The 57,671-nt window shown below is 40.5% G+C and carries 55 protein-coding genes and 1 pseudogene (2 of these 56 running past the window's edge); 42 read left to right on the top strand and 14 right to left on the bottom strand.

Annotated features, from left to right (window positions below):
- The 16 genes from ACZ5AE_RS15865 to ACZ5AE_RS15790 form a co-directional block, all read left to right on the top strand.
- On the top strand, window positions 1–451 hold the end of the coding sequence (locus ACZ5AE_RS15865; protein ID WP_464565403.1) for an ABC transporter substrate-binding protein. It extends 533 nt beyond the left edge of the window; the window shows 451 of its 984 coding nt (coding positions 534–984); its start codon lies beyond the left edge, outside the window; its stop codon occupies window positions 449–451.
- Complete coding sequence (locus ACZ5AE_RS15860; RefSeq protein WP_464565401.1) at window positions 448–1,488, top strand: FecCD family ABC transporter permease; 1,041 nt, start codon at window positions 448–450, stop codon at window positions 1,486–1,488. The genes ACZ5AE_RS15865 and ACZ5AE_RS15860 overlap by 4 nt, the downstream gene beginning before the upstream one ends.
- A complete protein-coding gene (locus tag ACZ5AE_RS15855) occupies window positions 1,489–2,319 on the top strand; it encodes a heme ABC transporter ATP-binding protein (protein WP_464565397.1) in 831 nt (276 codons plus the stop codon).
- Window positions 2,320–2,841: 522 nt separating this feature from the next.
- Window positions 2,842–3,672, top strand: coding sequence for a cobalamin-binding protein (locus ACZ5AE_RS15850; RefSeq protein WP_464565393.1), 831 nt, complete (start codon window positions 2,842–2,844; stop codon window positions 3,670–3,672).
- The gene (locus tag ACZ5AE_RS15845; protein WP_464565392.1) at window positions 3,651–5,039 is read left to right on the top strand and encodes a cobyrinate a,c-diamide synthase; all 1,389 of its coding nucleotides are present in this window, start codon (window positions 3,651–3,653) and stop codon (window positions 5,037–5,039) included. The genes ACZ5AE_RS15850 and ACZ5AE_RS15845 overlap by 22 nt, the downstream gene beginning before the upstream one ends.
- The gene (cobT, locus tag ACZ5AE_RS15840) at window positions 5,036–6,079 is read left to right on the top strand and encodes a nicotinate-nucleotide--dimethylbenzimidazole phosphoribosyltransferase (RefSeq protein ID WP_464565388.1); all 1,044 of its coding nucleotides are present in this window, start codon (window positions 5,036–5,038) and stop codon (window positions 6,077–6,079) included. Before ACZ5AE_RS15845 ends, cobT begins: the two co-directional genes overlap by 4 nt.
- Window positions 6,080–6,109: 30 nt before the next feature.
- Window positions 6,110–6,661, top strand: coding sequence for a cob(I)yrinic acid a,c-diamide adenosyltransferase (gene cobO, locus ACZ5AE_RS15835; protein ID WP_464565386.1), 552 nt, complete (start codon window positions 6,110–6,112; stop codon window positions 6,659–6,661).
- Window positions 6,662–6,694: 33 nt separating this feature from the next.
- Window positions 6,695–8,203: a cobyric acid synthase gene (locus tag ACZ5AE_RS15830; RefSeq protein WP_464565384.1), complete on the top strand. Its 1,509-nt coding sequence runs from the start codon at window positions 6,695–6,697 to the stop codon at window positions 8,201–8,203.
- A complete protein-coding gene (gene cbiB / locus ACZ5AE_RS15825) occupies window positions 8,200–9,171 on the top strand; it encodes an adenosylcobinamide-phosphate synthase CbiB (RefSeq protein WP_464565382.1) in 972 nt (323 codons plus the stop codon). Before ACZ5AE_RS15830 ends, cbiB begins: the two co-directional genes overlap by 4 nt.
- Window positions 9,172–9,189: 18 nt before the next feature.
- Window positions 9,190–10,275, top strand: a complete 1,086-nt coding sequence (gene cobD / locus ACZ5AE_RS15820) for a threonine-phosphate decarboxylase CobD (protein WP_464565380.1) — start codon at window positions 9,190–9,192, stop codon at window positions 10,273–10,275.
- On the top strand, window positions 10,272–10,820 hold the full coding sequence (locus ACZ5AE_RS15815) for a bifunctional adenosylcobinamide kinase/adenosylcobinamide-phosphate guanylyltransferase (RefSeq protein WP_464565378.1): 549 nt from the start codon (window positions 10,272–10,274) through the stop codon (window positions 10,818–10,820). Before cobD ends, ACZ5AE_RS15815 begins: the two co-directional genes overlap by 4 nt.
- Window positions 10,820–11,578, top strand: a complete 759-nt coding sequence (gene cobS, locus ACZ5AE_RS15810; RefSeq protein WP_464565376.1) for an adenosylcobinamide-GDP ribazoletransferase — start codon at window positions 10,820–10,822, stop codon at window positions 11,576–11,578. The genes ACZ5AE_RS15815 and cobS overlap by 1 nt, the downstream gene beginning before the upstream one ends.
- Window positions 11,548–12,159: a histidine phosphatase family protein gene (locus ACZ5AE_RS15805; RefSeq protein WP_464565374.1), complete on the top strand. Its 612-nt coding sequence runs from the start codon at window positions 11,548–11,550 to the stop codon at window positions 12,157–12,159. The genes cobS and ACZ5AE_RS15805 overlap by 31 nt, the downstream gene beginning before the upstream one ends.
- Complete coding sequence (locus ACZ5AE_RS15800) at window positions 12,114–12,542, top strand: bifunctional adenosylcobinamide kinase/adenosylcobinamide-phosphate guanylyltransferase (protein ID WP_464565372.1); 429 nt, start codon at window positions 12,114–12,116, stop codon at window positions 12,540–12,542. Before ACZ5AE_RS15805 ends, ACZ5AE_RS15800 begins: the two co-directional genes overlap by 46 nt.
- Window positions 12,543–12,757: 215 nt before the next feature.
- The gene (locus tag ACZ5AE_RS15795; RefSeq protein ID WP_464565370.1) at window positions 12,758–13,936 is read left to right on the top strand and encodes a thiolase family protein; all 1,179 of its coding nucleotides are present in this window, start codon (window positions 12,758–12,760) and stop codon (window positions 13,934–13,936) included.
- Between the two features lie 55 nt (window positions 13,937–13,991).
- Complete coding sequence (locus ACZ5AE_RS15790) at window positions 13,992–14,780, top strand: enoyl-CoA hydratase/isomerase family protein (protein ID WP_464565368.1); 789 nt, start codon at window positions 13,992–13,994, stop codon at window positions 14,778–14,780.
- A 411-nt stretch (window positions 14,781–15,191) separates the two neighbouring features.
- Here the strand turns inward: ACZ5AE_RS15790 and ACZ5AE_RS15785 are convergent, their stop codons facing one another.
- The 4 genes from ACZ5AE_RS15785 to ACZ5AE_RS15770 all read right to left on the bottom strand — a co-directional run bounded on the left by ACZ5AE_RS15785 (window position 15,192) and on the right by ACZ5AE_RS15770 (window position 18,551).
- A complete protein-coding gene (locus ACZ5AE_RS15785) occupies window positions 15,192–16,529 on the bottom strand; it encodes an FtsW/RodA/SpoVE family cell cycle protein (RefSeq protein WP_464565367.1) in 1,338 nt (445 codons plus the stop codon).
- Entirely contained in the window at window positions 16,526–16,957 is a 432-nt protein-coding gene (locus ACZ5AE_RS15780) for a PadR family transcriptional regulator (RefSeq protein WP_464565365.1), read from the bottom strand. The genes ACZ5AE_RS15785 and ACZ5AE_RS15780 overlap by 4 nt, the downstream gene beginning before the upstream one ends.
- Window positions 16,958–16,960: 3 nt before the next feature.
- Window positions 16,961–17,494: a sigma-70 family RNA polymerase sigma factor gene (locus ACZ5AE_RS15775; protein ID WP_464565364.1), complete on the bottom strand. Its 534-nt coding sequence runs from the start codon at window positions 17,492–17,494 to the stop codon at window positions 16,961–16,963.
- A 559-nt stretch (window positions 17,495–18,053) separates the two neighbouring features.
- The gene (locus tag ACZ5AE_RS15770) at window positions 18,054–18,551 is read right to left on the bottom strand and encodes a P-loop nucleotide/nucleoside kinase family protein (RefSeq protein WP_464573645.1); all 498 of its coding nucleotides are present in this window, start codon (window positions 18,549–18,551) and stop codon (window positions 18,054–18,056) included.
- A gap of 634 nt (window positions 18,552–19,185) precedes the next feature.
- Here ACZ5AE_RS15770 and lepB point away from each other — a divergent pair.
- The 10 genes from lepB to ACZ5AE_RS15720 all read left to right on the top strand — a co-directional run bounded on the left by lepB (window position 19,186) and on the right by ACZ5AE_RS15720 (window position 32,459).
- A complete protein-coding gene (gene lepB, locus ACZ5AE_RS15765; protein WP_464565362.1) occupies window positions 19,186–19,731 on the top strand; it encodes a signal peptidase I in 546 nt (181 codons plus the stop codon).
- A gap of 416 nt (window positions 19,732–20,147) precedes the next feature.
- Entirely contained in the window at window positions 20,148–20,810 is a 663-nt protein-coding gene (locus tag ACZ5AE_RS15760; protein ID WP_464565361.1) for a TetR/AcrR family transcriptional regulator, read from the top strand.
- A 546-nt stretch (window positions 20,811–21,356) separates the two neighbouring features.
- Window positions 21,357–21,830 (top strand): biotin/lipoyl-containing protein, encoded by a 474-nt coding sequence (locus tag ACZ5AE_RS15755; RefSeq protein WP_464565359.1) that lies wholly within the window; start codon window positions 21,357–21,359, stop codon window positions 21,828–21,830.
- A gap of 16 nt (window positions 21,831–21,846) precedes the next feature.
- Window positions 21,847–23,199 carry an acetyl-CoA carboxylase biotin carboxylase subunit gene (gene accC / locus ACZ5AE_RS15750; RefSeq protein WP_464565357.1) on the top strand — a complete coding sequence of 451 codons (1,353 nt, stop codon included), beginning with the start codon at window positions 21,847–21,849 and terminating at the stop codon, window positions 23,197–23,199.
- Window positions 23,200–23,226: 27 nt separating this feature from the next.
- The gene (gene accB / locus ACZ5AE_RS15745) at window positions 23,227–23,766 is read left to right on the top strand and encodes an acetyl-CoA carboxylase biotin carboxyl carrier protein (protein ID WP_464565356.1); all 540 of its coding nucleotides are present in this window, start codon (window positions 23,227–23,229) and stop codon (window positions 23,764–23,766) included.
- Window positions 23,767–23,799: 33 nt separating this feature from the next.
- Window positions 23,800–25,956, top strand: a complete 2,157-nt coding sequence (locus ACZ5AE_RS15740; protein ID WP_464565354.1) for a methylmalonyl-CoA mutase family protein — start codon at window positions 23,800–23,802, stop codon at window positions 25,954–25,956.
- Between the two features lie 32 nt (window positions 25,957–25,988).
- Window positions 25,989–28,118, top strand: a complete 2,130-nt coding sequence (gene scpA / locus ACZ5AE_RS15735; protein WP_464573644.1) for a methylmalonyl-CoA mutase — start codon at window positions 25,989–25,991, stop codon at window positions 28,116–28,118.
- Window positions 28,118–29,260 carry a methylmalonyl Co-A mutase-associated GTPase MeaB gene (gene meaB, locus ACZ5AE_RS15730; protein WP_464573643.1) on the top strand — a complete coding sequence of 381 codons (1,143 nt, stop codon included), beginning with the start codon at window positions 28,118–28,120 and terminating at the stop codon, window positions 29,258–29,260. Before scpA ends, meaB begins: the two co-directional genes overlap by 1 nt.
- A gap of 105 nt (window positions 29,261–29,365) precedes the next feature.
- Entirely contained in the window at window positions 29,366–30,916 is a 1,551-nt protein-coding gene (locus tag ACZ5AE_RS15725) for an acyl-CoA carboxylase subunit beta (RefSeq protein WP_464565353.1), read from the top strand.
- A gap of 970 nt (window positions 30,917–31,886) precedes the next feature.
- Window positions 31,887–32,459: a hypothetical protein gene (locus tag ACZ5AE_RS15720; protein ID WP_464565351.1), complete on the top strand. Its 573-nt coding sequence runs from the start codon at window positions 31,887–31,889 to the stop codon at window positions 32,457–32,459.
- Between the two features lie 233 nt (window positions 32,460–32,692).
- Here ACZ5AE_RS15720 and ACZ5AE_RS15715 read toward each other — a convergent pair whose 3' ends face one another.
- Entirely contained in the window at window positions 32,693–32,821 is a 129-nt protein-coding gene (locus tag ACZ5AE_RS15715) for a hypothetical protein (protein WP_464565350.1), read from the bottom strand.
- A 473-nt stretch (window positions 32,822–33,294) separates the two neighbouring features.
- Between ACZ5AE_RS15715 and ACZ5AE_RS15710 the strand changes: the two genes are divergently transcribed.
- The 6 genes from ACZ5AE_RS15710 to ACZ5AE_RS15685 all read left to right on the top strand — a co-directional run bounded on the left by ACZ5AE_RS15710 (window position 33,295) and on the right by ACZ5AE_RS15685 (window position 41,147).
- Entirely contained in the window at window positions 33,295–33,690 is a 396-nt protein-coding gene (locus tag ACZ5AE_RS15710; protein ID WP_464565348.1) for a VOC family protein, read from the top strand.
- A gap of 520 nt (window positions 33,691–34,210) precedes the next feature.
- A complete protein-coding gene (locus ACZ5AE_RS15705; protein WP_464565346.1) occupies window positions 34,211–35,842 on the top strand; it encodes an acetolactate synthase large subunit in 1,632 nt (543 codons plus the stop codon).
- Between the two features lie 16 nt (window positions 35,843–35,858).
- Window positions 35,859–37,286, top strand: a complete 1,428-nt coding sequence (locus tag ACZ5AE_RS15700; protein WP_464565344.1) for an aldehyde dehydrogenase family protein — start codon at window positions 35,859–35,861, stop codon at window positions 37,284–37,286.
- Window positions 37,287–37,667: 381 nt separating this feature from the next.
- On the top strand, window positions 37,668–39,983 hold the full coding sequence (locus ACZ5AE_RS15695; RefSeq protein ID WP_464565342.1) for a xanthine dehydrogenase family protein molybdopterin-binding subunit: 2,316 nt from the start codon (window positions 37,668–37,670) through the stop codon (window positions 39,981–39,983).
- Between the two features lie 510 nt (window positions 39,984–40,493).
- Entirely contained in the window at window positions 40,494–40,820 is a 327-nt protein-coding gene (locus ACZ5AE_RS15690) for an antibiotic biosynthesis monooxygenase family protein (RefSeq protein WP_464565340.1), read from the top strand.
- 120 nt (window positions 40,821–40,940) lie between these two features.
- A complete protein-coding gene (locus ACZ5AE_RS15685) occupies window positions 40,941–41,147 on the top strand; it encodes a hypothetical protein (RefSeq protein ID WP_464565339.1) in 207 nt (68 codons plus the stop codon).
- Between the two features lie 421 nt (window positions 41,148–41,568).
- On the opposite strand, the gene ACZ5AE_RS15680 is transcribed toward ACZ5AE_RS15685, so the two are convergent.
- The 6 genes from ACZ5AE_RS15680 to trmL form a co-directional block, all read right to left on the bottom strand.
- Window positions 41,569–41,793: a hypothetical protein gene (locus ACZ5AE_RS15680; RefSeq protein ID WP_464565337.1), complete on the bottom strand. Its 225-nt coding sequence runs from the start codon at window positions 41,791–41,793 to the stop codon at window positions 41,569–41,571.
- Window positions 41,793–42,968, bottom strand: a complete 1,176-nt coding sequence (locus ACZ5AE_RS15675) for a Ger(x)C family spore germination protein (protein ID WP_464565335.1) — start codon at window positions 42,966–42,968, stop codon at window positions 41,793–41,795. Before ACZ5AE_RS15675 ends, ACZ5AE_RS15680 begins: the two co-directional genes overlap by 1 nt.
- Window positions 42,965–44,056 carry a GerAB/ArcD/ProY family transporter gene (locus tag ACZ5AE_RS15670; RefSeq protein ID WP_464565333.1) on the bottom strand — a complete coding sequence of 364 codons (1,092 nt, stop codon included), beginning with the start codon at window positions 44,054–44,056 and terminating at the stop codon, window positions 42,965–42,967. Before ACZ5AE_RS15670 ends, ACZ5AE_RS15675 begins: the two co-directional genes overlap by 4 nt.
- 25 nt (window positions 44,057–44,081) lie before the next feature.
- Window positions 44,082–45,641 carry a spore germination protein gene (locus ACZ5AE_RS15665; protein WP_464565332.1) on the bottom strand — a complete coding sequence of 520 codons (1,560 nt, stop codon included), beginning with the start codon at window positions 45,639–45,641 and terminating at the stop codon, window positions 44,082–44,084.
- 270 nt (window positions 45,642–45,911) lie between these two features.
- Window positions 45,912–46,901 (bottom strand): aromatic acid exporter family protein, encoded by a 990-nt coding sequence (locus tag ACZ5AE_RS15660; protein ID WP_464565330.1) that lies wholly within the window; start codon window positions 46,899–46,901, stop codon window positions 45,912–45,914.
- Between the two features lie 58 nt (window positions 46,902–46,959).
- Window positions 46,960–47,430: a tRNA (uridine(34)/cytosine(34)/5-carboxymethylaminomethyluridine(34)-2'-O)-methyltransferase TrmL gene (gene trmL, locus ACZ5AE_RS15655; protein ID WP_464565328.1), complete on the bottom strand. Its 471-nt coding sequence runs from the start codon at window positions 47,428–47,430 to the stop codon at window positions 46,960–46,962.
- 150 nt (window positions 47,431–47,580) lie between these two features.
- Here trmL and ACZ5AE_RS15650 point away from each other — a divergent pair.
- From ACZ5AE_RS15650 to ACZ5AE_RS15640, 3 genes and pseudogenes are all read left to right on the top strand, one after another.
- Window positions 47,581–47,724, top strand: a pseudogene (locus ACZ5AE_RS15650) (molybdate ABC transporter permease subunit); the annotation flags it as partial.
- 68 nt (window positions 47,725–47,792) lie between these two features.
- Window positions 47,793–47,975, top strand: coding sequence for a DUF2187 family protein (locus ACZ5AE_RS15645; protein WP_464565326.1), 183 nt, complete (start codon window positions 47,793–47,795; stop codon window positions 47,973–47,975).
- A gap of 472 nt (window positions 47,976–48,447) precedes the next feature.
- On the top strand, window positions 48,448–49,392 hold the full coding sequence (locus ACZ5AE_RS15640; protein ID WP_464565324.1) for an aldo/keto reductase family protein: 945 nt from the start codon (window positions 48,448–48,450) through the stop codon (window positions 49,390–49,392).
- A 273-nt stretch (window positions 49,393–49,665) separates the two neighbouring features.
- Here ACZ5AE_RS15640 and ACZ5AE_RS15635 read toward each other — a convergent pair whose 3' ends face one another.
- A complete protein-coding gene (locus tag ACZ5AE_RS15635) occupies window positions 49,666–49,893 on the bottom strand; it encodes a hypothetical protein (protein WP_464565323.1) in 228 nt (75 codons plus the stop codon).
- A gap of 106 nt (window positions 49,894–49,999) precedes the next feature.
- Between ACZ5AE_RS15635 and ACZ5AE_RS15630 the strand changes: the two genes are divergently transcribed.
- The 6 genes from ACZ5AE_RS15630 to rbsB are packed head-to-tail and all read left to right on the top strand — an operon-like array spanning window position 50,000 to window position 55,662.
- Window positions 50,000–50,989, top strand: coding sequence for a LacI family DNA-binding transcriptional regulator (locus ACZ5AE_RS15630; RefSeq protein WP_464565321.1), 990 nt, complete (start codon window positions 50,000–50,002; stop codon window positions 50,987–50,989).
- Window positions 50,982–51,860, top strand: coding sequence for a ribokinase (gene rbsK / locus ACZ5AE_RS15625; RefSeq protein WP_464565319.1), 879 nt, complete (start codon window positions 50,982–50,984; stop codon window positions 51,858–51,860). Before ACZ5AE_RS15630 ends, rbsK begins: the two co-directional genes overlap by 8 nt.
- 1 nt (window position 51,861) lies before the next feature.
- Complete coding sequence (gene rbsD, locus ACZ5AE_RS15620) at window positions 51,862–52,257, top strand: D-ribose pyranase (protein ID WP_464565317.1); 396 nt, start codon at window positions 51,862–51,864, stop codon at window positions 52,255–52,257.
- Window positions 52,258–52,275: 18 nt separating this feature from the next.
- On the top strand, window positions 52,276–53,757 hold the full coding sequence (locus tag ACZ5AE_RS15615; RefSeq protein WP_464565316.1) for a sugar ABC transporter ATP-binding protein: 1,482 nt from the start codon (window positions 52,276–52,278) through the stop codon (window positions 53,755–53,757).
- A gap of 1 nt (window position 53,758) precedes the next feature.
- Entirely contained in the window at window positions 53,759–54,730 is a 972-nt protein-coding gene (rbsC, locus tag ACZ5AE_RS15610; protein WP_464565314.1) for a ribose ABC transporter permease RbsC, read from the top strand.
- 14 nt (window positions 54,731–54,744) lie between these two features.
- Window positions 54,745–55,662: a ribose ABC transporter substrate-binding protein RbsB gene (rbsB, locus tag ACZ5AE_RS15605; RefSeq protein WP_464565312.1), complete on the top strand. Its 918-nt coding sequence runs from the start codon at window positions 54,745–54,747 to the stop codon at window positions 55,660–55,662.
- Window positions 55,663–56,001: 339 nt separating this feature from the next.
- On the opposite strand, the gene ACZ5AE_RS15600 is transcribed toward rbsB, so the two are convergent.
- Both ACZ5AE_RS15600 and ACZ5AE_RS15595 read right to left on the bottom strand, forming a co-directional pair.
- The gene (locus ACZ5AE_RS15600) at window positions 56,002–56,328 is read right to left on the bottom strand and encodes a hypothetical protein (protein ID WP_464565310.1); all 327 of its coding nucleotides are present in this window, start codon (window positions 56,326–56,328) and stop codon (window positions 56,002–56,004) included.
- Between the two features lie 569 nt (window positions 56,329–56,897).
- A complete protein-coding gene (locus ACZ5AE_RS15595) occupies window positions 56,898–57,053 on the bottom strand; it encodes a hypothetical protein (RefSeq protein WP_464565308.1) in 156 nt (51 codons plus the stop codon).
- A gap of 256 nt (window positions 57,054–57,309) precedes the next feature.
- Here ACZ5AE_RS15595 and ACZ5AE_RS15590 point away from each other — a divergent pair, with 256 nt between their 5' ends.
- Window positions 57,310–57,671, top strand: the 5' portion of a protein-coding gene (locus tag ACZ5AE_RS15590) for a dihydrofolate reductase family protein (protein ID WP_464565306.1). It continues 208 nt past the right edge of the window; the window shows 362 of its 570 coding nt (coding positions 1–362); its start codon is at window positions 57,310–57,312; its stop codon lies off the right edge, out of view.

The raw sequence follows: 57,671 nt of genomic DNA, 5'->3' as shown, positions 1-57,671 counted from the left end.
AGAAGAACTCGTGGCTCAAATGAAGGAAGATATTCGCACAGTAACAGAAGCAGCTGCAACCATTAAGGACGAAGATAAGAAAAAAGTATATATTGAATTTTCTCCAGGCTGGACGGTTGGCAAGGGTGAATTTATGGATGAACTGATTACAATGGCTGGCGGCGTTAACATTGCCTCTGATCTGAAAGGCTGGAATGCCATTAATGAAGAGAAGATCATTCAGGATAACCCGGATGTCATTTTGTATTCCGCAAATGTTGTTGATGATAAGTCTGGCAAACCGCTCGAGGAATTAATTAAATCTCGAAGTGGCTGGGATAAGATTACAGCCATTCAAGAAGGTCGTCTGACAGGGATTGAAGGTAATCTTATGTCCAGACCCGGACCAAGAATAACAGATGCACTGAAGCAAATCGCCGCAGCCATTTATCCGGAATCGGTTAAGAAATGAAAAAAAGATTAGCAATATGGGGGGGAGCGGGTTTCGTTCTCCTTCTTTTCTCCATGGTCATTAGTTTATCACTTGGTTCTGCGAATCTAGCCCTTTCGCAAGTTTGGGGGATTCTCTTACACCAGCTGCCTATTTTACAAAGTCTCATAGATTCCAGCTGGCCAGAATCAGCTGAGCAAATCATTTTAAAAGTTCGTTTGCCGCGTGTTGTTCTTGCCATTCTTGTTGGAGCGTGCTTATCACTTGCCGGTGCTGGCTTTCAAGGAGTGTTACGCAACCCGTTAGCGGATCCGTATACATTAGGGGTAGCATCTGGGGCTGCGGCAGGGGCTGCTTTCATTATTTTATTCGGGTTTCATACTGTTTTATTTGGTAAATGGACGATACCGCTTGTTGCATTTGTGACCGGGCTGATTAGTTTGCTGGTGGTCCTCCGTTTAGCAAATGTACAGGGAAAGTTTAAACTAGAAACAATCATTTTATCTGGGGTTGTCGTTTCTGCTTTTCTTGGGTCACTTGTTTCCTTTATGGTGTCAATGTCCGATCAGGTGGTGAATGAAATCGTCTTTTGGCTGATGGGGAGTTTGGCCTTAAGAGGTTGGGCCTTTACCTTTGTGCTCATGCCTTATTTAGCATTTGGAATAGTGGTGCTGCTGTCGTATGGACGTACACTAAATTTATTTGCATTAGGAGAGCGGCAGGCAGCACATTTGGGTGTCAACATCAAACGTACACGGCTCGTTGTGTTGGTCGTTTCCACCCTAATCACCTCTGCTGCCGTGTCAATCGTAGGAACGATTGGTTTTGTCGGACTTGTCGTCCCACACTTAGTGCGGCTAATAGTTGGGCCGGATTACCGAATATTACTGCCATTGTCTGTGATATTCGGTGCCATATATGTCCTTTGGGCAGATACAATTGCCCGTACATTACTTAACCCAACGGAAATTCCGCTCGGGGTTGTGACCGCATTTCTTGGCGCTCCATTCTTTGCGTATTTGCTTCGCAGAAACAAGCAAATGTCAGGGGGAAGTTGAATGATGTTTATTGAAGTGGAAAGCTTAAGTAAACGGTTTGACAGCCAGTCTGTCCTGGAGGATATTAGCTTTTCTGTCAAACGTGGAGAATGCTTGGGAATCATTGGACCAAACGGAAGCGGCAAGTCTACATTGCTGAAGCTATTGTCGGGAGTGGATTGTGCGACGGCCGGAAAAATTGAACTAAATGGGAAACGGATTGAACAATATACCCGCAAGGAACTAGCCAAATGGTTAGCTGTATTGCAGCAGGAATCACTGCCTCCAATTGGATTTACAGTCAGAGAGGTTATCGAACTGGGGCGGTTTCCTTTTCAAAATTGGCTAGGAGAAGAAAAAAACGAGATTGAACCACTAATCGATTCCATTATCGAAAAAATGGGGTTAACTGAGTTACGTGATCGCCTGCTTGAAAGCCTAAGCGGGGGGGAGCGGCAGCGAGTAGCGCTTGGAAAGACGATGGCCCAGCAGCCAAAGCTGCTGATGCTTGATGAGCCGACCACCTATCTCGATATTGGTCACCAAGTCCTTTTGATGGATCGGATTCGAGAATGGCAGCAAGAAGAGGATATGACCGTAATCGCGGTTCTGCATGATTTAAATCTAGCTGCACTATATTGTGATCGTTTGCTGCTGTTACATAATGGCAGAGTAGTTGAGATTGGAACACCAGAACATATCATTCGAGCAGATTTGATTCAACAAGTTTACGGTACCACACCAATCGTGATGAAACACCCCGTTTATGGTTTACCACAAATCATCCTTCAAGGAGAAACTATAGCGGAGCGGACAATTCCTATGAAGATAAGAGAGGTAATCCAGCAATAACGGATAGCTGCAAATAGGATCTTTTTTCTATTAGATTTGGAGATGCTGTTTTATTTAAAGTCTCTTTTTTAAAGTCTCTTTTCTCATATATTGTTGCTTTTAACTATATTGAAAACACCGAGTGGATTGGAGCGAAAGGCGCTTGACTCCTGCGGGAAATAGAGGAAAGGTCGAGACCCCGCAGACGGAACGTCGAGGAGGCTCGACTTCCTCCCCGCGGGTTTGCTGAGCGCCTGTAGCGGAAAGGAACGAACAGTGTTATTCCCAAAAACAACAAACTTTACGAAAAGAGCCTTTTTAAAAAATGGTAGCCTTTTTGATTCGCTAATAGAACATCGAATTTCGCTAATAAAATAGCAAAATTAGCTAATAGAACCTAAATATACGCTAATAGGACGCCGCAATCCGCTAATAGGGGGTAATTTTACACCAGAATCCAACTGTTGAGAGTTAAAACTTAATTCATAACCACAATATTTACAAAAACAGCCTATTTAAACAAAGAGAAGAGGTTAAATTCTGATGAGAATTGTATCGTTATGCCCAAGTAATACCGAACTTCTTGGATTTATGGGATTGACATCAACGATCGTTGGTGTTGATAACTATTCGGACTGGCCTGCAGGGATTAATGGGTTGCCAAGGCTCGGTTCTGATTTGGATATCGACATTGATGCTGTTGAGGCGCTTCAGCCGGATTTAGTTCTTGCATCATTGACGGTTCCTGGCATGGAAAAGAACATTGCCGGCTTAATGGAAAGGGGATTGCCTTTTATCACACTTAATCCAAAGAGCTTGGCTGATATCGGGGATAATATCCTTGAGGTGGGGAAAGCGACGGGACAAGAAATGATTGCACAGAAGGCCTGCCATAAATACTGTACACTTTTGGAAAATTTAAAGGAAGTTGGACGAAAGATAGAGGAACGGCCTCTGTTGTATTGGGAATGGTGGCCAAAGCCGGTATATACTCCGGGTGGTTCGAATTGGTTAACAGAAATTAGCCATTTGGGTGGCGGGCGCAATGTATTCGCAGGTGATAAGCGGGCCAGTGTCAAGACGGATTGGGAGGATGTGCGAACGCGTAATCCTGATTATATCTTGCTGGCCTGGGTTGGTGTGATGGAAAAACAGGTTAAACCAGAATTGCTAAAAAAGCGGCCAGATTGGCCAGAGATGAAGGCGATCAAAGAAAATCGGGTATTCGTGATGGAGGAGTCACTATATTGCAGGCCGTCACCAAGTCTCTTGCTTGGTATACAAAAATTAGGTGCAACGCTTCATCCGAATCTATTTCCCGCATATGATCAGCAGAAAGCCGAGGAATGGTTATGTCCATCAATAGAATTGTAGTTGCTGGTACGGGTAGCGGTGTTGGAAAAACAACACTGACCATTGGTTTAATGTCAGCATTAATAAAACGCGGTTTAACGGTTCAAGGCTTTAAATGCGGCCCTGATTATATTGATCCTTCTTATCATACAGCTGTCACCAACCGGGTTTCTCGTAATTTAGACAGCTGGATGCTTACACATGATCGAGTTTTGGATATTTTCACACATGGAAGTCGAGAAGCTGATATTTCAATTATAGAAGGAGTAATGGGATTTTTTGATGGGAAAAGTCCGGAAACGAATGAAGGAAGTACCGCAGAAATCAGTATCATAACTAAAAGTCCTGTGTTGCTTGTAGTTAATTGTGAAAGTATGGCCCGAAGTGCAGCCGCGATTGTCAAAGGTTTTCAAATGTTTGCGGAAGGGCCCAATATTGCTGCAGTAATCGCAAACAAAGTTGGGAGCGAGGGGCATTTTCAGCTTGTCAAAACAGCGATTGAACAGGAATGTCATGTTCCTGTAATCGGCTATTTAAAACGAGAGCTAGGCATTGAAATCCCAGAAAGACATCTTGGACTTATTCCTTCCATTGAACGAGGAGAACTAGCTCCATTTTTCGATCAATTAGGAGACTTGGTTTTAGAGACGATTGATATTGACAAGCTGCTTGAATTAGCCGTAGCTGAGCCGCTACCTGTAAGTGAAACATCCTCCATGTTTGAAAAGAAGAAAGAAAAGATCATGAAAATGGCAGTTGCAAAGGATGAAGCCTTTAATTTCTATTATCCTGAGAATCTAGAAATGTTAGAAGCGAATGGTGTAGAGATTGTTTATTTTTCTCCTTTGGCTAATGAAGAACTGCCAAAAGATGTTGATGGTCTTTATTTAGGAGGAGGATTCCCGGAGGAATTCGCTCATGTGCTGGAATGTAATGAAAAGACAAAGGATTCTATCAAGAATTCAATTGAAGCTGGATTACCAACTCTGGCTGAATGTGGCGGGTTCATGTATTTAACCGAGTCCATTGAAACGACGGAAAAGAAGACGTATCAAATGATTGGGGTAATCCCAGGCAGGGTACAAATGAAAACATCTTTGCAGGCTTTGGGGTACAGAGAAATTAGTGGTCTGAATGACAATTTTATTCTTAAACATCAAAAAGCAAGAGGGCATGAATTTCATTATTCTTCCTTTTTGCCTAACGAAGAGGATTTACCACATGCCTATGAAACGAAAGGGATGAGGGGTGTAAGCAAGGAAGGATATCTGCAGCATAATTTAGCAGCTGGCTACACCCATTTTCATTTTGGTTCCAATCCAATGCTGGTTGAGAATTGGATTGATAAATGTTTAGAGATTAAAGCGAGTAAGGAGAGAATAGGATGAAGCAACATTTCGAATCGATTCCAAAAGTTAACAAGGAAATGGGAAGACAGGTTAGTGACTATATTAATACGTTGACAAAGCCAATCGGAAGCCTTGGGAGGCTGGAGGAATTGGCGATTGAACTAGCAGAAATGAAAAATGAAGCATTTCCGAGTGTAACACCGCCTGGAGTCCTCGTTTTTGCTGCGGACCATGGAATTACCAACGAGGGTGTTTCAGCCTATCCGCAAGCCGTGACAGAGCAAATGGTTCGGAACTTTTTAAACGGTGGTGCGGCGATCAATGTCTTTAGCAGGCAAATAGGTGCCTTACTTGAGGTAATCGACATCGGCGTAGCAAGCGATATTGAACATGAGAGTTTAATAAATAAAAAGATTCGTTATGGTACGGCCAATTTCTATCGTGAGGATGCGATGAGCCGTGAAGAAGCTGAACTAGCAATTGAAGCAGGTTATCATCAAGGTTTACAAATCATCCAAAAAGGGGCACAGTGTCTCATACTCGGCGAGATGGGGATTGGAAATACAACTTCAAGCAGTGCAATCTTAGCTGTTCTAAGCGGTAAAGATATTTCTTTACTAGTAGGGAAAGGGACTGGAATATCGGATGAAACATTAGTACGCAAAACCGAAATTATTAAACAGGCACTTGAAAGAAGGAACCCTAATCCAAATGATCCGATCGATCTCCTTGCTAAAGTAGGGGGGCTGGAGATAGCCGGGATTGCTGGTGCAATGCTTGCTGCGGCGAGCAAGAGAGTACCGATTCTTGTCGATGGATTTATATGTACCGTTGCAGCTTTAGTTGCAAAATCAATCGCTCATGGTGTTGCTGACTATATGATTGTTACGCATCAATCCATTGAACCTGGTCACAAAATAGCCCTTTCCCTATTAGGGAAAAAGCCGATTATTGATTTAGGGCTAAGACTCGGAGAAGGTACAGGAGCAGCCGTTGCCCATCCGATTATCCAATCGGCAACATTAATGCTAAAAGAGATGGCAACCTTTCACTCGGCAGGAATTTCAACGAATGACTAATGAAGTCTTAACAAAACCAGGAGGCCCAACATGGATCAAATAAACAAAAAGAAACAAGGCTTAACACTTGTGTACACAGGTCACGGTAAAGGAAAAACGACCGCAGCTATTGGATTAACCGTACGAGCAGCTGGCAGAGGGTTAAAGGTAAAGATTTATCAATTTATTAAATCACCAGAGCGTTCGTACGGGGAACAAATTGCCTTACGTAAGCTTGGGGTTGAGATGGAACAGCTGGGAAGAGGATTTACATGGACAAAAACCCCTGAAGAGCACAGGGAAGCGTTAAGGACAGGTTGGTCAAAGGCAAAGGAAACAGTAATGAGCGGTGAATATGATTTAGTGATTTTAGATGAATTAAACAATGCGTTAGCAATTGATACATTTCCTATTGAAGATGTATTGCCGCTAAATGAAGTAATTGATCTAATCCAAAATAAACCGTCCCATCTTCATCTCGTTATAACAGGAAGAGATGCCAAGCAGGAAATTAAAGAGATGGCTGATCTAGTTTCTGTTATTGATGTGGAAAAGCATTACTACGATGAGGGTATACCAGCTGTAAAAGGAATTGAATTTTAAGGGGCAATACCCAAAATGAAGGAGTGAATGCTTATGGGGAAAGCTGTTCCTTTAATGATTCAAGGGACTCATTCAGATGCCGGCAAAAGTGCGCTTGTTACCGGTTTATGCCGGATATTTATTCAGGACGGTTTTAAAACAGCCCCTTTTAAATCACAGAACATGGCTTTAAATTCTTATATTACATTTGATGGGAAAGAAATCGGCCGGGCACAGGGTGTGCAAGCAGAAGCAGCAGGGATTCTTGCCACAACTGATATGAATCCGATATTAATTAAGCCAAGCAGCAGCTGCGAATCGCAAATTGTTGTTCATGGAAAGCCATTTAAAAATATGAAAGCAGGAGAATATCGCCAGGACTTTTTTCAACAAGGCTTAGCATTAATTCGAGATTCATATGAGAAATTGTCTGTTTGTTATGACCGGATCGTGATTGAGGGAGCAGGCAGTCCTGCTGAGATTAATTTAAATGATCGGGAGCTTGTCAATATGCGGGTTGCCCAAATTGCTAATGCTCCCGTAATTTTAGTGGGAGATATTGAAAAGGGTGGAGTATTTGCCAGTTTAGTAGGAACCTTGCAGCTGTTGGAACCGGAAGATCGTAATAGAGTAATTGGTGTCATCATCAATAAATTCAGGGGTGACGTATCCTTACTGCAGCCGGGATTAGACTGGTTTGAAGAGTATACTGGCGTTCCTATTTTAGGTGTTGTTCCGTATATTGATGACCTGCTAATCGAAGCAGAGGATTCCGTTGTGTTAAACAACTATACTTCTAAACTCGATGCAACAAAGGAAATTGATATCGCGGTCATCCGTCATCCGATGATATCTAATTTTACTGATATTGATCCTTTTTTTGCGGAACAGGATTGTCATGTTCGCTTTGTAAAAGCTGCAGAAGACTTAGGAGAACCGGATGTACTGATTTTACCTGGGAGTAAAAATACCATTGAGGATATGATGGTTTTACACAGCACAGGACTAGCCAATCGGATATTGGATTTAGCACAAAAGGATACGCTGATCGTTGGCATTTGTGGCGGGTATCAAATGTTGGGGAATCGCATCGAAGATCCATACGAAGTGGAATCATCACATCAAAGTATAGAAGGGCTAGGGCTCATTCCGATGCAAACCACCATGACCACAGATAAGACAACGGTTCATTCTGAAGGGATTGCCAGTTTTGGCGGTGAACGCATTCCCGTTGCAGGTTATGAGATTCATATGGGTGAATCGTACTTTGATGAAGAATGTGACCATTTTGTTCAGTTAGCTGACAGAAGGGAAGGAATGATCACAAATGACAAACAAATGATCGGGACGTACTTTCATGGTATTTTCCATAATGATCATTTCCGTGAGGTTTTTCTAAATGAGATAAGGTGTAAGAAAGGATTAGAACCGATCAAGAACCGAGCCTCTTTTTCCCAAAAAAGAGAAGAAGGATTCGATGTATTAGCCAAGGTTGTGAGAGAAAATATCCAGTTAGACCGAATTCATAAGCTAATAACGGACTTTCAAAAGGAATCGAAATGATGGCAATGGTTCATGAGCCAGCCATTATATTCTGCGCGATTTTAATTGCCGCGATTGTATTAGATTTGTTGATGGGTGATCCTAGGTGGCTGCCGCATCCTGTTGTACTAATGGGAAAATTAATCGCATTTTTAGAAAAGAGCTGGAATAGAGGTGAAGGCAGAATCTGGAAGGGGATTTGCCTTACCGCATCAGTCGTTCTACTCGTTTTTTTCCTTACCCTATTTCTAGTCTTTGTTGCCTATCAATTACACCCATTCGTTGGTGTTTTGGTACAGATCTATCTTATTTCCACTACGATTGCGATAAAAGGTCTTTCGTCTGCCGCTAAAGAAGTCCTAGTTCCCTTAGTAAATGGGAATTTAGCAGAAGCAAGAGTAAAGCTTAGTATGATCGTAGGTCGTGATACGGACATGTTACCGGAGAATGAAATTGTTAGAGGAACTGTTGAGACGGTTGCTGAGAATACTGTCGATGGCATAACAGCGCCATTATTTTGGGCCATCATTGGCGGAGCCCCGCTTGCAATGGTATATCGTGCCATCAATACGTTAGATTCTATGGTTGGACATAAAGATGAGCGATTCATGCAATTTGGATGGGCATCAGCCAAATTAGACGATCTAGTAAACTGGATTCCTGCGAGACTAACAGCACTTTCGATGTGGCTTGCAGCTTTTTTTATAAAAGGATCTAAAAAGAGAAATGGATGGAAGATAACGTGGAGGGACGCAAGGAAGCACCCCAGTCCAAATAGCGGCTGGTCTGAGGCAATGGCAGCGGGGTTAATCGGAATTCAGCTGGGTGGAATCAATTACTACCGGGGAAGAAAATCAGTTCGAGCACAAATGGGAGATCCTCTAAGGAATTTGGTGCCCCCTGATATCAAAAAAACCATTCAATTTATGCATGGAGGATGGATTGTATTTCTTCTGATCGGCGTGAGCTTGCTCCTGTTAGTTAGATAGTTTAAATGAGGTGAAAAGATGAAATGGCCCAATCATGGAGGACAACCTGAAACAATAAAAAAACTCTTCCAAATTGAAGATGATAAAGCATTACTCGATTTTAGCGCAAACTTAAACCCTTTTGGACCTCCTGCCTGGCTGCAGGATGCACTACAGGAACATTATAAGACGATCACCCGTTATCCGGAGCCCACTTATTCGAAAAGTACCGCTTCGGTAGCGGAGCATGAAGGGTTAGACCAAGACATGGTCCTATTAACAAATGGTGGAGCAGAGGCGATTTTTTTAGCAGCTAAATATTTCGAAAAAGGAAAAGCGCTCATTGCTCACCCTACCTTCCTGGAATATGAACGAGCCTGTCATCATTACCATATTGATGTGGAAGATATTTTAGTAGGTCATGAAAGTGGATTTACAATACCAGTACAATTGATTCAACAAAAGTTTATCGAAAAAGATGTTATCTTCCTTTGCCGCCCTAATAATCCAACTGGGACGGTACTAGCTGAAGAAGATTTACAGCTATTGTTAGAAGCGGGGAAAAAAACCGGTACATATGTAGTCGTGGATGAAGCCTTTGTCGATTTTCTGCCGGCTTCCATACCTACACTTACTTCATGGTTAGCGTCATATCCAAATTTAATATTATTACGTTCTTTAACAAAAATGTATACTATCCCTGGGCTGAGAATCGGATATATAATGGCCCATCCTACGATCATAAAGGTATTGAAAAACGAACAAATTCCTTGGAGTATTAACTCTTTAGTAGATGCGTTAATTCCGAGATTACTTGCCGATCGTCATTTTGTTGACAATACAAGAGCATGGCTGCATGAGGAATCTCGAAATGTGTTTAAGAGAATAACTTCATTAGGATTTTACCTTTCCCCGTCACAGGTAAACTTTTATCTTTTGCGAGATAAGCAACAGCCGAAGCGAACTGACGAGCTTTATTCCTTTTTATTAGAGCACGGAATCCTGACGCGGCACACTCACAATTTTAAAGGACTAAATGGTGAGTTCTTACGAATTGCTATAAGGTCAAACATAGAAAATGAGCAATTACTAGCAGCACTTCAAAAGTGGAGAAATGAGTCATGATATTCTTTATTTCAGGTGGTGCTAGGTCGGGGAAAAGTCATTTAGCAGAGCAAACGGCTCTTTCGTTCTTTCATAAAATGAAGGAGGAACATCCAAGAGGTTCCCTTTATTACATCGCGACAGCAAAAAAAAGTGATGATGAAATGGAAGAACGGATTCGAATTCATCAGCAAGATCGAGGGATGGAGTGGCACACGGTGGAAGAGTCCTTTCATCTTGAACCGATTCTGTCACAATGTAAAAAAGGTGATGTTATTTTAATAGATTGTTTGACTATTTGGTTAAGTAATGTCATGTTCGAGCTTGACCATAGTATGGAAAGGATTGAGGCCAGTGTGAATCGCTGGCTATGTCTTGCACGTGAAAAGCAATTTCACCTTCTCTTGGTTTCAAATGATGTAAATGAAGGAATTCCTTCCACTGACGAAGCTGTACAAAGATATATCTATACCTTACAGCGTCTCCATCAAATGATCGTGCAGCAATCAGACATTGCTGCTCAGGTCCAGGCGGGGATTCCAATGTATTGGAAGGGAGAAATTTGATGAAGCAAATGTTCTTTGGATTTATACTTGCGGTACAATTTCTAACACGAATTCCTCTTTCCTTTGAATGTCCATGGACCAAACAGACAAGCAGATGGGCATTAAGGAGTTATCCGCTTGTCGGTGCAGTATTAGGGGCAATTATCACGATTATTTTGTACATATTTCAGTCTTATCTTCCTATCCCTATTATGACATTGCTCATCATTTCTTTATGGGTATATCTTACTGGAGGATTACACTTAGATGGGTGGATGGATGTAGCAGATGCAGTAGGTTCGAATGCTCCCTTAGAGAGAAAATGGGAGATTATGAAAGACTCACATGTAGGAAGCTTTGGTATCATTTCACTCCTTTTTTTACTAGCATGGAAAGCACTTTTGATATATTCGTTGATTGAATCTGGTTTCCTCTTGTATTCTTTTCTTTTTATCATGGCGTTTTCTCGTTTAGGAGCCGTTGTGTTAATGATTTATCTGCCTACAGCTAAACAACAGGGCTTGGCATGGGAGTGGAAGAAAAACGTAAAGCGGCTTGATAGTTTGTATGCAGCAATCCCTGTCTGTGTTCTATTATTCCTCTTTCCTGACTTTCTATTTTTACTTCCAGCCTACCTTGTATTTTTTGGCTTAATTGGAGCTTGGATTAAACATACCTTTAAAGGGACGAATGGAGATTTATTAGGGACAGCGATTGAAGGAGGCGAATTATGGGGACTTGTGATCACATGGATGTATATCTCGTTCGTCATGGGATAACAAAGTGGAATAAGGAGAAAAGGTATTTAGGCCATTCCGACATCGGAGTAATAAGCAGCGAACTATCTCAGTTGAATACTCTACAAAAAGTGTTATCAAAATTAAACTTTGACCATGTATTTACTAGTGATTTACGGCGCTGTCAGGAAACATTAGCCTATTTAAGAGTTCCCTCACAGGCTTCCATTGATTATAGATTAAGAGAAATTAATTTTGGCGACTGGGAAGGGAATACCTATGACGAGCTAAAGAACCAGATCGCCTATCGGAACTGGATAGAGAATTGGGAAGCCTATTCCATACCGAATGGTGAGTCGGCTGATGCATTTAAATCTAGAATTGATTCCTTTTTTCATGAGTTATTTCAGCAATGGATGGAAACTACTCCTTCTAAGAAAATTCTTGTGATGACACATGGCGGTGTGATTCGCTATCTTATTTCAAAATATGTATCCTCCAGGTCTTTTTGGGATCTTGCCATTTCACATGGACAGGGTATTCGATTAACATTTGAGCAGCAGAAGGGGGAATGGGTATGCAGCTCGTTATTGGCGGTGCCTTCTCAGGAAAAAGAAAAGTAGTCAAAGCAAATAATGGAACATGCAGCTGGGTATCTGCCTATGAAGGCGATAGAGTAGTAGATTGGGAAACAAAATGGGAGAAAGGTTCAACGTTAGTAATGGAAGGCTGGGAAAAATGGATTGCGTCAGAGCTTCAGAATGGTGAAAACAATGACGAGATTCGAAGGGGATTTAAAACCATATTTATGACCCTCCTTAAGGAGGAGGAAATTAGAAAGAACAAAATAGTCCTAATCATGTTAGAGGTTGGAAAGGGGATTGTTCCCATGCAACAGGATGAGAGAAGACTTAGGGATCTAGCAGGGTGGGTCGCACAGGATGCTGTAAGTGTTTCAGAACAAGTGGATTTTGTATGGAATGGATTATCGAAGAGAATGAAATAGTTATCAATAAATATCGCTGTTATGTATAAAAAAGTTTTTTCAAGTATTTACTTTTCTACTCGATGACCTGCAGTATAAGATTGATTTTTTTATAACACTGTGAACATAGGTCAATATTAATTGACTTTTTCCCCATTTTTTCTTAATGAAATGGCAGGATTCTACATATAGAAAGAAGAAATAAAACAAAAAAGGAATTCACAGGGGGAGATACTATGACAACTTACATTATTGACGGAGCAAGAACAGCTTTTGGAACGTACGGAGGTTCATTAAAGGATATTAGTGATTTGGAATTAGGCGTGGCGACGGTTAAGGGAGCAATTGAAAGAAGCGGCATACCTGCTTCCGATGTTGATGAAATCGTTTTTGGAAATGTTGTCCAGACCGGAGCACATTCCGCCTATTTGGCAAGACATATTGGCTTAAAAAGTGGCTTAACGGAGTCATCCTCTGCCCTTACCTTGAATCGGCTATGCGGTTCAGGATTACAAGCTATGGTCACAGGGGCAGCCTCCATTGCATTGGGGGAAGCAAAGGTCATTGTAGCTGGCGGTACCGAGAGTATGAGTTTAGCTCCGCAAATCTTAAAGGGAACCCGGTTCGGCTCCCCTGGCAAGGCACCGGTAGTGGTGGACATGCTTTGGGAAACGTTAATTGATCAATATGTTGGCTGCGGAATGGGGATGACGGCAGAAAATCTGTCAGAGAAGTATAACATTTCGCGTGAAGAACAGGATCAGTTTGCGGTTACCTCGCAGCAAAAGGCTGGAAAAGCAAGAGATGAAGGGCGCTTCGCAGAAGAAATAGTTCCCATTATCATCCATGATAAAAAAGGAAAAGAAACCATTATTAAAGTGGATGAACATATTCGAGATAGTGTCAGCATAGAAGGTTTAGCAAAATTAAAACCGGCTTTTAAGAAAGACGGTACAGTAACGCCGGGTAATGCCAGTGGAATTAACGATGGTGCTGCAGCGGTCGTATTAGCTTCAGAAGACTATGTAATTGAACACAATTTAAAACCGTTAGCGAAGATTGTTTCCTGGGCAGTAGCAGGCGTTGATCCAAAAATCATGGGGATTGGACCTGTACCAGCGAGCAAAAAGGCATTAGAAAAAGCAGGCTTAACCTTAAGTGACATTGATTTATTTGAATTGAATGAGGCTTTTGCTGCACAATCATTAGCCGTTATAAAAGAATTGGGAATTAACAGTGAAAAAGTAAATGTGAATGGGGGAGCGATCGCTTTGGGACACCCTCTTGGTGCAAGTGGTGCGAGAATTACCTATTCTTTAGCCCTTGAACTGAAGAAAAGGAATTTAAAATATGGCTTAGCTACACTTTGCATCGGCGGCGGCCAAGGAATTGCCATGATTATTGAGAGGGTGTAATTCTCCTTTTTGCATAGAAAAACAATTAAACTATTAAGCTTAAGGGGGAATCCATTTGGAAAATAAAGTTATTAGTTTATCCGTTGAAAACCAAGTTGGTATTGTCACGCTTAACCGTCCGGAAGCAGGAAATGCACTAAATTTGCAGATGGCCAAGGAACTGATGGATGCAGCGATTGTTTGTTCAGAACGTGATGATATTAGAGTAGTGGTGATCACTGGAGCGGGGAATAAGTTTTCAGTTGGCGGTGATTTAAAAAGTTTCGCAAAGGAAGGGGACGAAATAAGTTCCCATCTGAAATCTGTAACCGCATACTTACATCAAGCGATTTCCTTTTTTGCAAGAATGAATAAACCGATCATTGGGGCGGTTAATGGAGTAGCAGCAGGTGCCGGAATGAGTCTGGCATGTGCATGTGATCTAGTCTATGCATCGGAGAAAGCAAAATTTGTAATGGCTTATAACCGAATTGGATTAACGCCTGATGGATCAGGCAGCTACTTTTTACCTCGCCTTGTCGGGATGCGACGTGCACTTGAGTTAATGTATACAAATCGACAGTTAACCGCAGAAGAGGCTTGTGACTGGGGGATTGTCAATCAAGTCGTTGCTGATGACCAATTATGGGAGGTTGTCCTAGGCGTTGCAGAAAGCTTGGCAAAAGGACCGATGAATGCATACGGCGAAACGAAAAAATTATTCTATCATTCGCTCCAAGAAACATTGGAATCACAAATGAGCAAAGAAGCCTTGCTCCTCGCTTCAAGAGCAAGCAGCAACGAGGGAAAAGAAGGGATCGCTGCCTTTCTTGAAAAACGCGAAGCTGATTTTTTAAAGGGGTAGGATTGTAAGATAGTCAATTTTTTATAGGAAAGTACATTGATTAATAGTTTGATTTCTAATTGGAGGGATAAGGAAAGGCGACAGCTTATCATCAGCTATCGCCTTTTTTATCAACAATTAGATCATTGCCTTTAAATTTTTATTTTTATTAATTGGCTCTTTTCGTAAAGTTTGTTGTTTTTTGGAATAACACTGTCCGTTCCTTTCCGCTACAGGCGCTTGCTTTCCACGGGGAGGAAGTCGAGCCTCCTCGACGTTCCGTCTCTGCGGGGTCTCGACCTTTCCTCTATTTCCCGCAGGAGTCAAGCACCTTTCGCTCCAATCCACTCAGTGTTTTCAATATCGTTAAAAGCAACAATCTCTGAGAAAAGAGCCTATTAATTTAATATTACAGCTTTCCTTTATTAACTATTACTGAGGGGTTGCTTTAAAATCTGCTATCGTGGGTTCTACAATATCCTTCCTTCGATAAACATTTAAGATGAGCCCTAAAACCGCAGCGTAAAAGACGATCGCACTTCCTCCATAACTAATAAACGGCAGGGAAATTTCCATGATTGGCACGATTCCAAAGCCCATCAAGATGTTCCAAGTAATGGGAACGGCAAATAATACAGCGCCGCCCATGACGATCAACCTTCCATAAAGGTCCTTAGTTTTAAACGCATTTTTTGAGATTCTTGAAATAAATATCAGCAGGATCAAACAAAGAACGATTCCGAATGCCCAACCAAGAGAATAGACGAGGAAGGGGAAAGCAAAATCTGTATGTGATTCTGGTAACAATTGAAAGTTCAAATCATTATGAAGTCCGTTACCGAACCATCCTGCTTCTGAAAGGACATTCCTAACCTTCATATAGATATGTCCTGCTTCATTTGGATCGGCACCTGGGTTTATCAAAGCAGATAATCTAGTAAACCAATTACTTTGGCGTGAGGTCATGATGATCAACATCATGAAGATGGCACCAGCCACGAGATTTGTTGCGGCAAGTTGGATCGCTAACTTCTTATGGATTCGGGCAAATGTAAACATTCCTAGTAAACAGAAGAAGTAAATGATAGCAGCCATAAAGTTTGGAACCATCATGTAGAGCAAGACGGGAATCCAAAATAAAACAAACAGAAAACCTTGTTTTATCCAACTATGAAACTCATTTATTTTGTTGAAAATACCTGCCCAAGCAAGAAAAAAGAAAAATAAGCTCAGTATAGTGCCATCGACCGTCAGGCCTGAAAGTGACACCCACCTTTTTGCTCCGTTGACCGTAATTCCAAATAAATAGAGATATAAATGGATCAACAAGCCGACAGCATAAAAGACCATCCACCTGTTCTTTAATTTTCGGTAATCAAAGAAAAGAAACCCAATAATTACAGGAACAGCCAGGGAGTACCAGATTGCCTGCCGCCCAATAAAATAGGTGCTTGATAAGGAAATATCAGGAATTCCACTAACTAACGGAAGAAAACTAATACTAGCAAAAATAACAAATAAAACAATCAGAACCCAATCCATTTTCGGCTTATGAAGGGTATTTAATTTTTCTCCAATGGTAAATGGATTTCCCATTTCTTGAATGGACTTTTCATCTGATTCCTCTTCAGAAAGTCCTCTTTTTTTGTAAGTTTGACTTAGCTCATGCAGATGATGAGTAAGCTCTTTTTTTATCATGTTGTGGGCTTCCGTAGATTTCACTTTAGAAGTGACTTTACTTAAGAATTCCTCAAATTTGGGAGAACTCATAAGGACGCCTCCTTTATTAAGTATTTAAGGGTTAACACCTGTTTTGAAGTATCTCGTTTATAAGTAGCAATGCATTTTTTTCCTTTGGAATGTAAGGAGTAAAATTTCTTGTTATTTATCCAATTTGAAGTAAGCATTTCTTTGTTTTCTAATAGATGTAGAAGTGTATAAAGCTGCCCTTCATTTTTTTGGAATGTACGTTCATTTTTTTGATAAAGTTGGATGGAAATAGTGTAGCCATCCTTTGATTCATACTGAACAGATTCTAATATAGCGATAATGGTTTCTATATTCCAATGATGAAATTGTGATTGTTGGTTCGTACGAATGGCTTCATGCACGGCATTTTTTCTTTCATTTGAAAAAGAAAGATCCTTAAAAATTGTTTTTTTCATCGAACTCTTCAGGTTCATAAATGGATCGTTCATCTCCTAAACCTCCTCTATCATCTTGTCTTTTAATAATTCTTTCGCACGTTTTAATCTCGTTTTTAGTGTATTTATATTTACTGTTGTAATCTTGCTTATTTCACTTAAAGACAGTTCTTCATAATAATGCAGAAATACGACCTCTCTGTACTTTAGAGGCAAGTTCATGACAGCGTTTGTTAAGCTGTCTTCTTCACTATTCGTAATAACCTCCTCATCCACCTGTTTTGAATTCGAAGGGATATAATCCAATAACTTATTGCTAAACGTTATTTTGCGATAATGCCAGCTTCTTAAATAGTCCTTGCAATGATTACTGGCAATACGATATAGCCAAGTTTTTATTGCTGCATGTTGATTAAACTGATTTAATTTTTCATAACACTTTATAAATATCTCCTGCGTTAAGTCTTCTGCTGTGGTTCGGTTTTTAACATATGTAAACACTAGATGCAAGATATCATCGCTATATTCATGCATTAATTGATCAATGATGTGCTCTCTCTCATCCAGCATCATTTCATCTGCCGCGGTCATTTGGTTTAGTTCATTCATCTAGTTGTCACCCCCTCATATATCTTAGACGAAGCTGCCCTTCATTTGGTTTGAAAAATAATATTTACTTTTATTACCAGCTGTAATCTAGAGTTTAAGTGGAAAAAGTTTACGCGATGGGGGAGCCTAATTTTTTAGGTATGAGAATTCATAGGCGGAGAATTTCGGCTAATGTATAAAGGAATTTAAGGAGCAGAAATAAGTAGAGATAATCTAGTTAACTTCTCAAAATAAGAATAAACTTAAAGAGTGGGATAATAAAAACGGAAAAACTTCCTTAATTTTTAAATATAAGTAATACCATTTAAATTGGAATTTTACCGTTCTTGCTCAAACACAGTGACATCAACATTCAGTTATTACGGAGCCAGAAAGAAAAAAATAATCCACCCTTGAGCAAATCTGGTGGATAGTTTTTCGTGAAATTATCAGAGACATTAAAGAGACTGAGCACGGCCACAAAAATGCATTTCTTTTTATATTATATAGAGCCTCCTAGAACAAAAAGGTACTCTATACACACAAATCATTGAACTCCTTGTTATTCTTTTCCGCTAAACTCTAAAATATTTAAACCCTCAGATGCCTCTGGTACTTCAAAAAAGCTAGTAACATGAATAAACACCGCTTCCGTGTCAAAAGCTGCTCTTTCGGGTTGTTCGTTACGCCTTTGTGCAATTTGACGTAAGCATTGCTCGTTATTTAGATTAAGGAAAATAAGTTGATGGTTTGCATTGACCTCTAACGCCATATCCAAAAACCACTTTCGCAGTTTTTGAGTGTTAGCTGGAAAATCCATCACTACATCTGTACCGACACTTAATATGTTTTGAACATGCTTTTTCACCAACGGCTTGAGCTGCGCTGAAAATTTTAGATAGTCCTCAAATGAGGCAATTTGATTGGGATAAAGAGATGAAAGCCATTCATCCTCAGACAACAGTACCGCATGTTTATCTATCGCCAATTGTTTTGATTTAGTTGATTTTCCAGCACCCATTTTTCCACAGAAAAAGTATAGCGTCCCCAATTGTTTCATACTTTTTAACCCCCCGCGCTTATTGTAGTTCAAACATTTTACTTCGTTAGTTTCCATAGACGTTGTCCTCTTATTAATATTTAGATATTAAGATTTATATCAACTTTAGTAATTCTACCAATTTATTGAAATTCCTTTTTTAACAAACTTGCACGTTTCGTGCAAAAAGACCTTTAGATCCGACAATGATATAAATAACAGTTTACCCTCTGCCAATAATCGTTGATATTGAAATTATCTATTGTTTTCCATCCCCATAATAATGATTGCAGCCGCTTCAATAGGACTGAGCATTTTATAGGAATGGTTGTCCAGGGGTCAATTTTTGTAAAGAAGCTCAATCGAGAGGAAATCAGTGATGACAGCCAATGAAATGTACCATCCATGACATAGTTTTTACCCCTGAATGAAAACAGTTTTCCACTTTTAGTGTAGGTATATATAGTTGGAATTTCGAAGGTTTTCACTTAAAATAACGAGGCACAAAAAGGGAATTTATACCATCATTGTGGTAATATATACCTTAAAGTAGCTTTCCTTAGCATTCTAATTACAGGAGAAATCAAGTTATAAGACCATCATATGAGGTTTTAAGAGGCTGAAGTAAATTACCAAGTTGAGAGGATGATAGTAAATGGCAAAAGCAAAAAATGAAATTTGGGAATGGATTAAGGCACTTCTTGTTGCACTATTACTTATTTTTGGTATCCGAACCTTCCTCCTTACACCTATTGTAGTAGAGGGTGCCTCTATGATGCCTACGTTACAAGACCAAGACCGAATGGTTGTATCAAAAATAGGAGAACCCAAAAGATTTGATATAGTTGTTTTTCAGGCTTCAGAAAATACAGATTATATCAAACGTGTAATCGGTTTGCCAGGAGACCATATTGAGTATAAAGATGATACTTTATTTGTTAATGGAAAGGCTTATAAAGAGCCTTATCTGGATGAATACAAACGAGAAATCAAAACTGGTCCACTTACAGAGTCTTTTAAACTGGAGGACACGGCAGTTGGCAGTGTAACTGTTCCTAAAGGGCATTTGTTTGTGATGGGTGATAATAGAAGAAATAGCAAGGACAGCCGCAGTATAGGGGCTATTCCAATGGATAAGGTATTAGGAACAACCAAAATTGTTTATTATCCTATTAAAGAGATAAAAATTATTGGTAAATAAATAGTCTTGATGAAAGAATAGCATACTCATTGTTCAACTAGGTACGTATTTACAATAAGCTAAAAATACTCTTATTTTTTAAACACGATGTAACAAGAGTTGAAATAGTTTTTCTTTTTCCCATTAAGCTAGGGGTGCATTTGTGAAAAGGCAGCGGAGGATCCGCTGCCTTTTGCATATCATTCCTACTTAATGGAATCATTAATGTTTGTGAAAATCTGATGAAGATGGTCCGCAGATCAATCTTATGTTATTTCTTGCTTCTACTAGAAATCCCGTTTAACTGCAGCAAGAGTAGTGTTTTATTAATGTAAAGGACTACCTTCTTGTCATATTTTTCTTATTACTTGAAATTTTGAATTGAATTATTCCTGAATTGCAAGGATAAATGGTAATATGTAATAGGGTGATGCTAAATGGCGAAAAAGTCTTTAAGAGAACGAATTATCGAAACATCGCTTCAATTGTTTGAAGCACACGGCTTCCACAGAGTTACGGTTGATATGATAGTAAAAGAGTGCGGTGCCTCAAAAGGAGGATTTTATCATAATTTTAAATCCAAGGATGAGCTCCTTTATATTATCCACGATCAATTTATTTCCTACGTATTGGAAAAGGGACAAGCCGCTTGCGAACAGTGGGATACACCAACCGAGCGACTTCATAATATCATTAAATCCTTTGTTACGATGATTGATCTGTACAAATCTGAAGTGACGATCTTCTATCAAGAAAGTTCGTATCTTCCTCCGGAGTACTTTGATAAAATTGAGGTAAAAAGAGACCAGTATAAAAATCTAATGTTTAAAGTCATTCAGGATGGTATTGAGTGTGGAGAGTTTCGTAAAGAACTGCCCGTACCAATCATTTCTATGGCGATATTCGGAATGATCAACTGGATTTATAAGTGGTATCAAAAAGACGGACGATACACAATAGAGGAGATTGCGGCTATTTATTCGGATATTATTCTACAATCGATCTTAACGAAAGAGGCAAGTGAGAATCCTAAGTTTTCTAAGTTTTTCTTAAACTCCTATCCAGAAGAACTTCGTATAGGAAATAACTTTTTTAAGTGAGTAAAGTTGGTTTGTCTATTATTTTGCCTTACAATAAGTTTTGGACAGACCAACTAGTCAGTCTTTTTTTTAGAAATGGTATTGACATTTTATTCAGAACATTTCAAAATAGAAACTAATTAGTCGGTTCTGAGGAAGCATTACAGGTCTTATATTTCCTTATTCGCCTTTACCATTGGCAGGCGGTTATTTTTTAACACCCTACAGACCAACTAGTCAGTCTGAATGCTTGGTTCAAGTATAAAAATACGTAAAAAAGGGGTCACTTAAAAATTTAGAGACCAACTAGTCGGTCCTGAAGAGGCGAAGACAGGCCAATTTGTTTCCTTTTTATTTTTCCAGTTTATTAAACGGTACAGACCAACTAGTCAGTCTGAATGCAGGGTACAGTATAAAATCATGTAATAAGAGGTGGTCACTTATAAAGCCTTAAGACCAACTAGTCGGTTTGAGACTGAGAATGAATTTACAAGATTGAGAGAATGAAAGATTTAAATCAACTGTAGTGAAAGCTTATAAAACCAAACGCTAAAGGAGTGTAAATCGATGTTAAAAATGCTTGAGTTAAGAGAAATGATTAAATTAATCGATCGATCCTCCATTCAGGAACTTACCTTAATGAATGGGGGAGTGAGGGTTTCGATGAAGAAGCCTCTTCCTAAAGTAGTTGAATATCCTCAGGAGGTACAAACCGCACTAAACGAAGCGGCAGCAGCGGTAGAAGCAGCAAATCCTCCATTCTTGCCCGCAGAACCGGCCTTAAAAGAGGAGGAAAAGAATACTTCCTTGCATACAATTAATTCTTCTTATATTGGAGTGTTTGCTTGTTCAGGAACTGCTCCCGTAAAGGCAGGAGATAAGATAACATCAAACACTGTTATCGGCAGCTGTAAGGTGGAAGCTCTCAACCTATTCCAAGAGATAACCTCAGACGTAAATGGCACGATCGTTGAGGTTCTTGTAGAAGAAGGCCAAGTAGTGGATTATGGAGAGCCGTTATTTATTGTTAAGCCAGAATAAAAGGGAGGATATATTCATGTTTAAGAAAGTACTTATTGCCAATCGAGGGGAAATTGCGGTTCGAGTGATTCGCGCCTGCAAGGAAATGGGAATTCAAACCGTTGCCGTCTATTCGGAGGCAGACAAAGAAGCACTTCATGTAAAAATGGCAGATGAAGCTTATTGTATTGGGCCAACAGCGTCAAAAGACAGCTATTTAAATAAGACAAATTTAATCAGCGCTGCCATCCTTGCAAATGCAGATGCGATTCACCCTGGGTATGGCTTCTTAGCGGAAAATGCCGAATTTGCAGAGCTTTGTCGTGATTGCAATATTACCTTTATTGGTCCTGATGCTGATGCCATCAATAAGATGGGGGCAAAGGCGGTTGCCAGGGACACAATGAAGCGTGCAGGTGTGCCTACAGTTCCCGGTACAGAAGGGTTAGTCGAAGACATCGAAGACGCAGTCAAGGTTGCAGATACGATTGGCTATCCTGTTATCGTGAAGGCCACAGCTGGAGGCGGAGGAAAGGGAATGCGGGTGGCTAATGACGAAACCGAGTTAAGAAAGGCCATCCGGCAGGCGCAAAAAGAAGCAGAAACAGCTTTCGGGAATCCAGGGGTTTATATAGAGAAGTATTTAGAGGAACCGCGTCATGTTGAAATCCAAATTATGGCGGATAAAAAGGGGAATGTGGTGTATCTTGGCGAAAGGGATTGCTCGATCCAGCGGCGCCATCAAAAACTAGTAGAAGAAGCACCATCACCGGCTCTTAACCAGGAACTACGGGAAATGATGGGGAATGCAGCAGTAGCTGCAGCAAAGTCTGTTAACTATCACGGTGCAGGGACTGTCGAATTCCTATTGGATAAACATGGACAATTCTATTTTATGGAGATGAATACCCGCATTCAAGTCGAGCATCCTGTAACGGAAATGATCACTGGATTTGATCTGATTAAGGAACAGATATCGGTAGCCGCCGGTTATCCGCTATCTTTCAAGCAAAGCGATATAAAGATAAACGGATGGGCGCTCGAATGCCGGATTAATGCAGAAAACCCGGCAAAGAATTTTATGCCTTCACCAGGCAAGGTGGAAATGTACCTTCCGCCAGGAGGGTATGGGGTAAGAGTAGATAGTGCCGTTTATCCCGGCTATCAAATTTCTCCCTTTTATGATTCGATGGTGGCAAAAATCATTACCTGGGGAAAGGATCGGAATGAGGCCATTGACCGGATGAAGCGTGCATTATCCGAATTTGTGATAACCGGAATTAAAACGACCATTCCATTTCACCTTGAATTACTAGATCATGAAGCATTTGTGAAGGGTGAATTCAATACGAAATTTTTAGAATTGTATTCTATTAACATTGAAGACTAAAACAAGAACGAGCGAGGAGAGAATGAAATGTGGAAAATGCATGAAATTAGAGAAATGATCAAGCTTTTTGAAGAGTCCTCCCTTCAGGAAATGGAAATAGATTTGGAGGATGCTGGTTCAAAGATTTCTTTAAAGAAACAGGAAACCGCACTAGACAGTTATGTCAGGATTGAACCGCCAACTGCTCAGGTTGTTTCTCTGGCCGTTAAGGAAGCCCCTGTACAGGTGAAAAAGGAAATCCCAAAACCTGTTGTTCCATCAGCTGCTGCCGCACCGGAACCTGTCCAGGAAAAAAGCACAAAATCAATCGATGAGAATGATCCAAGTATCTATAAAGTTATTTCGCCAATGGTAGGAACATTCTATCAAGCTCCAGCTGAAGATGCACCTCCGTTTGTAAAAATTGGCGATAAAGTCGAGAAATCGACCATTGTTTGTATTCTCGAAGCAATGAAATTATTTAATGAAATTGAAGCAGAGGTTACTGGGGAGATCGTTGAAGTCCTTGTTAAGAATGGCCAATTAGTGGAGCATGGCCAGCCCCTCTTCCTGGTAAAAACGGAATAGTTCGGAGACGTTGAAAATAGAGGGGGATCATGGATGTCTAAAGTTATTCAAAAGCAAGAATTAAATGAAGAAAACCAGCTTTTCAGCGAGTTTCCCGCTGCTTCCTATCAGGAGTGGCGGCAAGCGGCAGAAAAGACCTTAAAAGGTGCCTCATTTGAAAAGAAACTAATCTCGCAAACATATGAGGGCATTGAGCTGCAGCCCATGTATTTTCAAAAGGATATTACGGATCTTTCCTATCTATCTTCTAAACCGGGATCTGCTCCGTATGTACGTGGGACACGGGCTCTAGGTTATCAGGAAAAACCCTGGGAAGTTGCTCAAGAGCTTGTTTATAGCACCCCATCAGAGTTTAATGAGGCAGTCAAAAATGATTTGAACCGCGGCCAGACGATGGTAAATCTTGTCCTTGATCAAGCATCTGCCTTAGGCAAGGATCCGGATCAAGCCTTACCTGAAACTGTAGGCAGAGGCGGGGTATCCATCAGTTCCCTTCAAGATATAAATCAAGCCTTAGAGGGGATCAATCTTGAACAAACTCCACTGTTTATTCAAGCGGGAAGTGCAGGATTTCCGGTCTATTGTATGCTTGTCGCACATGCTCGAAAGACGGGAATAGATAGTAGACGGCTGCACGGATGTGCAGGCAATGATCCATTAGGAACACTGGTAAAAGAAGGGACGATCCCCTTTTCATTAAGACAGGCATATGACTTAATGGCAGAGCTTACCAACTGGGCAAAAAAAGAAACGCCGGAAATGAAGACAATCCAGGTTCAAGGCGAATCTTTCCATCATTCAGGAGCCAATTCTGTACAAGAGCTCGCCTTTGCGTTAGCTTCTGGTGTGGAATATATTCGGGAAATGCAGCAAAGAGGGCTGTCAATCGACGAGATTGCGCCAAGAATTCTTTTTTCTTTTTCGATCGGGTCTAATTTCTTTATGGAAATCGCTAAACTTCGAGCAGCCCGTTTACTTTGGTCCACTATCATCGATGCTTTTGGAGGAAATGAAGAATCGCAGAAAATGACCATACATGCGAGGACCTCTTCTTGGAACAAAACTGTGTACGATCCTTATGTTAATATGCTGCGCGGGACAGCGGAGGCTTTTGCGGCTGTTATTGCTGGAGTCGATAGTCTTCATGTCTCACCATTTGATGAAGCCATTCGTCCAGCTGATGAATTTTCACGCCGAATCGCAAGAAATACACAAATCATCTTGGAAAAAGAAGCACATCTTGCAAAAGTAGCTGATCCTGCTGGAGGCTCGTGGTACATTGAATCCCTTACCGATTCTCTTGCGAAACAAGCTTGGAAACAATTCCAACTCGTCGAAGAGCAGGGCGGGATGTTCAACGCTGTTGAGAAAGGATATGTTCAAGAGCAAATCAACGAAATCGCTGACAAAAAATTCACCAATATCGGACGGCGCAAAGATAAATTTGTAGGAACCAATATGTATCCGAATCTAATGGAACAAAAGCTTTCAGAGAGTAACGTGGACAGGGATTCATTATATAAATCCCGTTGTTCAGCGATTGGTTCCTATCGAAAAGCTAGTGATGGAACCGAAAAGGAAACACTGCTTCAGAGATTGGGAACAACTCAAGATGGAATCGTGGATACTACCTTGAATGCGATTCAAGCGGGTGTAACCTTAGGGGAATGGGTTGAGGCTGTACGAAAATCAGACGAAATTCCTCCGGAAATACAACCGTTGCATCTGCATCGTGGAGCTGAATGTTTCGAAGCTTTACGCAATAAGGCAGAAATTTTTAAAGAAAAAAACGGTTCGTATCCAAAGGTATTCCTTGCCAATTTGGGCCCCGTTTCGCAGCATAAAGCTCGTGCCGATTTTGCGAAAGGATTTTTTGAGGTTGGCGGGTTTGAGGTGGTTTCAAATAATGGTTTTGAAACGGTCGAACAAGCTGTAAAGGCTGCACTAGAAACGGGAGCTTCAACCGTTGTCATTTGCTCGAGTGACGCAATATATTCCGAGTTAGTCCCACAATTGGCGCGGGAAATAAAACAGGAAAATCCGGAAATCACCCTCATCCTGGCAGGTCTTCCGGATTCAGAAACAGCGGAATCATTCAAACAGGCCGGAGTGGATCAATTTGTCCATTTGGGCTCGAATTGTTATAATATGCTGTTTGACCTTCAACAGCAGAAAGGAATTGGACGATGACGACGAATCCCGATTTTACTACGATTGATTATATGGAAAAGTCTGGATCCGCTATTACGGAGCCAATGGAAAGACCTGCTTTAGACGACTTTAAATGGCAGACAATGGAGCAGATTGATGTAAAGCCTTCGTACGATCAGAATGACATGACCGGGATGGAACATTTGGGCTATGTTGCTGGAGTCGCCCCATTTTTACGTGGTCCCTATCCGACTATGTATGTAACAAAGCCCTGGACGGTTCGTCAATATGCCGGATTTTCAACTGCCGAGGAAAGCAATGCGTTTTACCGCCGGAATTTGGCGGCAGGTCAGAAGGGGCTTTCCATTGCCTTTGACCTGGCTACACACCGCGGCTATGATTCTGATCACCCAAGAGTTGTCGGAGATGTCGGAAAAGCGGGGGTCGCCGTTGATTCAATTTTGGACATGAAGATCCTATTTGACGGCATTCCGCTTGATAAAATGTCGGTTTCGATGACCATGAACGGTGCGGTTCTTCCAATTTTGGCTTTTTACATCGTGGCTGCAGAGGAACAGGGTGTTCATCAATCACAGCTGACGGGCACTATTCAAAATGATATTTTAAAAGAATACATGGTTCGGAATACGTATATTTATCCTCCTGAAGCTTCTATGAGGATTATTGCGGATATTTTTGCTTACACTTCACAGCATATGCCAAAGTTCAACAGTATCAGTATTTCCGGTTATCATATGCAGGAAGCGGGTGCAACGGCAGATATTGAATTAGGCTACACACTTGCAGATGGATTGGAATATGTAAGGACCGGATTAAAAGCCGGTATCGACATCGATTCATTTGCCCCGCGTTTGTCCTTCTTCTGGGCCATCGGGATGAATTACTTTATGGAAGTAGCGAAAATGCGCGCGGCCCGGATGATTTGGGCAAAGCTCATCAAACAGTTTAACCCGAAAAATGAAAAATCGATGGCGTTAAGGACACATAGTCAAACCTCAGGCTGGAGTTTAACGGAGCAGGATCCGTTTAATAATGTGACAAGAACCTGCATTGAAGCGATGGCGGCAACATTAGGTCATACCCAATCGCTTCATACGAATGCACTGGACGAGGCAATCGCGCTTCCGACTGACTTTTCAGCCCGGATTGCCCGTAATACCCAATTGTTTTTGCAGGATGAAACAGGGATCTGCAAAGTCGTAGACCCTTGGGGCGGATCTTATTATGTAGAATCACTTACCCGGGATCTGGTAAACCGTGCCTGGGCCCATATCGAAGAAGTTGAATCACTTGGCGGCATGGCGAAAGCAATCGAAACAGGCCTGCCAAAAATGCGGATTGAAGAAGCAGCAGCCCGGCGCCAGGCTCACATTGATTCAAGAAAGGAAACAATCATCGGTGTCAACCAATATCGTTTAGAGAAGGAAGACCCGCTCGAAATACTGGAAGTAGACAATACCGCCGTTCGTGAAGCCCAGATTCAGAGGTTACGAGAATTGCGGGAGAACCGTGATGAAACAAAAGTGAAATCTACACTTGATGCGATAACAAAGGCTGCAGAAACGGGTGAAGGGAATCTGTTGGCTTTAGCGATTGAAGCAGCTAGAGCTAGGGCAAGCCTTGGGGAAATTTCAGATGCCTATGAAAAAGCAGTGGGGCGTCATAAGGCGGTGATTCGCTCCATTTCCGGTGTATATAGTGCTGAGTTTGGTGAAGATGAACAGGTAGCACAGGTAAGGAAAATGGCTGATGAATTCGAAAAACAAGAAGGCCGACGTCCAAGGATTATGATTGCCAAAATGGGTCAGGACGGACACGACCGCGGGGCAAAGGTCATTGCTACTGCATTTGCTGATTTGGGCTTTGATGTCGATATTGGTCCGCTGTTCCAAACACCGGAGGAAACAGCCAGGCAGGCCGTGGAAAATGATGTCCATATTGTCGGAATGAGTTCTCTGGCTGCGGGCCATAAAACCTTATTACCACAATTAATAGAAGAATTAGCAAAACTGGGCCGTGAAGATATCGTCGTGGTTTGTGGCGGGGTGATTCCGGCACAGGATTATGAATACCTTTTGCAAAACGGAGCAGCCGCGATTTTTGGCCCTGGTACAGTTATACCGGTTGCCGCCCAAAAGGTAATCGAAGAGATTAACCTCCGGCTTGAGGATGAGTACTAATCATGGATCAAAAAGAGAAAAAACCGGAATGGGTGCCTGAAGGCGGGGGTGCTGCATTTGCTTCACATGTACTCGAAGGTGTTACAAGTGTACACTCTGAAGCGGCCGGCAAAAGGAACGGTTCAACACCTTCACTTCGGCCGCGGAGGCGCCGGTTAAAAGTAGATGACTATGTTCAAGGTGTTCTTTCGAGAAACCGGACGATTCTGGCACAAACGATTACTTTAGTTGAAAGCAATCATGCAGCACACATGGAAATGGCCCAAGAAGTGTTAAAGGAGCTGCTTCCGTATACCGGAAATTCGATACGGGTCGGCATTACCGGTGTTCCCGGTGCTGGAAAAAGTACATTAATCGAAGCGCTGGGAACCATGCTTTGTGATAGAGGGAAACACGTTGCCGTTTTGGCCGTAGATCCAAGCAGTACCGTTACTGGAGGGAGCATTCTGGGTGATAAAACAAGAATGGAAATGCTCTCCCGTAACCCTAATGCTTTTATCCGCCCTTCTGCTTCAGGAGGAACGCTTGGCGGAGTCAATCGCAAAAGCAGAGAGACCATGCTTATTTGTGAAGCCGCAGGCTTTGATGTCATTTTGGTTGAAACGGTTGGGGTTGGGCAAAGTGAAGTAACTGTCCGTTCGATGGTCGATTTCTTCTTATTAGTCATGCTGACGGGCGGCGGTGACGAACTGCAAGGAATCAAAAAAGGGGTCATCGAACTGGCCGATGCCATTCTTGTCAATAAGGCGGACGGTGCAAACAAACAGCGGGCACTGGCAGCAAAAGCTGAATTTAACCGGATTTTGCATTATTTACAGCCGGTCACAGAGGGATGGTTTCCAAAGGCCTATACATGTTCTGCTCTAACAGGCGAAGGGATGGAAGAAAGCTGGGGAGTGATTCAGGATTTCCAAAGTAAAACTTCACAATCAGGTGTGTTCAACCAACGGCGCCAAAAACAGACGATAAATTGGACTTATACCATGGTGGAGGATTACCTTAGGTCAAGCTTTTTTAATCACCCGGAAGTAAACAGACTCATTCCCGTCATTGAGAGCGCTTTGGTAACTGGAGAAATGTCCGCAACCATGGCTGCAAAACAATTATTGAAAACGTTTGAGGAAGCCAGTTTGAAAAAATAGGAAAAACGAAGGATTAATCCGATAAAACCTCCAAATTGAATGGGGCATATTGGATTACTGTATTTATCATGAGGAAATTAACAGAAAGTCAGGTGAGTAACGGCAATGAGCACCCTTTATGAAAAAATAGATGAACTAATGGACCGAAAGCGTAAGGTAGAACTTGGCGGCGGGGACGACCGGATTGATGCCCAGCATAACAGAGGCAAGCTTACTGCCAGAGAACGGATTGACCTGCTCTTGGATGAGGATACATTTGTTGAATTAAATCCATTTATCCAACATCGTGCCATGAACTTCGGAATGGATAAAATCGAAGCCCCAGGAGAAGGGGTAGTCACTGGATATGGGAAAATTGGCGGCCGTCTTGTTTATGTATTTTCCCAGGATTTCACCGTGTTCGGCGGTGCACTCGGCGAAATGCATGCTCTTAAAATCGCTCGCATTATGGACTTGGCAGCCAAAAACGGTGCACCGGTCATTGGTTTGAACGACTCTGGCGGTGCCCGGATTCAAGAAGGGGTTGTCTCCCTTGACGGTTACGGAGATATTTTTTATCGTAATTCCATTTATTCAGGGGTAATTCCGCAAATATCTGTTATTCTAGGCCCGTGTGCCGGCGGCGCTGTCTATTCTCCGGCGATTACAGATTTTATCTTTATGGTAGAGAAGACGAGTAAAATGTTCATTACCGGTCCTAAGGTCATTGAAGCAGTAACCGGTGAAAAAATTTCAGCAGAGAATCTTGGCGGTGCGAAGGTGCATTCCAGTATAAGCGGGGTTGCTCATTTCACAGCAGAGTCTGAGCCGGAGGTATTAGATCAGGTTAGGAAATTGATGAGCTATTTGCCGCAAAATAGCATGGAGAAACCGCCAGTCCTCGAGGCGGCAAATGACGATGGCTGGAACGATGATTTGATCGATCTTGTTCCAATTGAAGGAACCAAAGTTTATAATGTGATCAAGGTAATTGAGCAGGTAGTAGATGATGGTGACTTTTTTCAAGTCCAAGCAAACTATGCGAAAAATATTGTCGTTGGTTTCGGACGAATTGATGGGCATAGTGTAGGAATTATTGCCAATCAGCCAAAAGTGATGGCAGGCGGCTTAGATATTAACTCTTCTGATAAATTGTCCAGGTTTATCCGCTTTTGCGATTCTTTTAATATACCGTTAATTACGTTTGAAGATGTAACGGGATTTTTCCCTGGGATCAATCAGGAGCATGGCGGGATTATACGTCATGGGGCAAAAATTCTTTATGCTTATTCGGAAGCGACCGTGCCAAAGATTACCGTGATTCTAAGGAAGGCCTTTGGCGGCGCTTATGTTGCTTTGAACTCGAAAGCGATTGGAGCAGATATGGTTTATGCATGGCCGAATGCGGAAGTTGCTGTGATGGGGCCGGAGGGTGCTGCCAATATTATCTTTGCAAAAGAAATTGAACAAAGCGAAGACCCTGTTGCAACCAGGGCGGAAAAGATTGCAGAATACCGTGAGAAGTTTTCGAATCCATATGTAGCAGCCTCCCGTGGTATGGTTGATGATGTCATTGATCCGCGTGAAACACGCAAGAAGCTGAAAGAGTCACTGGAAATGCTCCGGACAAAGAAAGAAACAAGACCGGCGAAGAAGCATGGGAATATTCCACTGTAAAAGGCACTGTTATAACTGAATGTTGATTTCAATGTGTTTGAAAATAAACGGAGAAATTTCGTTTAAATTAGGCAATACCATTAATTCTTTGTAAATAAAGGGAATTTTTCCGTCTATATGATCCAAATCAATGGATTTTGCCTAATTTGGAGCAGTTAACCGGAATACCTCCGCTTATATCTGCTTTTTTAGCTTCATCCTATACATTAGCCGGAAATTCTCCGCCTATGAATGGACATACCTACACGAAAATCAACAATAAAGATTAGTAGATCCTTTTAAAAGTATATAGTAAACCATAAAAAAGCTGGCTCCTTTGGTTTTTAGGGCCAGCCTTTTCACTATTTAGGGTTGTAAATAGCCGCACTGCATCCTATTAATATTCGCTTTTTGTACATTGCCCGCACCAAATTCTTCTTTCGTTTTCTTCTCCGAAATAACGGACCATCATCCCCTAAATAATATATTCGGCAGCTAAAAGTGATACTCAAATCAATAATAACACTAAAGTGTAAAACTACAGCGATGGGATTTTTATTTTAGAAGGCTCTTTTCTCATATATTGTTGCTTTTAGCTATATTGAAAACACCGAGTGGATTGGAGCGAAAGGAGCTTGACTCCTGCGGGAAATAGAGGAAAGGTCGAGACCCCGCAGACGGAACGTCGAGGAGGCTCGACTTCCTCCCCGCGGGTTTGCTGAGCGCCTGTAGCGGAAAGGAACGGACAGTGTTATTCCCAAAAACAACAAACTTTACGAAAAGAGCCTTTTAGAAAAACTCTTCTAAACACTTTTTTACTTAAATTCAAGTTTATGTCTTTTGATCTCTGCGTTATAATTAAGTTGTTATCATAATTTTTGTAAGATTGTCAGAAATGGTAATACATATTTGTAAGAGATGAGCCTAACCTTAGGCTTATACATATAACAAAAATGACTACTTCGAGGAGATGACTGGATTGTCAATAGAGGTGCTATCGAAAAATACAGCGGAAGTTTTTAGTGCTATTATTAGGGAGCCTAATTGGGATAAAATGGAGCTGCAACAAGGGATTAGGAAGATTTTCTTACAAGCAAGAGACAGTGTGGGTACTCCGGAAGAGTACTTGGAATCACTATTGCTTAATGATACCCTTCAATATGCCTATACTAATACTGCCATATCTTTTTTAATGGAGTGTATTGAAGAAGAGAAGTTTCTTTCACATGAAAGCTTCCAATCAACCCTGGCGAATGTTCCTCAACAAGTGAAAGATTCTAATTTCATCGCCGAAAACATGCCTAGGGTAAAGGAGTTAGTATATCAAGGCTCGACCCTTGAAGAGCAAGTAGCCCATGCTGAAAGTTTTTTCTTCAAAACCAAGCTAGTAAACGATTTATTGATTAATTTTATCGGGATCTTCCTGGAACCGAATAATAGGAATTATATGGAGAGTTACTTGGAATATTCCTCCAGGATAGTCGCTGATGCTGTTATGAACTATTGCCAAGCTTATACTAATCATATTCTTGAAGAACAAAATTCAATGAATTCAACTAAATAGAAAGAACCTGGTCTTGAAAATCTATAAAAATTTATACATAAGTATACAAATGTCAAGTGAAGAAAAGCGATCCGTTTTTCTTCACTTGTTTTATTTAGGGACCTATCGGATAGTGTTGTTTATTAAAATCCCCGTTCATTAAAGAAAAAATAGGCTGCCGCAGCAACCCAGTTAAAAAATTTACCTTTACAAATAAATAAGTCAAAAACACCCAAAGTGGCGCGCCCATTCGTTTATTTTTTTTTCAATTCATTAACAATTTCGGTAATGCGCTTTTCTACTTCATAAAGATTTTGTTGCATCCGATCACGCCGGCTGGTCAAGACCTGCAATTCCTTTTCTAATTCCTCTGTTTTGCTCATGATTTCCCCCTTGCTGATGAATATGATATATCATTAGTATGCTTTTATCCGCCGTCCTAAGACAAGGAAGAAAATGTTTGCCGTATTGGCAGACATTCTTTTAAGAAACTGCTTCTTTAGCTGAATAAGACTGCCGTTTAATTTGGTCAATCCGGTCAATAATTCCTGTAAATAGATAATTATTGGGATAGATGAAATTGTTATTATCTAGAGCATGGGGGAATTTATGAAGCTGATAAAAGAATTGAAGGTTCTATTTGCATTCATCAATGAAGGTTTTAAAGTCTAAAAGGTTATTTGTTCAAACCAGCACACATAGTCTCAAGTTGAAGCTGCCTTATTGTTTGTGAATCTACAAGGAGCTTTACTTAAATAGAGGTATTATCTTTCTTCTATTAAAGTAACGCGGTTTCGTTTAATAATAAAATCAACTATAATATAATTTAGTCTATATAATCAGGAGGCGGAGAAGAGTGGAAAAGGTAACACCGTTTTTAATGTTTCAAGAAGGCAACGCAGAAGAAGCGATGAATTTTTATACATCTATCATTGAGGATTCTCAAATTACAAGCATTGTTAGATATGGGGCGAATGAAGCTGGTCCAGAAGGCACCGTCTTCCAGGCTACTTTTACCTTGAAAGGTCAAGAATTTATGTGTATTGACAGTTTTGTCAAACATCAATTCTCTTTTACACCTTCTTTCTCAATCTTTCTTACTTGCGATTCTGAAGAAGAGCTTGAAAATCTTTATGAGAAACTCCTCGAAGGTGGACAAGCACTTATGCCTTTAAGCAACTATGGTTTCAGTAAAAAGTTTGGTTGGGTAAATGACCGTTTCGGAGTTTCGTGGCAAATCAATCTTCCTTAATAAAACATTGTACTTAATCAAATAAACAGGTTCTTTAATTAAAAATAACCCAATTATTAAAGCCGAAAAATATGCAAATCTTTATTCGTTTCTTGCATATTTTCGGCTTTTTTTCATTCTAAAAATATTAAAATATTGATTAGTCTGATTGGCCGGGAATTATTTTTAAATTACATCTTCTTGAGAAGTATCAAGCGCCTGGCTGAAGTCTAAGCTGTAACATTTTAAAAACACCTTTGAAGCCGTAAAAACGGGCTTTATTAGCGAAAAGTTTTATTGAAAAAAAGCTTTATTCAGTAATACTTTATAACAGTAGTCAGTATCACTAATTACTTATGATACAGAGTACTGAAAAGTAATTAAAATCTAACCAGCCATTTTGTCAGCTTTTCTTGTTTCACTAACTGTAGGTAAGTTCAGTTAAGGGGTAGGATAAGGAAATCTATTTGTGGAAAACTATGGTGAACAATTTGTTTACTTAAGAAGAAATGTATCAATCCATTGTAAAGGGTGTTTAATAGTGAAGGCAGCTGAATTATTAGTTAAGTGTTTAGAGGAAGAGGGCGTAGAGTATATCTTTGGGATACCAGGTGAGGAAAATATCGATCTTATGGATGCTCTCCTTGATTCAACGATTAACTTTATCGTAACACGGCATGAAACGAGTGCTGCTTTTATGGCAGGGACCTACGGAAGGTTAACGGGAAAACCGGGTGTATGCTTGGCCACCTTAGGGCCAGGTGCTACAAATCTTTTAACAGGTGTGGCAAATGCCAACATGGATTTGAATCCTATTGTAGCAATTACAGGCCAGGCTAGTTTAAACCGGCAGCATAAAATTAGTCATCAGTATTATGATTTAATTCACATCTATGAACCAGTAACAAAATGGAATGCACAAATAAAAAAGGGTGAAATCATACCTGAGGCAGTCCGTAAAGCATTTCAAGTATCGACACAGGAAAAACCAGGTGCTGCCCACATTGATCTCCCAAATGATGTTGCTGGAATGGAGGTTCAGGGAACTCCTTTAAAGGGAACTGTCCATACTATAACAGAAGCAGGCGATCAGGTCATTAAAGAGGCAGCTCAACTTATTGAAAAGGCCGAACACCCAATCATTTTAGCTGGTAACGGAATAACGAGAGGGCATGCTGCTGAACCATTTAGGGCCCTAGTTGAAAAGGCCAATATCCCTGTCGTCCATACTTTCATGGGAAAAGGAGCTCTTCCCTGGACCCATGACTTAAGTTTATTTACAGCAGGCATTGGCGGGAATGATTACATTACATGTGGATTTAATCACTCCGATTTAATTATCGCGATTGGTTTTGATATTTCAGAATATGCTCCATCTAAATGGAATCCTAATGGTACCACCTCCATTTTACACATTGATACAGAAGAAGCAGAGACTGATCAAAATTATCCTGTAAAACTAAATGTAGTAGGAGATATCAAACGGAATTTAGAAAAGTTACATAATGTCCTATCCCCAGGAGAAAGGAATAATTCATGGGTATTGAACGTTCGGAATAAAGCACTGGCTGAGCTGCAGCAATTTCGTGATGATACCAGCTTCCCGCTCAAACCTCAGAAAATTATTTCCGATTTAAGAGCTGTTTTAAAAGAAGAGGATATTGTGATTTCAGATGTGGGTGCACATAAAGTATGGATGGGGAGAATGTTCCATACCTATCAACCGAATACCTGTCTAATTTCAAATGGCTTGGCATCAATGGGGATTGCTGTCCCCGGAGCGATAGGAGCGAAACTTGCCCAGCCGAATCGAACCGTTGTCGCTGTTAGTGGGGATGGATCTTTTCAAATGACCGGTGCTGAGTTAGAAACAGCTAAACGGCTGAATCTCCCCATTATTGTTTTATTATGGAGAGATGAAGGGTATGGCTTAATCGAATGGCATCAGATGAAAAAGTTTAACCGTCCTTCCCATATTAAATTTGGAAATCCTGACTTTGTGCAGCTGGCCTCGTCCTACGGATTTGAAGCAATGCAAATTAACAAGGCAGAGGAACTTAAGCCTGCACTTGAAAAAGCCATTGCCATGAACAAACCAGTCTTTATTGATTGCCAAGTTGATTATAGTGAAAACATGAAATTAACGGAGAAATTAAGTCATCTTCAATGCTAAGAAAGGGAGGATCAGCATGCGGCTCGGTTCGATTATCAATGGTCAAGAGCGAAAAGAATCTAATCGGGAAACACTTGAAGTAAAAAATCCCTACAACCAAGAAATTGTAGCGGAATTAGCGTTAGCGACAGAAACTGATCTGAATGAAGCAGTAGAAAATGCTTTTGAAACTTTTCATTCTACGATGAAGAAGATGCCTGCACATCAACGGAGTGATATTTTACGAAAAGCAGCCGACTTATTAGAGGAAAAGCCAGAGGATTTTATCGACACGATTGTCCGAGAGGCTGGAAAACCAATCAAATATAGCCGAGATGAGATCAATCGTTCCATTCAAGTCCTGCGCTTTGCTTCGGAACTAGCCAAAAATATTACTGGAGAAGTCCTGGCCATGGATGCAGCCATTGGCGGGGAAAACCGAATGGGGCTTGTGAAACGAATCCCATTAGGTGTGGTAGGAGCCATCACTCCTTTTAACTTTCCATTGAATCTGTCTTTGCATAAAATTGCACCAGCGATTGCGGCAGGTAATACGATTGTGTTCAAACCTGCTGAGAAAACACCTGCGTCGGGTTATAAATTAGTCAAGTTATTTCAGGAAGCAGGCCTGCCGGATGGGGCATTAAATTTGTTAATGGGAACAGGAGCGGTAGGGGCACCGCTTGTCACACATGAAAAAGTCCATAAAGTTTCGTTTACGGGAAGCTTAGCAGTCGGTAAGAAAATACGTGAAACCGCCGGCTTTAAAAAAGTAACCCTTGAATTAGGCTCCAATTCCCCTAATATCATTTTCGAAGATGGAGACCTAGAAACAGCTGTAAAAAGATTAGTGGTTGGAGCATTTTCTTTTTCAGGGCAAGTTTGTATTCATGCTCAACGAATCTTTGTACAAAAAAATGTTTATCATCCATTTTTGGAACAGTTTATCAACGAAACAAGGGCTTTGAAAATTGGGGATCCAATGGAGGAAGCCACAGATATCGGACCTATGATTACCGAGAAAGAGGCCGAGCGGGCTAAGCTATGGATTGATGACGCGGTTCGAAATGGTGCAAAAATAGAAGTGGGAGGCGAACGAAACGGAACCATTCTATCTCCAACCATCATGACAGATGTCGATCGCAATATGAAAATCATTGCAGAAGAGGTTTTTGCACCGATTGTATCAGTCATTCCGTTTGATACAGAAGAGGAAGTTATCGGATATGCTAACGACTCCATTTACGGTTTGCAAGCGGGTGTCTTCACCCAGGATATAGACCGGGCAATCCGGGTAGCAGACCAACTAGAAATTGGAGGTGTTTGGATTAACGATATTTCTACCTACCGGCAAGATAATCTCCCTTACGGAGGTGTAAAACAAAGTGGAGTAGGCAGAGAAGGAATTAAATATGCCATTGAAGAAATGACGGAGCTGAAATTTATTGGCATTAAACTAAAGTAGCACCATGGGGACGGCTCACATGCTCCATATATTGTGGATCCTTTTTGAAAGATTCGGCTTAAAATGAGGTTGACCCTTCCTCATAGTCCTAATAAACAAACTTTGTATCATTCCGTAAATTTCGAAGTTTAATCATTAATAATTGAAAAAACGTACTAATAGCTAATTCTTGTTGACTAAAGTATGGAAGGGGTTAAGAAGGGGGTTGCGGCGGCAACCCCTTTCTTTATATAGGGAGTTTACTTGAATAAGCGTAATTTTTTCGTAGCAGGTATCATTAATTAAATGGTTTACTCCAATTTAGCTGTATTTATCTATATTTACACGAATATTAATTTAATTGGAAAGGTTTCATAATAACGGTCTGTAAGGGGGATTGACTTGGAGTTAATTGGAAAAGGTGTCATTCGTAAAGACGCTTGGGATAAAGTGACTGGAGACGCGAAATACACAGATGATTTCCAATCAGTCGGAATGCTTTCTTGTACAAAAGTCATCAGCCCATATGGACACGCTAGAATCACAGCGATTGACACGACAGAAGCACGAAAAATGCCTGGAGTTAGGGCGATTATCGCAGGAGAACATTTTCCACTTACAGGTGAGGCCATTCGCGACCGCCCGCCAATTGCTGTTGATAAGGTCCGTTACCACGGTGAAGTTGTTGCCTTAGTTGTTGCTGATACTCCTTCACAAGCTAAGAAAGCCGCTGACCTTGTGAAGGTCCAATATGAATTATTACCTGTGGTAAATTCACCTACACAGGCATTCGAAAGGAATGCTCCCCTCGTTCATGAAAGGTTAGGTGAATACAAAAAGGAGGAAGATTCAAGCCCGGTCCCTGGAACAAATATTGCAAACCATATAAAAATTCGCAAGGGCAATATGGATCAAGGATGGTCTGAGAGTGCTGTAACAGTAGAAGCAAGCTATTCCTTTGCCCCATCAGATCATTCTGCAATGGAAACAAGATGTTCAACTTGTGAGATTTCACGAGATGGAACAATTAATATAATGACCTCATCTCAGGCACCTTATATGGTCAAAACGTTGATATCCGAATACCTTGGTGAAGATATAGGGAAAATTGTTGTTCATACGCCGTTTGTTGGAGGAGGCTACGGTGGAAAAGCACCCGTTCAGCTTGAAATACTTGCGTACTTAGCATCGAAGGCTGTTGGTGGCCGACCCGTAAAGGTTTTTAATACTCGTGAAGAGGATATCATTACATCTCCATGTCACATTGGTTTAGATGCAACAGTTAAAATTGGGGCTGACCGTAACGGGAAAATAAAAGTAATGGAAATCCTTTTTTTGTGGGATGGGGGAGCCTATTCGGATAAAGCAATTGATGTAACGAGATCTGGGGCGGTTGATTGCACAGGACCCTACAATGTGGAAAATGTATGGTGTGATTCATACTGTATGTATACCAATCATCCGTATGCCTCCCCATACAGAGGTTTTTCTCATTCCGAGCTTACGTTTGTGATTGAAAGAACAATGGATTTACTCTCACAAAAATTGCAGATGGATCCGCTGGAACTTAGGTTTTTAAACGCCATTAGGCCAGGAAATACAACACCGACAAGGGTTCCTTTAAATAAAAGCAATTTAGGGGATTTACCAAATTGTATTGGGAAAGTAAAACATTTAATGAAATGGGACGAAGGACCGATTAAAGAGATAAGTGAACGTTTTGTTAGAGTAAAAGGCGTAAGCTGCAGTTGGAAAACGTCTACGATTGATGCAAACGCTCCCTCAGGTGTTACTTTAACCTTAAATCGAGATGGCAGTATCAATTTAATGTCAGGCCTTATCGAAATTGGAACTGGAACTAAGACTGTGCTTGCTCAAATTCTCGCCGAGAGACTCAAAATGGATGTCGATAAAATTCATGTCAGAATGGAAATTGATACCCAGACCATGCCAGAACATTGGAAGACCGTTGCCAGCAGGGGAACATTTATGGCAGGCAGGGCCACCTTAAATGCTGCAGAAGATGTGATTAACCAATTAAAGGAAGTGGCCTCATGTGTGCTAAGAGCACCGGAAGAAGATTTAGAAGTGGCAAATAGCCGGGTGTTTTTGAGGGATGATCCATCCATTGGTCTCCATTTTAAAGATATTGGTTATGGGTATAAGTATCCAAATGGCAACGCTATTGGTGGTCAAATCATTGGCAGAGGGAAATATATTTTACGCCATATAACGAAATTGGATCCCGAAACTGGAGCTGGGAAGCCTGGTCCGGAGTGGTCTGTCGCGGCTTATGGAGTGGAGGTAGAATTCGATCGTATGAATTATACTTATCGATTGGTTAATGCTGCGGCGGTGGTGGATGCTGGCAGGGTGATGAATATAAAAACAGCATTAGGCCAGGTTATGGGGGCAATGAGTATGGGGCTGGCATTCGCTGGAAGAGAAACATTTTATTTTGATGATTTAGGGAGGGTTTTAAATCCGCAGCTTCGGACGTATCGTCCACTTCGATATGGAGAGAATCCTAACTACCTGGTTGATTTTGTTGAAAATCCACAGATTGATGCACCTTATGGAGCTCGTGGAATAGGAGAATTAGGTTTGATGGGAATGCCTGGGGCACTCGGGAATGCGCTGTCCTTAGCAGCTGGTGTTTCGCTTCATAATCTTCCATTAATTCCAGAATTGATTTGGAAAGCAAAGGAAAAACAATAAAGTATATCCGATGGGAACGAGTCCAGTTCCATTTAAAGGTCGTCGTATATGAGGACTAAGCATATTAGTTACAGCAAAGTAATTTTAGGAATACATTTCAATTTAAATAATAGAACCAACCTACGTTTTTAGTTTGCCTTATAAAGCTTGATATCGGGATATGAAGGATGAGATTGTTTTGGGAATAGGAATCCTATGGTATAAGGTGATGAATGGCTGTTAATCGAAATGCTTTTTTGATTTCAACCGGAGCACGACGTGCATCTTCTATGGTTCGCTTGCCAGTCAGAATGTCGTTCATCAAATTTAAAGCCATGAAATTCTCCGTTTCTTGATCGCATTTAGCCATAGCTTCACCAGAATACCTTTATTATAATAAAAAGTTGGAAAAATACACTTAGGGGCATTCCTTCACTAATGGGGTAATGCCATTTTCTTCTTTAAGTAACAAAGTGTAATAAAATGTATATTGAAAAAGTTAAGAAATCAGTGAACTTGGGGGAACAAAATATGAGTGGAATTGCAAAAACTCCTGAACCACCTTATTACGCAGTAATTTTTGCATCACAGCGAACTAAGGGTGACAGAGGTTACGGAAAAATGGCTGACAAAATGGTAGAGTTAGCTTCTCAGCAGAAGGGTTTCTTAGGGATAGAAAGTGCTCGTGATGGGGAGTTAGGAATTACAGTTTCATATTGGGACTCTTTGGAATCCATAAAAGATTGGAAGGAAAATTCAGCCCATAGAATGGCACAAGAAAAGGGGAAAACAGAATGGTATAAAAATTTTTCTCTTAGGGTTTGTAAGGTAGAAAGACATAAATTTTTTGAAATGTAATTAATTATTTTACATACTAGATTTGTTAATGTAAGGCATTTTGATGTAGTTTTTTCCATTAATAAAAATAAAATGTGAGGTGATGATATAGAAGTATTCAAAATAAAAGGAGAGATTCTTATGACTCAAATTGATGTAAATCAACTAAATCAAGCAAAAGCAAATGTAACACTCACCCAGGAATTATTAACAAAAGCAATTGAAAAGGCAAATTCCGATCCTACACTCGCCCAGGAAGCGATTAAACAGGCATCAAACGAGATTTCATCTGCTTTAACCGCCGTAACACAAGTACAAAAGTCAGCTCAAGCCCAATCGACAGAGTGATTAAATAGTATTTACCTGATACAATTGAATATAAAACCTGCAAATCCCTATGACAATGTCTAGGGATTTTATTATGGGGAATATTTGTTGGTTGTACTTGTACTAATGTGTTTAGTTGAATAAAATTATCGTCTCGTCAAGAATTAAAGCCAACTATTAAAACAATAGTTGGCTTCATTCAAAATGTGACTACAAGATAAACTGCTTCATAAAATAAAACAGTCCCATTAGGTTGGATTATTACCAGGATACTTACGGTCTTTTCTTTGTGGTTTAGGACGTTTATCATCCATCATAAAACTGCCACGACCAGAGGAAGGAGAGCAATGATTACCATTGTCAAGGGGAACGTATTTAATGCAATCTCAATCTCCCCACGTTCTTTCATCATACCTTGTGTTTCTTTTAGTTCTGAAGCCCCTCATTCCATTATTTTCCCTAAAGGACCAAAAATATATTGAAGAAGGGTGATAGGACCTGGTACCTTTTCCAGGTTAAAAAAGGACAGAAATGCAGAAATGAACAGGATGGCAGCAAAGGGGATTTTCTCAGCTCTTGAGGCCTTTTTGAGACGCTTCCACTCAAATAACACAATCAGCCAAATTAGTCCTTGTACTGCCAGTATTGTACTCCAATTCCATTGCATTATTCCTTCACCTCGTCTCTTGGAAGTGCTGCTGGAGGTCCAATGAAACCAGGTCTCCTTACTTCTGCATTCACCGCAATGTTGACTTTTATTTCCGGGAAGATTTCATCCCAGTTGTCCCTTGCTTTTTTCCATTCTTTCGGATATTTTTGATGAAATCTCCTTCCGAATTCGAAAACATCGGTCTTATATTCATGTTGAAGCTTATCAATTGTTAGGGTCACTCTTTCCTTTAATGCAATTTCGTATTCTCTCTGGATTGTATTGATGACATCCTCATTCATAAGATTTAAATGCGTTTCATTTTGGACAATATCACCTTCAATAGAAACGTGAAGATTCATAATCCAATGTTTTCCATTGATCTGAGGTTTATACCCCATTTTTCCTATGGTCGGTGTCATGGTAATTTTTCCTTGTTCGCCTTTTGGCTTAATGGAGATTGTACTTCTTTTTACTTCATCTTTTAACCACAATAATCCACGTGTTTCCATCATGTTAAGCGTTCCAATCATTTTATCTTTATGAAAAATAGCGGCTCCAACAATAACAGGTATGGTTTCATGTGATTTTCTTGCATATTCTTTTGATACCAATCTTTTAATATAGGGCATAGAGACACTTTCACTTTCTCCCATTAAGCCCATATCGACATCCCTTAAAGTAGTAACCATACCATACTCTTCCAGTGTTAATTTTCTTAGTGCCTCCCCGGAAAACCTTTCTAAAGGTGGAACTAACATCAAGCTTTTACTTGCTTCCCCTTCACTTACAAAGAGAAGGGAATTCCCTCTTGGACCCGGATGACGTGTCAAGAAATCGATATGATTGCGTATGCCGCTCTTAGCCAGTTTGTTTCCGAAAATGTATACTTTGCATTGACCCCAAAACAATCTTCTCGGTACATTGACTTGTAACTTTGAAATAGCGTTGGCAAGATTATCTCCCGTTCCTTCACGAACAAAAGTAGAACCTGAGCTTGGATCTTCTCCGGTTTCTCCGCTTGTAATGGCACGCGGAATAAAGAGTTGGACCGACACTCTTGTTTTTCCATCCTCCAATAGGTCGATTGCTGTCGACGTAACAATTGCGAGATCCTGCATTTCCACACGATCCCAACAGCCAGAAAGAGTGGGAATACAAAGGCACATGATGAAAATGAGGCTTTTCTTCAACCGCTCTCGCTCCTTTTCCTGCGTACTAAGGCAATGATTAGTAAGACTAGGGGTAAGACAGTCTGAACGATAACAAAGTAAAACGGCTGAATTTTGGTCATGAAGTCTACCAAGACCACAATATTCGGAATGTCCCAATAACTTACTAAAATGATCAAGAGACTTATGGGAAACACAATCAACCGGTAATCCGAAAGCCTTAAAAGTTGGGCAAGGCCTAAATTGACAACATAAAGAAAAACAGTAATCTTCACAAAATTCCCAAGTACCCATGAGGCGGTGATGATTGCTTCAAAGTTCTCGAAAAATCCCAATACCGTAATCGCGCGGATGATCGAGTATACAGGATATAATTGATTGACGGATGAAACCCCTAATAAGGTAAGGACAAAAAAATTAACATAAAAAAGAAAAACCATTACAATAAGAGACGCTTTCATCCCTGACTTAAGACCCTTTTTTTGATTACTGATAAATGGGTAAAGAAATGCTAAAAGAAAAAATTCACTGTACCATGCATTATGTACAATTCCTCCCTTGATGACAGGGAGAACCCCATTCTCCAGAACAGGAAGCATATAGGAAATATCTATATCCTTAATGATTAATAAGAGAGAGACAGATGTACTCAGGTATAGTGTCGTACATATAACGGCGGCACGTGATATCACTTCTATCCCGCCCCGCACCGCCAATGCACTTGCAAACAAGATGGTGGAGGAAAACACAATCCCAGGTGTTTCGAGCATCACGTTACCGGTGATGAAATCAGAATATTCCCTAAGGACTAGTCCTGAATTATAGGTATAAAAGGAAATGAGAAAAAAACCAACTATCTTTCCAACTGCTTTCCCAAGTATTTTTTCACTGTATTGGATGGGTGTTAACCTCGGAAACAGTTGATGAAGTTTCCAAGCGATGTATACAGTTAAAAAACTGACTACAGAGCCTGCGATGGGCGTCATCCACATGTCATGACGTGCAAACCTTCCGGCTATGGACGGGATTGTAAGGATACCTGTAGCAATAATGGTTGGAACCATAAGAAATTCCATTTGAAGGGCTGAAATTTTTCCTTTTTCTAGCACGATTTAAGTCACCACCATTCTCGCTTTAATCAATACCGTCTTCGGGACCAGGCTTTAAGTTTTGTCCTTGTCTTGTATCATTGTATTTCCCCGTCAAGTGAGGGCGTTTGTTCATCTTCCATAATGGAGCGCGAACGAGCGTATCCTGTAACAGATTTTCTTGGAGAGTGGCGATTGGGCTTAAATAAGGAAGCCCAAAAGATCTTAGCGATGACAAATGGATAATTAGAAAGATTAATGCAAGCATCACACCGATTAATCCTAACGAGCCTGCCAGAATAATGATAGGGAATCTTAACAAGCGGATGGCAAGGCCAATTGAATAGCGAGGGACCATAAAGGAAGCAATCCCTGTGAGACTCACCACAATAATCATAGGGGCTGAAACAATTCCCGCCTGAACAGCTGCCTGTCCAATCACAAGTGCTCCTACGATACTGACAGCTGAACCCACTTGTTTAGGAAGACGTATTCCAGCTTCCCTTAACGCTTCAAATGTAATTTCGAGCATAATTGCCTCAACGATTGCAGGGAAGGGAACGCTTTCTCGGGAGGAAGCAATACTTAACATAAGATCTGTTGGTACCATTTCCTGATGAAAAGTTGTAATGGCAACATACATGGAAGGTAGGAATAACGATATGGCTAAAAAAAGAAATCTGAGAGACCTAATCACGTTCCCTATCCAAAAACGTTCATAATAGTCCTCATGCGATTGAAATAAGCTAAAAAAACTGACAGGTGCAATCAAAGTAAAGGGTGTTCCGTCAATCATTAAAACAACCCTGCCTTCCAGCAGATTTGCGCCAGCCACATCAGGACGCTCTGTATACAAAACTTGCGGAAAAGGGGAATAGGGGTTATCCTCAATGAATTGTTCAATGTATCCACTTTCCAATACTCCATCAATATCTATCCGTTTAATACGGTTTTCGATTTCCTCAATCAATGTTTGAATTGCCAAACCCTCTATATAAGAAATCACAACCTTGGTTTTCGTATATTTGCCCACATGGAGGGTCTTCATTTTCAATGCCGGGTCTTTAATAATCCGCCGCAATAAGGAAATATTGACACCCAAAGATTCTGTGAACCCTTCTCTTGGACCTCGAATGGAGGTTTCAGCCTGAGGCTCCTCAATTGAGCGCTTTTCAAATTTCACTAATCCCAGTGAGAATGCCTGTTTATACCCATCAAACATTAATATTGGGTTTCCTTCGGTAATTGCATCTATACAGGCCGAGTACGTACAAATCGATATTATATTTGAAATGGGTAATTGATTTTTTATCGAAAGAAGGAAGTCGGAATCATCAAATCTCATTTGGCTGATTAAGGGTTCCAACACTTGTTCGTCCAGCTTTTGAGTATCACTTAATCCCTCAATATAGATGATTGCGGCGTCTATTCTCCCTACAACAAAGGAACGGAAAATCACGTCTGAACTTTCCCCGTAAAGAGAGGTGAAAAATTGCACATTTTCTTCAAGCCTCTTCGATAATGGAAAGTCCTTTGAAAAAGTCTGTTGTGGTGTTCTGTTTGCTTTTCTTTTTTTATTGGCAGAGAGCCTTCTTAATCGAATCACCACCATTTCCTCCTCTGGCTTCATGTATATATTAAATTTCCATATATTCTCATGAAGTATACAAAAGATTTAACTATTGTATTTGCGGGAGGAACAGTTATCGAAATTCTAACGTGATGTTATTGGAGAAGGGGGAGGTTTTTTCAGTTGATTACTAGAAATGCAGATGGGATACCAGCACAATAAATTAATAAGACCCTCACCCAGTCAATAAGAGGGGAGGGTCCTTTCTAAAACGACCTTTCATCATTTCCAGTTCGTTTTACGTTTTTATTTAGCGGTCAATAAGTGGTTGGAAATTACCTCTGATTCCACTTTTAAAGCTTTCTTTATCAGTAGATACTGTTCCATCTCTTTTATCAATTGAAATAATTGAGCCCTAGCCTCAAATTCCTCCATGGATTCCGGGAGAGGTTCATCCTTAAATTGGTTTTGTAAATCATATAATCGGATTAACAACTGCTGTGCCGTGTTCCCTGGGTGAATGGAACTGCTTAATACTTCGAGAAAATCCGCAATCATATACCTTTGTTTGACTAACGGCTCAATGGATGTCACGATGGGCAGGATCCGTTCAATAATTTCAAATTGTTTTTCACGTATTTGAAAATAATGATAATAGTAATTTTCTGAACGTAAAAAATGATTCTCTACATTCCTAAACGCCAAACTTTTGGCTTCCTCCAGCAAGCTGGCCGTCTCTGTAATTTCATTCCCCATCCAACGGCTTTCATTTGTCCGTAAATAGGAAACCATTTCCTCAAACATTTTGCGGAAGTTTTTCTCAATTTCTACTTGATACTGCATTAGCTTGGAATCTAGACTTGGCATATACAAATTCACCAGCAGGGCAATGCCAATGCCAATGACAATAAGATAGACCTCATTTAGAACGATTCCCAAAGTTAGTTGGTGCCCTGAGTAGATATGGAGAATAATGACGGAACTCGTTACCACACCTTCAGCGACCTTGAAAAAAACAGTAACTGGTATGAAGAGTAATAGTAATAATCCAATGACCAAAGGATGGTAGGCAATCCCTTCAAAAAATATAAACGAAAAGCCAATGCCAAGTATACAAGCAACAAAACGGGCATACGCAGTTTTGAGGGATTTTTTCTTAGAGTTTTGTATACATAAAATCGTTATGATGCCTGCAGAAGCAAAAAAATTTAATCCGAAAAATTGAGCAATGATGATCGCTGCTGCCGTGCCTATGGCTGTCTTTAAGGTACGATAACCGATTTTATATCTTCCCATATCTTAACCTCTTCTAATCTAATAGTTTTAAAAAAATCTTCCAAAACGGAAAATTTTCTTATTTTAAATGGGGAAAACCCTGTTGGCGCAAAGCTTCATATACCAATATGGCAGCAGTATTCGATAGGTTCAGTGAACGAACATGATCACTCATTGGTATTCTCAGAAAGTGATCTTTATTTGTTCTTAGTAAATCTTTTGGTAATCCCGTTGTTTCTTTTCCAAACATAAAAAAATGTTCCTTTGAAACGTCGCTGAAATCAAAGGATGAGTGTGCTTCTTCTCCAAACGTTTCAATATAGTAAAACTCACCTTGATTTTTTGAAAAAAAGTCATCCAATGAGTCATAGTAGATTATGTTTACAGACTGCCAGAAATCTAAACCAGCTTGTTTTATCATTTTTTCATCTGTTGAAAAACCAAGTGGCCGGATTAAATGCAAGGTTGTATCCGTTGCGGCACAAGTCCGTGCAATATTTGCCGTATTAGACGGAATTTCTGGTTGATATAGTACAACATGAATTGCCAAGAATGGTCACCTCTGTCTTTATTTTCCCCTCCGAATTATAGCATAAAGAAAGGGAGGATATGTACATAAGCTAACAAAGGCAATGGGAGTTTAAGGTTAATCGGATATATTAACTGTTGGTAATTTGATAAATTTCGTGGGACAGATGGAGTGATTGCCTCTTCCGTTGCTGCTTGCCCTCTTATGTATCAATCAGCTAAGACGGGGTTTGAATCTATTGATAGGGATATTGAGAATGCGGCCCGTGTTGATGGGGCAAATGAGTATAAGTTATTTATGTCTGTTACCATTCCACGAAAAGCAGTATAATTCTTCCTGCATTTTATTATCTTTTCTGAAAATAATAAGTTCGGGGTGATAAAATGGCAACAGCTAAAATCGGGGACAATATTCTATTTAAACGTGAAGGGAAAAGCTATGAGGGAATTGTGACAGTTGTTAGAGAAAATTCTGTTATTGTTAAGTACGGATTCAATCAAGAAAAAAACGAACCAATTACAACCATAGTCAATCATAAAAATTATAAAATTACTAATGGAACTTAGTGAAAAATATACATTGAACTGGGCAACAAAAAGGGCTGTTTCGTCAGTCCTTTTTTATTGCCGTTATTAAACTGAACGAAGCAGGTTCATTGTAGAACTGAAGCTGCCAATGAAATGTGGTGGCATTTTTTATCTCACTTAGGGGTTTCATGAATATGATGATGCGTTGGTTCATAAAATCTTAATGGTTAAAAAATCAGATTATTCGACAACCGTTGAAATATCAACATCTATAGATGGAGGTCAGTCATTTTTTTATTGCACAATCGGTTATCATGTTGTATAGCAGCGTTAGCATTCCATCTTCAAAGGGCGAGTTGCTTGAACAACAGAAATGGATATGGTGTTATGCAAAAAGACCATTCGGTTGGGCCTTTTCTATATTTTGGAACAGGTGACAAAATATTGGACATAAAGACGATACATATAGTATTTTTATTTTGTGTCACGAAATTATTTGGGAGGCATAAACATGGAATACCGTCGTTTAGGAAAAACAGGACTAAAAGTGAGTGAAATAAGTTTGGGCAGCTGGCTTACATATGGTGGGTATGTAGAGGAACAAAATGCTGCAGCTTCTATCGATAAGGCCTATGACCTTGGGATCAACTTTTTTGATACTGCCAATGTTTATATGCGCGGGGAAGCAGAAATTGTAGTCGGAAAAGCTTTAAAGAAGTACGTACGTGATTCCTATGTTTTAGCCACAAAGGTATTCTGGCCAATGGGCGATGGGCCAAACGATCGTGGGTTATCCCGAAAACATGTAATGGAACAATGTCATGCGAGTCTAAAACGTCTGAACACCGATTATGTGGATATTTATTATTGCCATCGTTTTGACCAGGAAACGCCGCTTGATGAAACATTGCGGGCCTTGGATGATCTTGTACGCCAAGGAAAGGTATTATATATCGGGGTCAGTGAATGGACGGCTGAACAAATTACAGAAGCGGTTCATCTTGCAGACAAAAAGCTACTCGACCGCATTGTTGTGAATCAGCCGCAATACAGCATGCTTCAACGGTATATTGAAAAGGACATCATCCCAGTATGTGAAAAACATGGCATTGGCCAAGTTGTTTGGTCTCCTCTTGCACAGGGTGTTTTAACTGGTAAATATCAGAAGGGTTCTCAGGCACCTGCTGGAAGCCGTGCATCACAAGAAAAATACAGTAATCTTTTTGGATTACTCACTGAGGAGAATCTTGATAAAGTGGAACTACTAAAAGAGGTTGCCAAAGACAATGATATGTCACTTGTCTCCCTGGCACTATCGTGGATTTTACGACAACAAAATGTCTCCAGTGCTCTTGTAGGGGCAAGTCGTCCTGAACAGATGGAGGAAAATGTAAAAGCATCAGGCGTAAAATTAAATGCTGAAACTCTCGCTCGTATTGAGGACATTTTAAGATAAGGCACCGTTAGAATTTATTTATTCTTTGAAAAATTAGTAAAAAAAACCGTAGAATTGGTGTTTCTTCTTATTCGAATATCAATTAAATACCTTTTCACTGTGAGTTCTTGTTCAACTAAAGGGTGCAAGAATTGAAGAAAAGCAATACATTTTTTCAGCATTGCTTTTCTTATGGCCCTTTTTAAAAATACTTCTTATATAGGTCTTGCCGCCTTAAATTCCTTCGATTCCACTTTTAAAAGCTTTCTTTATCAATAGATACTGTTCCATCTCTTATATCAATACTTTTAGCTTCCCCAGCAAGAGGGCCGTCTCGGTAATTTCATTCCCCATCCAACTGCTTTCCTTTGTCCGTAAATAGGATACCATTTCCTCTAAAACTTCGTGGAAGTTTTTCTTATCTTCTACTTGATACTGCATTATATTGGAATCTAGACTTGGCATAAACAAATTCACCAGAAGGGCAGTTCCAATGCCAAGGATCGAATCCGTAATAGACATTTGCGAAACAAAAAATCGAGGATTTTCGACAGTATTCTTGTTGCATAATAAAATATGATGTGTTAATCTTTATGTGTAATCGGTTACACATTAGAGGTGAAACTAAATGGCTACAATACGGGATGTTGCCAAAAAAGCTGGAGTATCTGTAGCGACAGTTTCCAGAGCTTTAAATGATAAAGGCTATGTTCACGAAGATACTAGAAAACTAATCAATCAAGCGATTGAGGAATTAAATTATAAACCGAATGAAGTAGCAAGGTCTTTATATAAGAAAAAATCAAGGTTAATTGGTTTATTGCTTCCTGATATTCGAAATCCTTTTTTTCCTGAGTTAGCTCGGGGAGTTGAAGATCAGGTGCAGGAGCGTGGTTTTCAGCTGATTATTGGAAATGCAGATGAGAAACCTGTAAAAGAAATTGATTATATCCAAACATTTAAACAGAATAATGTAATCGGTCTCATCTCAGCAACGAATCAATCTGAAACAGGTCACTATGAGCATTTACCCTTCCCAGTCGTATTTCTTGACCGGACCTCTAATCAGCATCCTTCTGTGTATGCAGATGGGGTAGCTGGTGGAAAAATGGCGGCAAAAGAAATCATTAGAAGGGGAAGCAAGCGGATTACGCTGCTTAAAGGACCGATGGAATTGAAAACAGCCCAGGATCGTTTTAAAGGGGCAATCGATGAGCTTTGCAAATCCAATGTTAATTTTAATGTAATGACCACTGCATCGTTTACTTTTGATGAAGCTGAAAAAACTGCACAGGAAATTTTTGATAAATTTCCTGGAACAGATGGAGTGATCGCCGGCAATGACCTTGGCGCTGCAGCCATCTTACATGAGGCATTAAGAAGAGGCATTTCCATTCCAGGTGAACTGCAAATCATTGGCTACGACGATATCCCGCTTAGCAGTTTGTTGTTCCCGCCGTTGTCGACCATTCGGCAGCCGGCGTATGATATGGGAAAAGAAGCCGCAAAACTATTAATTGCAATTGTTAATAATGAGATCATAGAGCAAAAAAATATTCAATTGCCTGTTACCTTTATTGACAGGGAAACAACTAGAAAGGTTGAGGACAATGGCTAAAATAACCGTAATCGGAAGTTCATCGATGGATTTAGTAGTGACCGCCGCCAAAAGACCAAGTAAAGGTGAGACGATTTTAGGAGAATCGTTTAAAACAGTTCCCGGCGGCAAGGGAGCCAACCAGGCTGTTGCCGCTGCCAGGTTGGGTGCAGAGGTATATATGGTCGGGTGTATTGGGGACGATGCATTTGGAAAAGCCATCCTTGAAAATTTTAAGAATAATCATGTGTTGACGGCTTATGTGGAACCGGTTACAGGTGTGGAGAGCGGCACTGCTCATATTACCCTCGCAGAAGGTGATAATAGCATCATTGTGGTAAAGGGCGCCAATGATTATGTAACACCTGAATTTGTCGACAGGGCCCTGGGTGTCATCCGTGAATCTGATATTGTCCTTATACAGCAGGAAATTCCTGAAGAAACAGTGGAATATGTCAGTGAAAAATGCCATCAATTTGGAGTGCCGTTATTAGTAAATCCAGCGCCGGCCCGGCCAATCCGCAAGGAAGTCATCGAAAAGGCAGCCTATCTCACACCAAATGAGCATGAAGCAACGGTCCTTTTCGATCATAAAGACCTTCATGAGGCTTTATTAGAATATCCAAATAAAGTATTTATCACAGAAGGTAAAAATGGAGTCCGTTTCCATAATGGCAATACGGAGGTAGTGGTTCCTTCATATCCTGTTGAGGCTGTTGATACAACAGGTGCAGGTGATACCTTTAACGCTGCCTTTGCTGTTGCACTTGCTGAGGGAAAAAATTTTGAAGAAAGTATTCGATTCGCCAATCGTGCTGCTTCACTATCGGTTACAAAGTTTGGTGCACAGGGCGGGATGCCAACACGGGAAGAAGTAGAGGAGAGTATGTAAAATGAAACGCCATGGAATATTGAACAGCCATATTACTAAAGTGTTAACTGACCTCGGTCATACAGATTATATTGTGATTGCGGATGCAGGATTACCGATTCCGGAAGGAGTTACCAGAATTGATTTAGCGCTAAAAGCAGGTACACCTTCCTTTGTTGAGGTGTTGGACGCAGTTGCAGACGATATGGTCATTGAAAAGTATATTATCGCATCTGAAATGGAAGCGGGAAATCCGCAAATAGAACAATATGTAACGAATAAATTTGTTGAAATTGATGTGGAACGGGTTACACATGAGGAATTTAAGCAGCTAACCAAAAAGGCCAAGGCCGTCATTCGCACTGGTGAAATTACACCATATGCAAACTGTATTTTACAATCAGGCGTGTTTTTTTAATAGAATGAGGTGAAAAATATGCGAGTTTCGATGCAGAACATCCATAAAGCCTTTGGAACCAATAAAGTGTTAACAGGTGTTAATTTTGAACTGCTGGATGGAGAAGTCCATGCCTTAATGGGGGAAAATGGGGCAGGAAAATCAACGATGATGAATGTCCTGACAGGGCTTCATTCTCGTGATGAAGGCATTATCATGATTGATGGAAAAGAGACCTATTTTAAAAACCCGAAAGAGGCCGAGCAAAACGGGATCACCTTTATCCACCAAGAATTAAACATTTGGCCGGATATGACCGTATTGGAAAATTTATTCATCGGGAAAGAACTGAAGAGTCCGCTTGGCCTGCTTAGAACGAAAGAAATGAAGGCGCTTGCTAAGAAACAGTTTGACCGTTTGATGGTTACGATTCCTTTAGATCAAGAGGCTGGCAGCTGCTCTGTTGGGGAACAGCAGATGATTGAGATTGCTAAGGCGTTGATGACGGATGCCAAGGTTATTATCATGGACGAGCCAACCGCAGCGTTGACCGAAAGAGAGATCAGCAAGCTTTTTGAGATTATTTCTTCCTTGAAAAAGGAAGGGGTATCCATTGTTTATATATCACACCGGATGGAAGAAATCTTTGCTATCTGTGACCGGATTACGGTCATGCGGGATGGCAAGACGGTGGACACGAAGGCTATCCCCGATACGAATTTTGATGAGGTTGTCAAGAAAATGGTAGGCCGGGAATTAACGGACAGATACCCTAAACGGGACTTCAAGCCGGGCCAAACGGTACTCGAAGTAAAAGGATTAACAAAGCGCGGCCTATTCCGGAATATTAATTTTTCAGTCCGTTCCGGAGAGATTGTTGGTGTTTCGGGTCTTATGGGAGCGGGCAGAACGGAAATCATGCGGGCCATCTTTGGACTCGATCGGTTTGACAGCGGCGAGATTTGGCTGAACGGCGAAAAAATGGTTATAAAATCACCTGATCAGGCCGTAAAAACTGGTATTGGTTTTATTACAGAAGACCGAAAAGATGAAGGCTTGATTTTGGATTTTTCCATAAGGGACAATATCGTATTGCCCTCATTATACAGTTTTGCACCAAAGGGTATTATTAATCAAACTAGCGAAAATGATTTTGTTAATATGCTGATCAAACGCCTGACAGTCAAAACGGAATCTGCTAATCTTCCTGTTGGCAATTTGTCAGGGGGAAATCAACAAAAAGTGGTCATTGCCAAGTGGATTGGCATTAGTCCGAAAGTGCTCATCCTAGATGAACCGACAAGAGGCGTTGACGTTGGGGCGAAGAGAGAAATCTACCAGTTAATGAATGAACTGACGGACCGCGGGGTAGCAATCATTATGGTTTCATCAGAGTTACCGGAAGTGTTGGGAATGAGCGACCGGATCCTCGTTGTTCATGAAGGGAAAATTACTGGTGAATTGAAAAAGGATGAAGCAACTCAGGAAAAAATTATGACATTGGCAACGGGAGGTCAATGAGATGAATGCAATCAATGAAACTGCAAAAGCCGACAAGGGGAAATTTATGAATACAGTGACACAAAAGCTAGGGCCGCTGGTCGGACTTATTATCTTATTTGTCATTGTTTCAGTACTAAACCCAAGTTTCCTAGAACCTTTAAATATATTGAACTTACTGCGACAAGTCGCGATTAATGCTCTGATTGCTTTTGGGATGACATTTGTTATTTTAACAGGGGGAATTGATTTATCCGTTGGGTCGATTCTTGCGTTAGGCAGTGCTTTAACAGCAGGTATGATTGTCTCTGGCCTTGACCCCATCTTAGCGATTATCATCGGCTGTTTACTCGGCGGCATCATGGGAATGGTAAATGGTCTTCTGATTACAAAAGGAAAAATGGCTCCATTTATAGCAACATTGGCAACGATGACAGTTTTTAGAGGACTAACACTGGTCTATACAAAAGGGAACCCAATCACTGGGCTTGGTGACAATATTTTATTCCAATTATTCGGCCGAGGTTATTTCTTGGGAATACCTGTTCCAGCTGTTACGATGATTATCATGTTTGCATTACTGTATGTGATTCTCCATAAAACCCCATTTGGACGAAAAACATATGCGATTGGCGGCAATGAAAAGGCGGCTATTATTTCGGGTATTAAAGTATCAAATGTGAAGGTGATGATCTACGCTCTGTCTGGTTTACTGTCTGCCTTAGCAGGGGCCATTTTAACATCAAGGTTGAATTCAGCACAGCCAACAGCTGGTACATCATATGAACTTGATGCCATTGCAGCGGTAGTATTAGGCGGGACAAGCTTATCTGGCGGTAAGGGAAGAATTTTTGGAACGCTGATTGGTGCCTTAATTATTGGTACGCTAAATAACGGCTTGAATCTTCTAGGTGTATCATCCTTCTATCAAATGGTAGTAAAAGGGATTGTTATTGCCATCGCTGTCTTACTTGACCGGAAGAAATCAGCATAAGGAGCGGATTTTTCATGAAAAAATTAGCTGTATTACTCATATCACTGTCACTATTATTATTGGGCGCCTGTTCCATGCAGCCTCCTGAATGGGCAAAGCCGGCAAAAAAATCAGATTTAAAAGATATCAAGATTGGTTTATCTGTTTCTACCTTAAATAACCCATTCTTCGTTTCACTAAGAGATGGCGTTGAAAAAGAAGCAAAAGCATTAGGAGTGCAAATAAAAGTAGTCGATGCGCAAAATGACTCCGCAAAGCAAATTAATGATGTGGAGGATTTAATTCAGCAGGGCGTTGACCTCTTGCTGATTAACCCAACCGACTCTGCAGCCATTTCCACAGCCGTTCAATCAGCTAACAACATCGGAATCCCGGTGGTTACGCTTGACCGTTCCGCTGAAAAAGGGAAGGTAGCAACATTAGTAGCTTCCGATAATATAAAGGGCGGGGAAATGGCCGCAGAATATATTGTCAAGAAGCTAGGCGAAAATGTTCAGGTAGCTGAACTTGAAGGTGTTCCAGGTGCCTCTGCAACTCGTGAAAGAGGAAAAGGGTTCCATAATATTGCGGATCAGAAACTAAAGGTAACAGCAAAACAATCTGCTGATTTCGACCGTACCAAGGGGTTAACCGTTATGGAAAACCTGCTTCAGGCAAACCCTGATATTAAGGCCGTTTTTGCTCATAATGATGAAATGGCACTTGGAGCTATTGAGGCAATCAATAGTTCTGGAAAAGATATTATGGTTATTGGTTTTGATGGTAATGACGATGCCCTAAACGCAATTAAAGCAGGAAAAATGGAAGCAACCGTTGCGCAGCAGCCAGAACTAATCGGAAAACTAGCCATTGACGCAGGTGTAGATGTCCTCCAAGGCAAAAAAGTTCCGAAAAACATCCCTGCACCACTTAAACTAGTCGTAAAAGAATAAGTAATATTGAGGCACGGGAGGTTCCCGTGCCTTTGTTGCATAGGGGCGGTTCTCGTGTTTCTAAGATTGGTAGAATGGTGAGAAGCAGCGGGGGATGGTTCGACCACTGGATTTATCAATATCACCTAGAGAATAATCTTGAGAAGTGAATTACTTTATGTATATTCTGCTGGTACCTCCAAAAAGGACATTGTACAAGTCAGAATCTGTTGAAAAAAATAATAAAGAATAATGGTATTTTATTTAAAGGAGGGATGGCAGCAGTGATCCTGTTTTTTTGTGTCCCAACGAGAGGATAGTGGAATAGGTATTTATGCTGTAAGAGGATATGGAAACAATTTACTTTTTGAACTGAAGAATGTAACAAGCGCCATCGTCTGCGAAATATAGATATTCTCCTGTATGCACATTAAAAAATACATTTTCTTTGTCATATACTAGCCTTTTTACTTTTTCAAAACTTTCCATTAACTGTTCAGGTGGATTAATAATGATATCTTCACTTCTATCTGTCACTACAAATCCTTTGGGATTTGATTTCCTTTCAGGTTTCAATTCTACATACCATTTTCCATTAAGAAGCATTGTATTTGCTATAATAGAACGCTTCCTGTTTTGTACTGTCCAAGTATTCCTACAATTACATCGATGAATTTTACTCTTCATAACCCCAACCTTCTTTCATTTTCTTTGATCCGTAAGATACCTGGGTGTTCGAAAATAAAAATGAGAAGGGTCCAGACGAGTTGCCGCTCTCCTCCATGTCTAAGTGTTAACATTAGTTACTACTCATGGGCTTGAAAGCGGAATTTAGGTTTAAATATCCGGCTTACGAAAGATGAATTTGGATAGTTACTGTACTTTGAGGATGGTAAATATTAATACGCTGGTTTATTGGAATTTATGCCTGTCCCTAACCGTAAGGAGTACAGAAAGTATAGGCATTTCATCATTGAGGAAAATGACAAGTTTGTCAACCTTAGAATTGGATGAAACCATTGGTTAGTGGAATAAACTAGGGCTAAGAGTATCTGCAAACTAAGTTTCTTATTTAACGAATGAGAATACGCAGTGAGAAATTAATGTGGCTCTCAAATAGTGGAATTCATGTACTTAACAAACGGGGGATTTAAAGAGGATCGGGCATCCCAAAATCCTCCTCAACTATTCAAAACTATTTTAAAAAAACATATCGGAAAATGGCATGATTAGTTATCGTTACTTGAACACCAGCATTAAACTTCATCTTCTCGCTGTGTTTCTACTTTTTCATGACCACATCGATTACATACGAACCATGTCGCAATATATCCCCATCCATCGGGCCTCTGATTTGTTTCTTCATAATCGTGTCCTTTTAATTTACAGTTGATTTTCGCTAAAATACTCACAATAAAAACCTCCTTCAATTAAAAGTTGATTTCTTGTTTTACTATTTCTATTCTGCAATGCTTGTCATCGTTGTTTTAAGTTTTCATTACCTTCATTACAATAGAATTAAATGATCAGGCTCAGGCCGTTGGAGGACAAAGGCCGGTTTAGCTAAAGTACTTTTCACTTAATTCCAATATCTGTTAATATCAAAACAGACAATGATGATAAATTTATAGTGAGAATGCAAATGCCATTTTAAAGGGAGTAAGATTGATGTCCAATACCGTAAGATCGAGAATAATACTTTTAGATTTAGCCGTTACGTTAGATGGTTTCATAGAAGGGAAAAATGGAGAAATTGACTGGTGCATCATGGATTCTGATATGGGATTTATTGATTTCCTGCATCAAATTGATACGATTCTGTATGGAAGAAAAAGCTACGATTTATGGGGCCAATATACTCCAGGTGTTGAAGATTCTGATTCCGATAAAGAAATATGGGAATTAGTACATAGCAAAGAAAAATACGTGTTTTCAAGAACGCAAAAAGGGACTGGTAATAATGCCATTTTCATCAACGATCATATTCTGGAGGAAGTTAATAAATTAAAGAATAAGCCTGGCAAAGACAT

It is taken from the genome of Neobacillus sp. S1227 (assembly GCF_055385255.1).
Note: the sequence above shows the minus strand (reverse complement) of the source record. Positions and strands in the feature narration are given on the sequence as shown.

What these genes read in the sequence shown, in the direction of transcription:
- ACZ5AE_RS15860 (WP_464565401.1), top strand. Translation starts at nt 448, where the DNA reads ATGAAAAAAAGATTAGCAATATGGGGGGGAGCGGGTTTCGTTCTCCTT.
- ACZ5AE_RS15855 (WP_464565397.1), top strand. Translation starts at nt 1,489, where the DNA reads ATGATGTTTATTGAAGTGGAAAGCTTAAGTAAACGGTTTGACAGCCAG.
- ACZ5AE_RS15850 (WP_464565393.1), top strand. Translation starts at nt 2,842, where the DNA reads ATGAGAATTGTATCGTTATGCCCAAGTAATACCGAACTTCTTGGATTT.
- ACZ5AE_RS15845 (WP_464565392.1), top strand. Translation starts at nt 3,651, where the DNA reads ATGTCCATCAATAGAATTGTAGTTGCTGGTACGGGTAGCGGTGTTGGA.
- cobT (WP_464565388.1), top strand. Translation starts at nt 5,036, where the DNA reads ATGAAGCAACATTTCGAATCGATTCCAAAAGTTAACAAGGAAATGGGA.
- cobO (WP_464565386.1), top strand. Translation starts at nt 6,110, where the DNA reads ATGGATCAAATAAACAAAAAGAAACAAGGCTTAACACTTGTGTACACA.
- ACZ5AE_RS15830 (WP_464565384.1), top strand. Translation starts at nt 6,695, where the DNA reads ATGGGGAAAGCTGTTCCTTTAATGATTCAAGGGACTCATTCAGATGCC.
- cbiB (WP_464565382.1), top strand. Translation starts at nt 8,200, where the DNA reads ATGATGGCAATGGTTCATGAGCCAGCCATTATATTCTGCGCGATTTTA.
- cobD (WP_464565380.1), top strand. Translation starts at nt 9,190, where the DNA reads ATGAAATGGCCCAATCATGGAGGACAACCTGAAACAATAAAAAAACTC.
- ACZ5AE_RS15815 (WP_464565378.1), top strand. Translation starts at nt 10,272, where the DNA reads ATGATATTCTTTATTTCAGGTGGTGCTAGGTCGGGGAAAAGTCATTTA.
- cobS (WP_464565376.1), top strand. Translation starts at nt 10,820, where the DNA reads ATGAAGCAAATGTTCTTTGGATTTATACTTGCGGTACAATTTCTAACA.
- ACZ5AE_RS15805 (WP_464565374.1), top strand. Translation starts at nt 11,548, where the DNA reads ATGGATGTATATCTCGTTCGTCATGGGATAACAAAGTGGAATAAGGAG.
- ACZ5AE_RS15800 (WP_464565372.1), top strand. Translation starts at nt 12,114, where the DNA reads ATGCAGCTCGTTATTGGCGGTGCCTTCTCAGGAAAAAGAAAAGTAGTC.
- ACZ5AE_RS15795 (WP_464565370.1), top strand. Translation starts at nt 12,758, where the DNA reads ATGACAACTTACATTATTGACGGAGCAAGAACAGCTTTTGGAACGTAC.
- ACZ5AE_RS15785 (WP_464565367.1), bottom strand. Translation starts at nt 16,529, where the DNA reads ATGAGTTCTCCCAAATTTGAGGAATTCTTAAGTAAAGTCACTTCTAAA.
- ACZ5AE_RS15780 (WP_464565365.1), bottom strand. Translation starts at nt 16,957, where the DNA reads ATGAACGATCCATTTATGAACCTGAAGAGTTCGATGAAAAAAACAATT.
- ACZ5AE_RS15775 (WP_464565364.1), bottom strand. Translation starts at nt 17,494, where the DNA reads ATGACCGCGGCAGATGAAATGATGCTGGATGAGAGAGAGCACATCATT.
- ACZ5AE_RS15770 (WP_464573645.1), bottom strand. Translation starts at nt 18,551, where the DNA reads ATGAAACAATTGGGGACGCTATACTTTTTCTGTGGAAAAATGGGTGCT.
- lepB (WP_464565362.1), top strand. Translation starts at nt 19,186, where the DNA reads ATGGCAAAAGCAAAAAATGAAATTTGGGAATGGATTAAGGCACTTCTT.
- ACZ5AE_RS15760 (WP_464565361.1), top strand. Translation starts at nt 20,148, where the DNA reads ATGGCGAAAAAGTCTTTAAGAGAACGAATTATCGAAACATCGCTTCAA.
- ACZ5AE_RS15755 (WP_464565359.1), top strand. Translation starts at nt 21,357, where the DNA reads ATGTTAAAAATGCTTGAGTTAAGAGAAATGATTAAATTAATCGATCGA.
- accC (WP_464565357.1), top strand. Translation starts at nt 21,847, where the DNA reads ATGTTTAAGAAAGTACTTATTGCCAATCGAGGGGAAATTGCGGTTCGA.
- accB (WP_464565356.1), top strand. Translation starts at nt 23,227, where the DNA reads ATGTGGAAAATGCATGAAATTAGAGAAATGATCAAGCTTTTTGAAGAG.
- ACZ5AE_RS15740 (WP_464565354.1), top strand. Translation starts at nt 23,800, where the DNA reads ATGTCTAAAGTTATTCAAAAGCAAGAATTAAATGAAGAAAACCAGCTT.
- scpA (WP_464573644.1), top strand. Translation starts at nt 25,989, where the DNA reads ATGGAAAAGTCTGGATCCGCTATTACGGAGCCAATGGAAAGACCTGCT.
- ACZ5AE_RS15725 (WP_464565353.1), top strand. Translation starts at nt 29,366, where the DNA reads ATGAGCACCCTTTATGAAAAAATAGATGAACTAATGGACCGAAAGCGT.
- ACZ5AE_RS15715 (WP_464565350.1), bottom strand. Translation starts at nt 32,821, where the DNA reads ATGAGCAAAACAGAGGAATTAGAAAAGGAATTGCAGGTCTTGACCAGC.
- ACZ5AE_RS15700 (WP_464565344.1), top strand. Translation starts at nt 35,859, where the DNA reads ATGCGGCTCGGTTCGATTATCAATGGTCAAGAGCGAAAAGAATCTAAT.
- ACZ5AE_RS15690 (WP_464565340.1), top strand. Translation starts at nt 40,494, where the DNA reads ATGAGTGGAATTGCAAAAACTCCTGAACCACCTTATTACGCAGTAATT.
- ACZ5AE_RS15685 (WP_464565339.1), top strand. Translation starts at nt 40,941, where the DNA reads ATGACTCAAATTGATGTAAATCAACTAAATCAAGCAAAAGCAAATGTA.
- ACZ5AE_RS15680 (WP_464565337.1), bottom strand. Translation starts at nt 41,793, where the DNA reads ATGCAATGGAATTGGAGTACAATACTGGCAGTACAAGGACTAATTTGG.
- ACZ5AE_RS15660 (WP_464565330.1), bottom strand. Translation starts at nt 46,901, where the DNA reads ATGGGAAGATATAAAATCGGTTATCGTACCTTAAAGACAGCCATAGGC.
- ACZ5AE_RS15645 (WP_464565326.1), top strand. Translation starts at nt 47,793, where the DNA reads ATGGCAACAGCTAAAATCGGGGACAATATTCTATTTAAACGTGAAGGG.
- ACZ5AE_RS15640 (WP_464565324.1), top strand. Translation starts at nt 48,448, where the DNA reads ATGGAATACCGTCGTTTAGGAAAAACAGGACTAAAAGTGAGTGAAATA.
- ACZ5AE_RS15635 (WP_464565323.1), bottom strand. Translation starts at nt 49,893, where the DNA reads ATGTCTATTACGGATTCGATCCTTGGCATTGGAACTGCCCTTCTGGTG.
- ACZ5AE_RS15630 (WP_464565321.1), top strand. Translation starts at nt 50,000, where the DNA reads ATGGCTACAATACGGGATGTTGCCAAAAAAGCTGGAGTATCTGTAGCG.
- rbsK (WP_464565319.1), top strand. Translation starts at nt 50,982, where the DNA reads ATGGCTAAAATAACCGTAATCGGAAGTTCATCGATGGATTTAGTAGTG.
- rbsD (WP_464565317.1), top strand. Translation starts at nt 51,862, where the DNA reads ATGAAACGCCATGGAATATTGAACAGCCATATTACTAAAGTGTTAACT.
- ACZ5AE_RS15615 (WP_464565316.1), top strand. Translation starts at nt 52,276, where the DNA reads ATGCGAGTTTCGATGCAGAACATCCATAAAGCCTTTGGAACCAATAAA.
- rbsC (WP_464565314.1), top strand. Translation starts at nt 53,759, where the DNA reads ATGAATGCAATCAATGAAACTGCAAAAGCCGACAAGGGGAAATTTATG.
- rbsB (WP_464565312.1), top strand. Translation starts at nt 54,745, where the DNA reads ATGAAAAAATTAGCTGTATTACTCATATCACTGTCACTATTATTATTG.
- ACZ5AE_RS15600 (WP_464565310.1), bottom strand. Translation starts at nt 56,328, where the DNA reads ATGAAGAGTAAAATTCATCGATGTAATTGTAGGAATACTTGGACAGTA.